The sequence below is a fragment of the Cellulosimicrobium sp. BMG9.22 genome (assembly GCF_059159975.1).
In genome coordinates, this window is record NZ_JBZGBY010000030.1 from 1 (window position 1) to 50787 (window position 50787).

A 50787-nucleotide genomic window follows, 5' to 3' on the forward strand; every position below is an offset into this window, starting at 1 on the left:
CCGCCGTCCGACACGAAGAACCACGGTTCTACGTCGGCAGACCAGGGTTCTACCTCGGCGGCGTGATCAGACCGCGAGCGCCATGCGCGACAGCGCTCGCGCTGCGCGCTCCATGACGACGGCGAGCGACTCGCCGACGTGCTTGTGCAGGGCGGTACGCGCCTCGGGCAGCCGGTCCGCGAGCGCGAGCTCGAGGATCTCGACGTGCTCGTCGATGGTGATGCGGATGCGCTCGGACTCCACGAAGTCGTACATGCGCACGGCGCGCACCTTCTCGTTCACCTCGACGAGCGCCTCGGTGAGACGCTCGTTGCCCGCCGCGCGGGACAGGACGGTGTGGAAGCGCTCGTCGAGCAGGACGAAGCTGGGGTCAGGGTCGGGCGGTGCGGCCCGCAGCTCGACCCACCGGGCGAGCTCGGCGGTGAGGGCGTCGGTGTCGTACTGCAGCTCGGCGTTCTCGATGATGCGCTCGACGCCGCGCAGCTCGAGCGTGACGCGCAGCTCGTACAGGTCGCGCAGCTCGGCGAGGCTCGGCACGACGACGGCGTACCCGAAGTCGGTGCGCTGGATCAGCCCGTCCGACAGGAGCCGGGACAGCGCCTCGCGCACGGGGGTGCGCGAGACCTCGAACCGCCTGCTCAGCTTGGGCTCGGTGAGCCGCTCGCGCGGGTCGACACGGCCGTTGAGGATCTCTGTGCGCAGCCGCACGTAGACGAGCTCGCGCAGCGACGTCGCGGCCGGCTCCGGAGCGGTCACGATGTCCATGCTGTTCTCCTGCTCCTCGGCTTCGAAGCGTCTCCGTGCCCTGCCCCTATCCTCGCGCATCCCGCCCCCGTCGGTCGTCCCTCGCCGGACCTCGCCCTCGCCTCAGACCGCCATCGCCGCGCGCACACCCTCCTCGGCCGCCTCGCCGCCCGAGCCGCGGCTCGTCACGCGCCCGGACTGCAGGACGACGTAGTCGCTCGCCGCGCCGAGCGCGAACCCGACGTGCTGCTCGACGAGCAGGACCGACAGGCCGCCGGAGTCCGTGAGCGTGAGGATCGCGTCCTCGATCTCGGTGACGACCGACGGCTGGATGCCTTCGGTCGGCTCGTCGAGCACGAGCACGCGCGGGCCGGTGACGAGCGCCCGGGCGATGGCGAGCTGCTGCCGCTGCCCGCCCGAGAGGAGCCCGGCTCGTCGCGCGAGCAGCCCGCGCAGCGCGGGGAACAGGTCGAGCGCCTCGTCGAGTCGGCGTGGCCCCTCGCGCGACGTGTCCGCGACGAGCTGCAGGTTCTCGCGCGCGGTGAGGTCGCCGAACGACTGCTGCCCCTGCGGCACGTACGCGAGGCCGCGCCGCACGCGCTGGTGGGTGGGCAGCCGGGCGACGTCCTCGCCGTCGAGCACGACGCTCCCCGTGCGGGCCTTGAGCAGCCCGAGCGCGGTGCGCAGGAGCGTCGTCTTGCCGGCTCCGTTGTGCCCCAGGACGGCGGCCACGCCGCCCGTGGGCACGCTGAGGTCGACGCCGTGCAGCACCATGGTCCGGCCGTAGCCGGCATGCAGTCCCCTGAGCTCGAGCATCATGCCTCCTTCTCGTCGGTCGCCGTCGCCACCGAGGTCTCGTCCGTGCCCGACGCTGTGCCCGACGCCGGAGGCGCGGCTTTCGCGGCCCGTCGCCGTGCGCCCCGGGTCGCCCCGGCGCTGCCGAGGTAGACCTCCTGCACGCGCGGATCGGCCTGGACCTCGGCGTAGGTGCCCTCGGCGAGCACCTGCCCGAGGTGCAGCACGGTCACCGAGCTCGCGAAGGACCGCAGGAACTCCATGTCGTGCTCGACGACGACGACCGTCCGCTGGGCGCCGATGCGCTGCAGCAGCTCGCCCGTCTGCTCGCGCTCCGCCTGGCTCATGCCCGCGACGGGCTCGTCGAGCAGCAGCAGGCGCGCGTCCTGGACGAGCAGCATCCCGATCTCGAGCCACTGCTTCTGCCCGTGCGCGAGGATGCCCGCCTGGACGTCCCGCAGGTGGGCGAGCCCGACGGTCTCGAGCGCCTGCTCGACGGCCTCCGGCGTCGAGGTCCGGCGGCGCAGGAGCGTGAGCGGTCCGCGACGCGCACCCGCGGCGATGTCGAGGTTCTGCAGGACGCTGAGCTCCTCGAACACGCTCGCCGTCTGGAACGTGCGCCCGACTCCCGCTCGCGCGATGCGGTGCGTCTTCTTCCCGAGCAGGTCGACGCCGCCGAACTGCACCGACCCCGACGCCTTGGCCAGGCCCGTGATGGCGTCGACGATCGTCGTCTTGCCCGCGCCGTTCGGGCCGATGAGGAACCGCAGGTCCCCAGCGGTGACGGTGAGGTCGACGCCCTGCACGGCGACGAACCCGTCGAACTCGACGCGTAGGCCGCGCACCTCGAGGTAGTCGTGGCGGAAGCGCGAGTCGTCGACGCCGAGGACGGCCTGCGCGGCCTCGAGGTCGAGCCCGTCCCCCGCCAGCCCGGTCTCGAGGACGGCGCCGGGCGTCGTGGTGTCGGATGCTGCGGCGCCGGACGCCGGTGCGACACGTGTCGTCGAGGCCGACGCCGGTCCGGTGGGCTGAGTGGTCATGCGGTCCTCCCGCTGGTGGCAGGGTCGTGGTCGACGTCGGTCGGAGCCTCGGCGTCCCGCTCACCCGAGCCCGGCTCGTGCTCGACACCGGTGCGGGCGGCGCCGGGGCGACCGTCCGCGGGGATGCCGTCGCCGCTCGGGGCGGCACCGCCGTCGGGCACCTTGGCCCCCCGCGAGCGCCGCCAGCGGGTGAAGAGCTCGGCGAGGCCGCCGGGCAGGAACGCGACGACGAGGATGAACAGCGCGCCCTGGGCGTAGATCCACCCGGAGGGAAAGGCCTCGGACAGGCTCGTCTGCGCCCAGCTCACCGCGATCGCGCCGAGCACCGGGCCGAGCAGGGTCGCCCGGCCGCCGATCGCGACGCCGATGAGGAACCCGATGGACGGGACGACCCCGACGTCGGCAGGCGAGATGATCCCGACGATCGGCACGAACAGCGCGCCGCCGACGGCCGCCATGAACGCGGCGACCGCGAACGCGACGACCTTGACCTTGGCCGGGTCGTAGCCGAGGAACCGGACCCGGTTCTCCTGGTCGCGCACCGCGACGAGCAGCTCGCCGAACCGGGACACCATGAGCTGGCGCGCGATCGCGACCATGACGAGCAGCGCCCCTGCGGCGATGAAGAAGAGCATGCGCTTGTTCACCGGGTCGGCGAGGTCGTAGCCGAAGAACGACCGGAACCCGTTGAGACCGTTGGTGCCGCCCGTCGTCGCCTGCTGACCGATGAGCAGGATCGCGAACGCCGCCGCGAGCGCCTGGGAGAGGATCGCGAAGTACGCGCCGCGCACGCGCCGCGTGAAGACGGCGAACCCGAGCAGCGCCGCGAGCCCGGCGGGGACGATCGCGATGGCGAGGATCGTCACGACGGGCGACCGGAACGGCTCCCACCAGCCCGGGACCACGCCCGAGCCGTAGAGCATCATGAAGTCCGGCACGCCGCCCGGTCCGGCGTCCGCCAGCTTGAGGTGCATGGCCATGATGTACGCGCCGAGGCCGAAGAAGACGCCCTGGCCGAGCGTGAGCATCCCGCCGCGGCCCCACGCGAGGCCGATGCCGACGGCGACCATCGCCAGGCACAGGAACTTGCCGAGCAGGCCGAGGCGGAACTGGGACATCGTCGCGGGCGCGACGGCGAACAGCAGGACCGCGGCGACGGCGAACCCGACGATCACGCGGGAGCGCGACGAACGGTAGAGGGCGGCGATCCGGGAGGTCCCCCCGGTCGTGGTGGTTGCGCTCATGCGAGGCTCCTCGTCCGGACCGACACGAGGCCCTGGGGTCGCACCTGGAGGAAGACGACGATGACGACGAACACGAGCACCTTGGCGATGCTCGCCGTCGTGGAGTACTCGAACGTCGCCTGCAGCAGCCCGAGCGCGAACGCCGCGATGACCGTGCCCTTGATCTGCCCGATGCCGCCCGCGACGACGACGAGGAACGCGTCGACGATGTAGCTCGTGCCGAGCGTCGGGCCGACCGACCCGAGCAGCGTCAGCGCGACGCCCGCGATCCCGGCGAGGCCCGACCCGATGAAGAACGTCAGCCGGTCCGTGGCGCGCGTAGACACGCCGCTCGCCTCCGCGAGGTCGCGGTTCTGCACGACGGCGCGGATCCGCCGCCCGAGCGGCGTCACCTTGAGCACGACCGCCAGCGCGACGACCGCGACGACCGCGAGCGCGAGGATGAACACGCGCGTCTTCGGGATGCCGAGACCGAACAGGTCGACCGCACCGCTCAGCCACGCCGGGGCGCGCACGTCGACGTTCGGCGCACCGAACACGTCGCGCGCGACCTGCTGCAGGACGAGCGCGACCCCCCACGTGACGAGCAGCGTGTCGAGCGGCCGCTTGTACATCCGGTGGATGAGCGTCGCCTCGAGCAGCAGCCCCAGCAGGCCACCGACGAGGAACCCGAGCGGCAACGACACGAGCAGCGAGACCCCGGCGTTCCCGACGACCCCCTGCACGACGAACGCCGTGTAGGCACCCGCCATCATGAACTCGCCGTGCGCCATGTTGATGACGCCCATCTGACCGAACGTGAGCGCCAGCCCGAGGGCGGCGAGAAGCAGGACCGAGCCGAGACTCAGCCCCGCGAACAGCTGCGAGAACAGCACATCCATGGGCGGTTCGCCTTCCGGTTTGGTGCGTCGATGTGGACAGTTGCGGTGGTGCTGTGGCTGCGTGCGGCGCTGTGGCTGGGGCGGCGGCCTCTGGAGAAGGGGCGGCGGGTCTACCATCCGCCAGACCCACCACGACCCGCCGCCCCTTCTCCGCCGGCCGCCGCGCTCGCCCGTCACCCCGGGCGACCCCTCCCCCGGCAAACCGAAGGGCTGAGGCGGGTGCCGGAGTCGTGCGAGCAGGCGGACCACCAGAGGAGGTGAGCCGACGGGAGGGTCGACGACCGCCGTCCTGCGAGCGAGCGAACGAGACCAGGTGAGCCGACGGGAGAGCCGACGACCGCCGTCGTGCGGGGAACGCGGACGAGGCGACCTGACGGGAGAGGCGGGGTCCGGGGTGTGCGCGCCGGGTCGTGGTCGGGTCTGGCGGGAGCCCGCGAGGAACGAGCGGGCGGATGGTAGACCCGGCGCGCACACCCCGGTCCCCGCCGGAGGTGACGCTCAGAGAACCCGACTACGACAGGTCAGCAGCCCAGTCGTAGCCCTCGAGGAACGGGTCGGGCTCGATCGGGTCGCCCGAGCTCCACTCGGTGTGGATCAGGCCATCGGGGCCGATCTTGCCGATGAGCGCGGTCTTGGCGATGTGGTGGTTGTCGCCGTTGACGGTGACGGAGCCCTCGGGGGCGTCGAACGTGACGCCGTCGGCGGCCTCCTGGACTTCGGCGACGGCGAACGACTCGGCCTTCTCGACCATGCCCTTCCACAGGTACAGCGACGTGTACGCGGCCTCCATGGGGTCGGACGTCACGCGGTCGTCGCCGTACTTCGCCTTGAAGGCCTCGACGAAGGTGGTGTTCTCGGGGCTGTCGATGGTCTGGTAGTAGTTCCAGGCGGTGAGCTGGCCCTCGACGTTCTCGACGCCGATGCCGCCGACCTCCTCCTCGGCGATGGAGACGGACACGACGGGCATCGTGTCCGGGCCGAGGCCGGCGTTCTTGTACTCCTTGAAGAACGCGACGTTGGAGTCGCCGTTGAGCGTGTTGAACACGGCGTCGGCGCCCGCAGCCTTCACCTTGTTGACGATGGTGGAGAAGTCGGTGTGGCCGAGGGGCGCGTACTCCTCGCCGAGGACCTCGATGCCGTTCGCCTCGGCGTAGGCGTTGATGATCTTGTTCGCGGTGCGCGGGAAGACGTAGTCGGAGCCGACGAGGAAGATCGAGGTGGTCCCCTGCTCCTTGAGGTAGTCGAGGGCGGGGACGATCTGCTGGTTGGTGGTCGCGCCGGTGTAGAAGATGTTGGGCGACGACTCGAGGCCCTCGTACTGCACGGGGTAGAAGAGCAGGGAGTCCTGCGCCTCGAAGACGGGGAGCATCGCCTTGCGCGAGGCCGACGTCCAGCCGCCGAACACGGCGGCGACGCAGTCGCTCGTGATGAGCTTCTCGGCCTTCTCGGCGAAGACGGTGGGCTCGGACTGGCCGTCCTCCTGGACGATCTCGAGCTGCTTGCCGAGCACGCCGCCCGCAGCGTTGATCTCCTCGGCCGCGAGGTCGAGCGAGTCGGCGACGGTCTGCTCGGAGATCGCCATGGTGCCGGAGAGCGAGTTGAGGAAGCCGATCTTGACGGTGTCGCCGGAGGTGTCGACGCAGCTCTCGGCTGCGGCACCGCTGGTCGCCGCGCCGGCGGTGTCGCCGGTGTCCGTCTTGGCACCGCACGCGGTGAGCGTGAGCGCGAGGGCGACGAGGGCGGCTGTCGGGGCGAGGCGTGTCGTGGCGCGTGAAGGTGTCACCGAGGTTCCTTTCAGCGGGATGCTCAGGAGTGCCGGGCGGCGCCGGGCGGCGCGGTCGGCAAAGGCAAGCACGGTGTACGGGTGTGTATACGTACCTGTGCCCGTTCTCGTGCCCACTGGTGTAGACGCTAGAGACGCCGTGTTTCGGGCGGTTTCACCCTCGTGTTAACGCTGCGTGTCAGCAGGTCACGATCCGGTCACGCCGCGGGCATGCCCGCCCGGTCCGCCCACCACCCCAGCGCCCCGAGCGCGCCGACGCACGCGCCGGCGACGGCGACGACGAGCCGCATGCCGAGGGCGGGCTCCCGCACGACGCCGTCTCCCGGCTCCCCCGGCCCGGCGGGCAGGGCGTCGCGGCCGGTGCGGAGGCGGTCCGCCACCTCGTACAGCCCGTGGGCGGCACCCGCGGGGTCAGCCGCGTCGAGCCGCCAGCCGGGCTCCGAGGTCGTGGCGGCCACGACCCGGTACGCCTCGGGGTCGTCCGAGCCCAGGTCGACCCCGGTCGCGACGCGGAGCTCGCCCGGCGCGGGATCCGAGCCGGAGTCGTCACGCCGGACGACGACCGGGGCGCCGCGCGCGGCAGACGCATCGACTTTGACTTCCGCGGCCAGCGTGAGCTGCAGCGAATCGTCGGGCACGACGACGGTCGTGACCGCGGGTGGGTCGACCACCTGGGTCACGGGTGCCGCGACCGGGTCCTCCGGCGCCGCGACCGCCGGCGTCGCCTCCACGGTGAGCACGTCGCCGAGCCCGGTCGCGACACCGAACCCCACCGCGAGCAGCACGGCGACGGCCGCGGCGGCGTACCAGGGACGGCGGGGGCGACGTCGTCGTGCACGGCGACAGCGTAGGCGCTCCGCGATCCGCCCCGCGCCGAGGCCGAGAGGGAGAACCCTGGTCAGCGACCGATGTCGGACCAGGGCTATCCCTCGACGCTCCGGCGCAGGACGGGCCCGACTGCGGTCAGGCGGTCGGCACGGTCGCCGCGCTGCGGCGAGGGGTCGCACGCAGCCCGGCGGTGAGCAGACCAGCGGTGAGCGCGACGACGACCACCACGCCCACGAACCCGGCGGCCCCGACGAAGATGCCCCCGACCTCGCCGTAGTCGGCGAGCGGCATCCCGGCGAACGCGTGGTCGCGCGCCGCGTCGGCGAAGCCGGCGGACTCGGCCGTTGCCTCGAGCCCGTCCGGCGTCGCCGCGGCGAACGACGACACGACGACCGCCGCGAGCAGCGCAGCGCTGCCCAGGGCGAGCACCGCCCGGCGGACCGCGGCGACGGGGGCGGACGACGCGGGCGACCCGACGGCGTCCGGCGACGCGGCGCCGTCGGGCACGACACCCGCACTGCGTGCCGCAGCCTCGATCGCCGCGACACCCGGCGCGACGGCGAGGACGAGACCCACGACCCCGGCCGTGATGAGCGCCTCGCCCATTCCGATGAGCACGTGGACGGAGAGCATCTGCCCGACGACCTCGCCCACCGGCACCGGGACGGTCCCCCCGACCGCGAACAGCCCGGCGAACACCGCCGCGGACACAGGCACGCTCGCGAGCGCTCCCGCCCCGGCCGCCGCCGCGCCCCGGCCACGCGTCAGGCGCAGCACCCCGCGCGTCACGGCCCAGCCGACGAGCGTCCCGACCACCGCCATGAGCAGGACGTTCGTGCCGAGCGCGGTGAGCCCGCCGTCGGCGAACACGAGCGCCTGCACGAGCAGCACGAGCGTCACGGACAGCACGCCGAGCCACGGCCCGACGAGCGCCGCCGCGAGCGCCCCGCCCATGAGGTGCCCGCTCGTGCCGGCGGCCACGGGGTAGTTGAGCATCTGGACGGCGAAGACGAAGCCGGTCGTCGCGGCCGTGAGCGCGATGCGGCGCGGCGTGAGGTCCTCGCGCGCCCGGTACGCGGCGTAGCCCACCGCGGCGAGGGAGACGACGGCGGTCGTCGCCGACGTGGGGTCGTTCAGGAAGTGGTCGGGGACGTGCATGTCAGGCTCCTGTCGTCAGCAGTGTGGTGCGGTGGTCGGTGCCCGACGGCGCCGCGCGCGCGGGCGCCGGCGTATCCGGCGGGTGGTGGGCGGGAGGCGGGTCTTCCGGACCGGCGGGACCGAGCGCGCGGCGTGCGCGCAGCGACGCGGTCCAGCCCTGGACGACGGCGTCGATCCCGGCGTCGTGGGTGCTCGCGCCGAGGTGGCGGGCGATCGCGCCGGGGCCGTCGAGGTCGAGCCGCAGCGGACTGCACGGGCGGAGGGCCGGTTGCCCGATGGGCCACTGATCGGGCGCGAGCGACGCGGCGGGCGGGCGAGCACCCAGGCACAGCAACGAGTCGACGACGCGCGCCGGCCCGAGGATGCCGGGCAGCGCGCGGTCGTCGCCGAGGTCGAGGTCCTCGACGAAGAGCTCGCGCACACGTGTCCCCCGTGCTCGGTCGGTCCACCATGACGGGACCGACCCGCCCTGCACGTCGAACTCACCGGTCCTGTCAGCACCGGGAGCCCCCAGGGTGACGTGAGGTGCTGACAGGTCGACGCGCGTGCGTGACCGCAGCCGCCCGCCCGCCTCGCCCGAACGCCCCAGGACGAGCGTCTCGCGCAGCAGCGCGACGCCTCCCCGCCCGTCAGGGCCGCCGGCGGCGAGCGAGACCGCGGTCGACCGGTCGACGTCCGCCCCGTCCGCGACGACGAACGGCAGCGCGTCCCACACGAGCAGCCCGCCGGCGTCGACGCGCACCGCGGCGTCCCACGACGCCGCGCGCCCTCGCCCGGTGTACGCGACCGTGCCCGACACCTCGACGAGCTCGAGCTCGACCCCCTCGCCCACGTGCACCTCGACGCGCACACGGTCGCCACCGAGCAGGAGCGCGCGCGTCGCGACGAGCGCCATGCGCGCGACGCCCGGCCCTGTCGAGAGCACGCGCGGGCTCAGCGCGCCCGGGCGCAGCACGCAGCGCACCCGCCCGCCCTGCGCGTGCACCTCGACCCGCGTCGCGTCGTCCATGGCGTGCGTCGTCGGTCGCTCAGTCGCGCCCGACGACGGCGGTCGCCGGTGCAGCCGCGTCGCCTGGGGCAGGGTCGTGCGCGTGGTCCTCGCCGTGCGCGTGGGACGCGTCATCGTCGTCGTGCGTGTGGAGGATCCCGTTGCCCTCCTCGTCCGCGTGGAAGTGCGGCGCCATCGGCCCCGGGTCCTGCGGCACGTGCGCGCCCGCGCGGTGCGCGGCGAGGAGCGTCTGCACCCACGTCGTGAGCGCGTCGATCGACTCGCGATCGAGGCGCGAGAGCGCGAGCACCGGACCGCCGTCGCGCGCCGCCGTCGCGTCGACGACCATCTGCGGCACGTCGACGCCCACGTAGGGCGCGAGGTCCGTCTTGTTGACGACGAGCAGGTCCGCCCGGGCGATGCCCGGACCGCCCTTGCGCGCGACGTCCCCGCCGCCCGCGACGTCGAGCACGAAGATCTGCGCGTCCACGAGGGCCGGCGAGAACGTGGCCGTGAGGTTGTCCCCGCCGGACTCGACGAGCACGACGTCGAGCGGGGCGAAGTCCTCCTCGAGGTCCTCGACCGCGAGGAGGTTCGCGGTGACGTCGTCGCGGATCGCCGTGTGCGGGCATGCGCCGGTCTCCACGGCGCGGATGCGCTCGGGGTCGAGCACGCCCGCCGAGCGCAGGAACCGCGCGTCCTCGTCGGTGTAGATGTCGTTGGTGATGACGCCGAGCTGCAGCACGCCGGACAGCTCGCGGCACAGCAGCGCGATGAGCGAGCTCTTGCCCGTGCCGACGGGTCCGGCGACGCCGAGTCGCAGGGAACGGGTGCTGGCGGGTGTCGTCTGATCAGGCACTGAACAGCCTCTCGGTGGTGCGGGCGTGGATCTCGGCCCACTGCTCGACGAGCGGTGCGCCGTGCGCGGGGATCGCGCGGGGGTCGGTCAGGTGGGCGACGTCGTGGGCGAGCGCGTCGATCGCGGGTTGGGCCGCGACGACCCAGCCGGTCGCGTCGACCGGGTCGACCGGTGCGAGCTTGAGCGTCGCGGCGGCGACGGTCTGCACGTCCTCGTAGCCGACGAGGCGCGCGACCTGCAGCGCGGACAGTCCCGCGCACGCGGCCGTCACGCCCAGCACGACCGGGCGCGGCGGTTGCGGCGCCCGGCTCCTGCGGCCCGACGACGGCCGACCGCCCGGAGCCTGTCCGGTGCTCGACGGCGCGGGGTCGCGGTGCTTCGCGTCGTCACCGGAGGCTCGTGCCGTCTCCTCGGCACGGCGCAGGCCGGCCACGAGCACCGCGGCCTCGTCGAGCGCCGCGACCGCAGGGTGCCCGGCCCAGAGTCGGCGCAGCAGCCGCAGGTAGCCGCGGCCGAGCCGTTGCGACGTCTCGCGCAGCGCCGACGACGGCGTCCGGGCGGCCCAGGAGAGCCACGTGTCGGCGAGGTCGTGCGCCGTGCGCGGCCCTGCGTCGTCGGCCATGGCGGACGGCGACCCGGGCGCGGACGGTGACGCGGCGCCGTCGGGCACGAGACCCGCTGCGAGCGCCAGGTGCCGCGCGACGACCGCCGTCGCCGCCTCGACGCGGGTGACCGTCGCGAGGCGCGCACGGACGTAGTCGGGGACGTGCGCCGCGGGCATGCCGGCGCGCAGCGCGGGCTCGAGCCCGGCCGACTGCGTGTGCCCGCCCGTCGGCAGCCGCGCGTCGGCGAGCAGCGCGAGCATGAGCTCCGCGCGCCCGTCCGCGGCGGCCTGCGACCGAGAAGTGCGCATCCGCCCCTGATCCGGCCCGATCCGGGGCGAATACTCACTTCTCGACGAACGGCTCGCCAGCTCCTGCAGCTCCGTCATGGCTCAGAACAGCGAGTAGAGCTGCGCGAGGGGCAGCCGGTCGGCCGGGGCGGGGACGATCAGCTCGCCGTCGACCTCGATGGCGAAGGACTCGGGGTCGATGTCGATCTGCGGGAGGTGGTCGTTGTTCTTCATCTGCGCCTTGCCGACGGCCCGGGTGTCGGCGACGGGCAGGAGCCGGCGCGCGAGCCCGAGGCGCTCCTCGAGGCCGTCGTCGAGAGCCGCGGGCGAGACGAACGACATCGAGACGTCGGCGCCGATCGCGTCCGTCAGCGCGGGCCGCATGAGCACCGGCTGCGGCGACGGGATGGAGGCGTTGGGGTCGCCCAGCGCGCCCCACACGAGCGCTCCGCCCTTCATGACGACGCTCGGGCGCACCCCGAAGAACTTGGGCTCCCACAGCACGAGGTCCGCGACCTTGCCCGGCTCGACCGACCCGATGTAGGCGTCGATCCCGTGCGCGACGGCCGGGTTGATCGTGTACTTCGCGACGTACCGCCGGGCCCGCAGGTTGTCCGCCGGGAGCTCTCCGCCGAGCGACCCGCGCCGCGCCTTCATGACGTGCGCGACCTGCCACGTGCGCGTGACCACCTCGCCGATGCGGCCCATCGCCTGCGCGTCCGAGGACGTGATGGAGATGGCGCCCAGGTCGTGCAGCACGTCCTCGGCGGCGATCGTCGTGCCGCGGATGCGCGACTCCGCGAACGCGAGGTCCTCCGCCACCTGCGGGTTGAGGTGGTGGCACACCATGAGCATGTCGAGGTGCTCGGCGACGGTGTTGACCGTGTGCGGCAGGGTCGGGTTGGTCGACCCGGGGATGACGTTCGGGTGGCTCACGACGGTGAGGATGTCCGGCGCGTGCCCGCCGCCCGCGCCCTCGGCGTGGAACGCGTGGATCGACCGGCCCCCGATCGCGCGCAGCGTCGACTCGACGAACCCGGCCTCGTTGAGCGAGTCCGAGTGCAACGCGACCTGCAGCCCCCAGTCCTCGGCCGCCTTCAGCGCCGCGTCGATCGCGGCCGGGGTCGAGCCCCAGTCCTCGTGGACCTTGTAGCCGCCCGCGCCGGCCATCGCCTGCTCGCGCAGACCCTCGGCGCTCACCGTGTTGCCCTTGCCGAGCAGCAGGACGTTCACCGGGAGCCGGTCGAGCGAGCGGTGGATCGCCTCGAGGTGCCACGCGCCGGGCGTGACCGTCGTGGCCTTGGTGCCCTCGCTCGGGCCGGTGCCGCCCCCGGCGACGGTCGTGATGCCGGTCGCGAGCGCCTCCACGATCTGCGACGGCGAGATGAAGTGCACGTGCGAGTCGATGCCGCCCGCGGTGAGGATGCGTCCCTCCCCGGAGACCACGTCCGTCGACGGGCCGATGTGCAGGTCCGGGTGGACGCCGTCAGCGACGTCGGGGTTTCCCGCGCGACCGAGCGCGACGATCTTCCCGTCCCGGATCCCGACGTCCGCCTTGACGATCCCCCACCAGTCCAGCACGACGGCGTTCGTGACGACCGTGTCGAGCGCGCCCTCGGCGCGGGTCGTCGACCCCTGCGCCATCGACTCGCGGATCGACTTGCCACCGCCGAAGACGACCTCCTCGCCCCCGAACGTGCGGTCCTCCTCGACCTCGATCCACAGGTCGGTGTCGCCCAGGCGCACCTGGTCGCCCGTCGTCGGTCCGTACAGCGCGACGTAGCGCTCGCGCGAGATCGCGACCATGCGTCAGTCCTCCTCGGTGGTGGTCGTGCCCGACGGCGCGGCGTCGCCGAGGTCGGGCCGCTCGCCCAGGCGCCGGAGCGCGGCACTCTGGGTGCCGAACCCAGGATCACTCCCCACACCTGCCTGAGGCTGAGGAGTAGTCCCGGGTTCGGCGCGCTCTGCCGCGCCGGCGTCCAGAGCGCCGCCGTCGGGCTTGCCGCGCTGGAGACCGGGGACGCGCCGTCGACCGCGCAGGGCGACCGCGTGGACCTCGGCGGACGCGCCGGGCTCGAAGCGTCGCGACGTACCGGACGGGACGTCGAGGCGGAACCCGTGCGCCGCGGCGCGGTCGAACGCGAGGGCGGCGTTGGCGTCCGGCAGGTGCAGGTGCGAGCCGATCTGCACGGGCCGGTCCCCGGTGTTGGTCACGACCAGGGTGACGCGCTCGTCGTCGGTGCGGTCGGCGTTGAGGACGACGGGCGCCTCCTCGGCGCCGCTCTTGAGCCGGATCGCGCCCGGACCGCTCGTGCTGATGCCTGCCATGTGCGTCCCGTCCTGGGTTCGTGCTGCCGGCGGGGCCGGTCAGGCGATCGGCTGGTGGATGGTGACGAGCTTGCGCCCGTCGGGGAACGTCGCCTCGACCTGGACGTCGGGCAGCATCTCCGCGACCCCGTCCATGACGTCGTCGCGGCCCAGGACCTCGCGACCGGAGACCATGAGCTCCTCGACGCTCGCGCCCTCGCGAGCGCGCTCGATCACCCACGTGGTGAGCAGCGCGACGGTCTCGGGGTAGTTGAGCAGGACGCCGCGGCCGCGCCGGTCGCGAGCGACCATGCCCGCGACGGCGAGCAGCAGCTTCTCGGTGTCCGCCGGAGTCAGGTGCATGGCGCAGATCCTGCCCCGTGTTCGTTTCCGGCGTGTATACACGGCGTTATACGCACGTGTACAGCGCCTCGCCCGAGACGCCGAACCTGGGTTTGTCCACGGATTCGGCGCCGGACGGGCCGAGAACGCCGGGTTCGACGATCGACGCGGTGGCACGACGAAGGCCGCCGACCGGGCGAACCCGGCCGACGGCCCTCGATGTCCTGCAGCACCCCGGCGCGAACCGGGAGCAGGGTCAGGCGTGGATCAGAAGTCCATGCCGCCCATGCCGCCGTCGCCACCCGGCATCGGCTGGTTCTTCTCCGGCTTGTCGGCCACGACGGCCTCGGTCGTGAGGAAGAGCGCCGCGATCGAGGCGGCGTTCTGCAGCGCGGAGCGCGTGACCTTGACCGGGTCGTTCACGCCGGCGGCGAGGAGGTCCTCGTAGACACCGGTCGCGGCGTTGAGGCCGTGGCCCGACGGGAGGTTGCGCACCTTCTCCGCCACGACGCCGCCCTCGAGGCCGGCGTTGATGGCGATCTGCTTGAGCGGGGCGTCGATCGCAGCCTTCACGATCGCCGCACCGGTCGCCTCGTCGCCCTCGAGCTCGAGCTTCGCGAACGCCACGGCACCGGCCTGGATGAGCGCGACGCCACCACCGGCGACGATGCCCTCCTCGACGGCCGCCTTCGCGTTGCGCACGGCGTCCTCGATGCGGTGCTTGCGCTCCTTGAGCTCGACCTCGGTCGCGGCACCCGCCTTGATGACGGCCACGCCGCCGGCGAGCTTCGCGAGGCGCTCCTGGAGCTTCTCGCGGTCGTAGTCCGAGTCGGACTTCTCGATCTCGCTGCGGATCTGGTTCACGCGACCCGCGATGAGGTCGGCGTCGCCGGCACCCTCGACGATCGTGGTCTCGTCCTTGGTGACGACGACCTTGCGCGCCTGGCCGAGCAGGTCGAGCGTCGCGCTCTCGAGCTTGAGGCCCACCGTCTCGGTGATGACCTGGCCGCCGGTGAGGATCGCGATGTCCTGGAGCATGGCCTTGCGGCGGTCGCCGAAGCCCGGGGCCTTGACGGCGACGGACTTGAACGTGCCACGGATCTTGTTGAGCACCAGGGTCGCGAGCGCCTCGCCCTCGACGTCCTCGGCGATGATGAGGAGCGAGCGGCCGGCCTTCATGACCTGGTCGAGGACCGGGAGCAGGTCCTTCACGTTCGAGATCTTGGACTCGACGATGAGGACGTACGGGTCCTCGAGCACGGCCTCCTGGCGCTCGGGGTCCGTCTCGAAGTAGCGCGCGAGGAAGCCCTTGTCGAAGCGCATGCCCTCGGTGAGCTCGAGCTCGAGGCCGAACGTGTTCGACTCCTCGACCGTGATGACGCCCTCCTTGCCCACCTTGTCGAGGGCCTCGGCGATGAGCTCGCCGATCGCGGGGTCGCCGGCGGAGATGGCGGCCGTGGCGGCGATCTCCTCCTTGGTCTCGATCTCCTTGGCGGCGATGAGCAGCTGCTCGGTCACCGCGTCGACGGCCTTCTCGATGCCGCGCTTGAGGGCGATCGGGTTCGAGCCGGCGGCGACGTTGCGCAGGCCCTCGCGCACGAGCGCCTGGGCGAGCACGGTCGCGGTGGTGGTGCCGTCACCCGCGACGTCGTCGGTCTTCTTGGCGACCTCCTTGACGAGCTCCGCACCGATCTTCTCGTACGGGTCCTCGAGCTCGATCTCCTTGGCGATGGAGACGCCGTCGTTCGTGATCGTGGGCGCGCCCCACTTCTTGTCGAGCACGACGTTGCGGCCCTTGGGGCCGAGGGTGACCTTCACGGTGTCGGCGAGGACATTGAGCCCGCGCTCCATCCCGCGACGGGCCTCCTCGTTGAAGGCGATGATCTTTGCCATGGGGAATGATCCTCCGCTGGTGGCGTGTGTCGGTCGGCCGGCGCCCGCGACGGACGGCCCGCGACGGGCGGCGTTCATGTCACGCCGCCGGGGCGGGCCTCACCTGTCGACCTGGTGTGGTGCTCCGCAGCCGCGATGAGCGGCTGCTGATGCTGGTCACTGCTGTCACTCTCATGACGAGAGTGCTAACGCCATTATTGGCACTCGCACCCGGCGAGTGCAAGACAGCACCTCCGCCCTCCGGCGCGTATCGCGACGAGCGGAACCCGCGCCGTCCTCGCGCCGTGGTCGCGCTCCCCTAGGATGCGCGGTGTGATCCGCGCAACACCGTCGTGGCGCCTCGCAGCAGCCCTGGCCGGCTTCGTGCTTGTCCCCGCACTCGGCCTCACCGCCGCGACCGCCGTCGCCGCGCCCACGGGCGAGCACATCGATCTCTACCAGGACGGGGTCGCCGTCGCGTCCGGCCCGGCCGGCCCCGCCCTCCTGCGGCTCGCCCCGGGCACCGCCGCCGTCTTCCTCGACGGCAGCCGGGTGCTCGACCCCGCGTCGCTCGACCCGGCCGGCCTCGCCGCCGGGGTCGACCCCGCCGACGGCGAGGCGAACCGCCTCGCACAGGTCGCCGGCCCGCGGCTCGACGCGGCCACGCTCCTCGACCCGAGCAGTGCGCACGACGCCGCCGCCGCCTCGCGCGCGTGGCTCGCGGCCGGCGTCGTCCCCGGCGCCGACGGGCCGTTCGCCGAGCTCGGCCAGGCCGCTCTGCTCGACCTGCGCGCCCTGACGCTCCGCAACGGCGCGTCGCTCGCGGCCGCGTCGCCCAAGTGGCGATACGTCTGGCCGCGCGACGCCTCGTTCGCCGCCGTCGCGTTCGCCCGCACCGGCCACGTCGACGACGCGCGCGCCGTCCTGCGCTTCCTCGCCGACGTGCAGGAGGACGACGGGTCGTTCCACGCGCGCTACCTGCCCGACGGCTCGGGCGTGCCCGACGACCGCGGGCTCCAGTCCGACGGCGTCGGGTGGGTCCTGTGGGCGGCCGACGTGGTGCTGTCCGAGACGCCAGCGGCCGAGCGTCGCGAGGTGGCCGAGGAGCTGCGCCCCCTCGTCGACGCCGCGACCGACCACGCGCTGACGCTCGTCGACGGAGAGGACCCGCTGCCGCCCGCGTCGAGCGACTACTGGGAGGTCGAGCCCACGTCGCTCACGCTCGGCACCGCCGGGCCGCTGCTCGCCGGGCTCGAGGGCGCGGCCGACGTCTACGGCGCGACCGACCGCTGGTCGCGCTCTGCCGCGGCGACGCGCGGCGCGGACCGTCTGCGCGCGGCGGTCGAGGACGCCTTCGGGAGCCAGGGCTACCCCCGGCACGTGACGGGCGGCGCGCGCGACGCGTCGACGGCGTTCGTCCTGCCCCCGTTCCAGCCCGAGCCGCTGGCAGGGGCGACCGAGGCGTGGCGCGCGTCCGTCACCGAGATGCTGCGACCCGCGGGCGGGCTCGCGCCCGGCGCGGGGTGGCGCGAGGACGGCATCTCGTGGACGCCGCAGACGACGCTCTACGCGCTCACGGCCGCGACGTCGTCGGACCCGGAGGACCGCGCGGACGCCCAGGAGTGGCTGCGCTGGGTCGACGACCACCGCACCGCCTCCGGGGCGATCCCCGAGAAGGTCCTCGCCGACGGCTCCCCCGCGGCCGTCGCACCGCTCTCGTGGAGCTCTGCGCTCGTCGTCCTGGCGCTCGTCGAGCTCGACGCCGGCACGTCGAGGTAGAACGCCGGTCGGCCGAGGTAGAACGCCGGTCGGCCGAGGTAGAACCGTGGTCGCGCCGGGTAGAGCCCTGGTCCCCGAGGGAGGACCGTGGCCCTACCGGGGAGCTCGCTCCGACGACGACGGTGCGAGGCTCGGCGCGTCGCGCACGTCGAACTCGCGCCGCAGCACGCGGCGCGCGGCGTACCAGCCGCCGAGCCCGTGCACGCCGGGCCCGGGAGGCGTCGACGCCGAGCACAGGTAGACGCCCTCGAGGCCCACCGCGTACGGGTCGAGACGCGGCGTCGGCCGCGCGACCATCTGCCACATGCTCACGGCCCCGCCGGCGATGTCGCCGCCGACGTAGCTCTCGTCGTGCGTGGCCATCTCCGCGGCGGGGACGCACCGCGACGCGACGACGACGTCCCGGAACCCCGGCGCGAACCGCTCGATCTGTGCGACGACGTCCTCGGTGACGTCGCGCGTCGAGCCCGCGGGCACGTGCGCGTACGTCCACAGCGGACGCAGCCCGCCGGCCTCGCGCGCCGGGTCGACGACGGTCGGGTCGCTCACGAGGACTACGGCGCGTTCGGCGTGACGCCCGGCCGCGACCTCCGCCTCGGCGTGCGCCATGTCGGACCGCGTGCCGCCGACGTGCACCGTCCCGGCACGGCCGACCTCGGGCTCGGCCCAGGGCACGGGCCCCGAGAGGACGAGGTCGACCTTGGCCGCCGCGTCGCCGTGGCGGAAGCGGCGCAGGGCGGCGTCGACCCGCGGCGCGAGCCGGTCGGCGAAGACGTCGGCGACGACGCGCGGTGCCGTGTCGAAGACGTAGGCCCGTGCGCGCGGGAGATCGGCCAGCGCACCGACACGGTGCCCCGTGACGACGTCGCCGCCGTGCGCGCGCAGGTCGTCGACGAGCGCGCCGACGATCGCGCCGGACCCACCGCGTGGCAGCGGCCAGCCGCCGGGCGCGTGCCCGAGCGAGGCGAGCAGGATCGCGGTCCCCGCCGCAGCGAGCGACGGCAGCCGCGAGATCGCGTGGGCCGCGACACCCGTGAGGAGCGCCCCGGCCTCCTCGGTCTCGAACCGTCGGCGCCATGCCGCGGTCCCCTGCTCGAGGACCGCCGCGCCGAACCGGGCCGCGACCGCGGCCCCGTCCGGACGCAGCACCCGCCCGGGCACGCTCCGCTTGTCGCCGAGCGCGACCGCGGCGACGTCCCGCCATCCGTCCGCGAGCGGACCGAGCAGCGCACGCCACGCCGCGCCGTCGCGCCCGCCGAGCCGCTCGACCGTGCGGTCGAGGTCGTGGTACGCGATGCCGGCCCGGCCGCCGTCGAGCGGCTGGGCGTACGACACCTCGGGCACGAGCAGCTCGACGCCCCGCGCACCCAGGTCGAACGCCTCGAAGAACGGCGACGCCCACGCCATCGGGTGTACCGCGGAGCAGACGTCGTGCACGACGCCCTCGGCGAGACCGAGGTCGAGCGTGCGCGCGCCGCCGCCGATCGTGGGCTGCGCCTCGAGGACTCGCACGGCGAGCCCCGCACGGGCGAGGGTCACGGCCGCGGCGAGCCCGTTCGGGCCCGAACCGACGACGACGGCGTCGAGGCTCTCCGTCACGCGACCCTCAGGGCCGCATCAGAGCGGCCGCACCTGCTCGGCCTGCGGGCCCTTGGTGCCCTGGCCGAGCTCGAACTCGACCTGCTGGCCCTCGTCGAGCGTGCGGTAGCCGTCGGTCTGGATCGCGCTGAAGTGCACGAAGAGGTCCTGTCCGCCGGACACGGGCGTGATGAACCCGTAGCCCTTCTCGGAGTTGAACCACTTCACGGTGCCCTGAGCCATCTACGTCTCCTCGTGCATCGTCGCCCGCGAGACGACCTCCGCCCCGCGGTACGCCGAGCCTAGCCCGCACGGCGGACTCGCGGAAGGTCGAATGACACTCGGTTCGCACCCAGACTCTCGACGAAGGACCAGGTCAGAGCCCTCGGATGCGCGCGTCATCGCGCATCTGGGCGCGACTCGCGGCTCAGCCGGCGGGGGAAATCTCGGACGTGATGACGACCATGACGTCGCCCGACCGCAACGGCTGCTCGATCACCTGCTCGGCCGGGATACCGAGGATCGCCGCCACGGCGAGCGCCGACTCGCGGCGGTCCGGGACGTACCAGACGACGTTACCGGGCGCACTGGAGTCACCCGGGTAGTTGTCGGACTCGACGTTCGTGAACCCCTGGCCTTCGAGCGCGCCCTTGCCCGTGTCAGCGGAGCCGCTAGGGCCACCGTCGTTGAGCACGCGGACGAACGCGCTGGGGTCCGCAGCCGCCACGAGCGCCGGGATGTCGGGAGTGGCAGGCGTCTCGACCGGGGGTTCCTCGACGGGGGGCTCCTCCGCCGGGTTCTCCTCGACAGGAGTCTCCTCGGTGGGGGTCTCCTCCGTCTCACCCGCTGCAGGGTCCGTGGACTCGGCCTGCGGCGGCGCCTCGGTCGAGCCGTTGTCCGACAGCAGCGCGACGCCCCCGTACGCGAGGCCGGCGAAGACGACGGCGACGAGCAGGAACGGCCACGTCTTGCTCCACCCGCTGCGCTGCGTGCGGTGGACCCCCACGGGCGCGCCCTGCTGCGCGGGCGCGTCGAACTCGTCGGGCGCGTAGGGGTAGCGGCTCTTCGTCACGGCGACAGGGTAGCCCGGTCGGGGCCGTTGGATAAATGCCCTGTTCGCCCGGCCTCCACGGACGAGGGCCGGGACACGTCAGAGTCCTTCGAGCCGACGGGCGGTGCGCGCCCGCTGCCTGGTGGAACGCATCCGACGCAGCCGCTTGACCAGCATCGGGTCCTGCGCGAGCGCTGCCGGGGAGTCGATGAGCGCGTTGAGCACCTGGTAGTAGCGCGTCGCGGACATGTCGAACAGCTCGCGCACCGCTTGCTCCTTGGCGCCCGAGTACTTCCACCACTGCCGCTCGAACGCGAGGATCTCCCGGTCCCGCTCGCTCAGGCCCGACGCCGCAGCCTCCTGCGCGTCCACCTCACCGGCCGCGTCGGGGCCGTCGAGCACGTATGCCGCCTCGCTCATCGGTTCCCTCCTTGCACTCACTCGTCACGGGACCCCCGCACGCCCGGCCGCGAGCCCGCCGTCGCGGCGGTCAGGTGCGGGCGCCTCGGTCCGCCCACCAGCGTACGCACGAACCACACCGGTGTCATTCGTCCTCGCCGGTGCCTGCCGCAGCGCCCGGAACGGCGGATAGGCTCGGGTCGTGGAGAGCGCACCCGCCCAGCCCATCGACGTCGACCCGGTCACGACTCCCTCGACCGACCCCCGTCCGCCGCTCGCGAGCGTCATGGCGGCCGGCTGGGCCGAGGCGCTCGCCCCCGTCGAACCGCAGCTCCACGCGATGGGGGACTTCCTGCGCGCGGAGGTTGCCGCGGGTCGTGAGTACCTCCCCGCGCCGTCGGCCATCCTCAACGCGTTCTCCCGGCCGCTCGCCGACGTGCGCGTGCTCGTCGTCGGGCAGGACCCGTACCCGACACCCGGGCATCCGATGGGCCTCTCGTTCTCCGTGCAGCCGCACGTACGACCCGTGCCACGCTCGCTGCAGAACATCTTCGCCGAGCTCGCGACCGACGTCGGCGCCCCGACGCCCGCCAACGGCGACCTCTCCGCGTGGAGCGACCAGGGCGTCATGCTCCTCAACCGCGTGCTCACCGTGCGCCCCGGCGAGCCGGGTTCGCACCGCGGCCAGGGCTGGGAGGCCGTGACCGAGGCCGCAATCCGCGCCCTCGTCGCGCGCGACGCCCCGCTCGTCGCGATCCTCTGGGGCCGCGACGCGGCGACCCTGCGCCCCATGCTGGGCGACACGCCCGTCGTCGCAAGCCCTCACCCCAGCCCGCTCTCGGCCCACCGCGGCTTCTTCGGCTCCCGCCCGTTCTCCCGCGTCAACGACCTGCTCACCACCCAGGGCGCCGCCCCGGTCGACTGGAGCCTCCCCCGGGCCTGACGCTCCCGCCCCTGCCGAGGTAGAGCCGTGGTGCGCCGAGGTAGAGGCGCGGTTCCGCGAGGTAGAGCCGTGGTTCCTTGTCCGACGGCGGTGGTCGGGTTGGGTGGTCGGGGTGGATGGGGGCGCCGTGTCTACCATCCGCCGCTCGTTCCTCGCGGCTCCCGCCAGGCCCGACCACGACGCGGCGCCCCCATCCACCCCGCCCTGCGTCGTCCCACCCTGGTCGTGGCTCAACCAGGCAGGCCCGCGGCGCCGCGCCGAGCACGGCGTTGTCGGCCCGGGCGGCCGACGGGCCCGGACCGCATGCCAGACCGGTAGGACCGCATGGTCGGCGCGAGCGCTGCACTGCCCGGTGTCAGGGCGACACGCGCGAACCGGGGCGCCGCCGTCAGCGGACCACGGCTCTACCTCGGCGCACCAGGCCTCTACCTCGGCGGACCACGGCTCTATCTCGGCAGACCGGACGCCTGGGGCGTTGCCCCGCCGTGGTGACGTGACAGACGAGCGGGTGGGGCGGCGTCGGATGCGAAGGGCGTCAAGGCCGCGCTCCTAGAACCCACGCCCGAACGACCAGGGTGACGGCGCGGCCAGCCCGAGCACCGACGCCGCCCCGCACGCGGACCCTGCCACGACCGCACGGCGGACCGGACCACGACGCGACGCAGGAGCACAATGGGCGGGTGACGACGCAGAACCCGACGACCACTCCCCTGGCCGGCGACTCCACGCAGGGCGCCGCGAGCTCTCCTCGCTGGACGAGCTACCTCGCGATCGGCGACTCGTTCACCGAAGGCCTGTGGGACCCCTACCCCGGCGAGGACGACCACCAGCGCGGGTGGGCCGATCTGCTCGCCCAGCACCTCGCCGTCCGGCGGGTCGAGGCGGGTGCCGAGCCGTTGCTGTACGGCAACCTCGCCATCCGTGGGCGCAAGCTGCGCTCGATCCTCGCGGAGCAGGTGCCGCGGGCGCTCGAGCTGGGGCCGGACCTGGTCAGCCTCGTCGGCGGGGGGAACGACATCCTGCGACCCAACGCCGACGTCGACCGCCTCGCGCGCAACCTCGAGCACGCGGTGTCGCGTCTGCGCGGGGCGGGGATCGACGTCCTCCTGGCGACGGGTTTCGACGCCTCGCACTCGCCGCTCGTGGGCCTCACACGGTCGCGCGTCGGCGTGTTCAACGCGCACCTGTGGTCCATCGCGCGGCGACAGGGCGCGTTCGTGCTCGACCTGTGGGGCATGCGCGCGCTGCAGGACTGGCGCATGTGGTCCGAGGACCGCATCCACCTCACGCCCGACGGGCACCGGCGCGTGGCGCAGGCGGCGCTCGTCGCGCTGGGTCAGGCGCCCGACGACGCCGCGTGGGACGACCCGCTGACCGCGCTCCCGCCGTCCCCGGCGATAGACCGCGCACGGCAGAACGCCATGTGGCTGCGCGCGCACGTCGTGCCGTGGGCGCAGCGACGGCTCACGGGGACGTCGTCGGGCGACGGCCGGCTACCCAAGGCGCCGGAGCTCCTCCCGGTGCCGCTCGTCGAGGACTGACGGTTCGGCAGCTCGTGCGCTGCTCGGTGCGTCGCGTCCGCTGTCGGCACCTCGACGTGCCGAGTCTTGCGCGACGTGCCGAACGGTGGCGGTGACGGCGCACGACGAAGCCCCCGGCCGTGACGGACCGGGGGCCTCGTGGTGGAGCCGCCTGTCGGGTTCGAACCGACGACCTTTCGCTTACAAGGCGAGTGCTCTACCAGCTGAGCTAAGGCGGCGTGCCCGGGCTGCCGGACGAGCGAACAGACTACCTGCTCGCCCGGCAGCCGCGGCACTGCGAGGGACGCTGCGGGTCAGCCCTCGGCCGACTGCGCGGCCTGGACCGCCGCGGGGAGCGCGGCCGGGTCGGACCAGTTCCCGTCCCAGCGCTCGCCGTCGATCGTGATGGTCGGCGTGCCGAACTGGCCCGTCTGCGGGTTCGCGAGGTCGGGGTTCTGCGTGACGAGGCTCGTGGCCGTCGCTGCCCAGTCGCCGAACGTCTCGGCGGCGGTGCCGTCCTCGATGCCGGACGCGACGTCGGCCGGGGCGCCCGCCTGCTCGGCGAGGTCGGCGATCTGCGCGTCCGTGAGGCCCTCGGTGTTCTCGGCCGGCTGGTTCGCGAACATCAGGGCGTTGAACTCGTTCATCGCCTCGGGCGCGCGGTCCGCGACCCAGGCCGCGGCGGACGCGGCGCGCGTCGAGAACTGCGTGCCGGACGACGCGCGGTCGAGGATCGAGATGGGGTGGACCACGACGGTCACGTCGCCCGACTCGCGGAGCTCGTCGAGCGTCGCGCCGTTCGTCTTCTCGAAGTCGCCGCAGATGGGGCACATGTAGTCGAGGTAGACCGCGACCTCGACGGCCTCGGCACCGTTGTCGGTCCCTGCCTCGCCCTCGGCACCCATCGGGATGCCGCCCTCGTCGTTGCTCGTCGACGGGCTGGTGACCTCGCTGAGGTCGCCCGCGGCGACGGCGTCGAGGGTCTTTTCCTTGTCGTTCATCGCCGGGATCCACACGGCGAGGAAGACGCCGACGAGGACGAGGACGCCCGCGACGAGCGCGCCGATGGTGATGAGGCGGTTGCGCTTGTCGCGCTTGGCCTGCGCCTCGCGCAGCGCGAGGGCCTCGGCGCGCGCGGCGTCGCGGCGCTGGGCCTTGGTCTGGGGTTCGTTGCTGGGCATGGTCGTCCTCCGGACAGATCCGAGATGCGGGGGTGGTCGGTGCGCGCCGGTGCGCCGCCGGGCGGCGCGTCAGGCGAGGGTGAGCGCCGGCGGTCCGCGCCGGGTCCGCACCACCGCATCGGCGAGGTGGTGCAGGGCGGCGGGAACGGCGTCGGGCACCGGACGGGCGACCCGTCGCGCGACCGCGACGAGCACGCGCACCGGGCGCAGCGCACCTCTGACGACCGCCCCCAGCGCGGTGGCAGCGCCTGCGACGACGTCGCGCGAGCGCTCGTGCGCGCGCCGCGCCCAGGTCGAGACCCCCCACGCGACGAAGGCCGCGAGAGCGTGCGCGACGACGACGGGCAGCGCGAGGGCGCCGACCACGGTGACCATCGCGGCGGGGTCCCCGCCGAGCGCGGTGCCCGACGGGCAGTCCGACGTCTCGTGGACGAGCGCGAGGTGCACCCCCGCCACGCCCCACGCACCGGGCACGGTCACGCACTGGTGCACGACGGCGTACCCGCGGTCTGCGAGGTGCGTCACCAGAGCGGCGACGAGCGTGAGGAGGAGGAGCGCGGGCCCGAGGAGTCGCCCGGCGGCGGGCACGACGGACGTGCGCGTCACGCCGCGCGACCAGGCGCGCGGCACCGTCGTCCGGAGCACGGCGCCCATCCTACGCACGCGGCCTGGCAGCACGCTGGGAGCGAGCGAGGGCCCGGCCGGAGCACGGGGCCGCGTCCGACCGGCGTCCGACCGACACGGACCGCTGCGCGGTCAGCGCAGCGACGGCGGACCGGGGAACGGCCACCAGGTGATGCCGGGGTCGCCCGCGAGCACCACGGCGCACACGACCGTGAGCACGACCCCGACCCCGGCGAGCACGAGCGTCCCGGTCCGGCCGGGCGCGACGCGCGCGAGCGCCGTCCGCGTGCCGTACCGCGTGAGGTAGGTGAGCGGGCCGGCCCACGCGAGGAGGACCGCGGCGAACGCGGCGAGGCACAGCACGACGGTCGTGACGACCGGCGAGTTGCCGCCGTCGGGACCGGCCACGACCACCCAGCGGTCGGACTCGAGGAGCCACCACCCCGCCACGACGACGAGCACGGCCGCGCACGCCGCGACGAGCAGCGAGGGGATCGCGCCCACGAGAGCACGCACGAGGTACCAGGGCGACGCGGCGACGGCCCGCGCCGTGTCCCGGGGCGAGACGCCGCGCCGCTCACGCCGCGTGTGCAGCGACTCGGTCGTCACCCCGACGACGCGCGCGAGGACGACGAGGACGGCGAGCACGACGAACGCGATGCCCGGGTAGAGGGCCCCGAGCAGCACGAGCGGGATGCCGAGGAGCACGAGCGCGGTGCGTCGCGCGGCGGGCGTCGGCCGGAGGTAGAGCGGCTCGCCGTCCTCGCCCACGGGCGGCGCGCCGAGCTCGTCCATGAGGTCGGCGTCGCCGGTCGGCACGGCCATCGTCCGGCCGTCGTTGACCTGGGACTGCGACGTCGGCAGCGGAGGCGGGACGACCGGTGGCGCGGGCGGGGGCCCGACCACGGCCGCTGCGGCGAGGGCCGGGGCGGCCCCGGGGGCCACGACCTGCGTCGGACCTGTCGGCGGGCCGACGACCTGCGTCGCGGAGGCGACCGGCACGTCGCCGGTGTCGGCGGCCTGGCGCAGAGCGGCGACGACCTCCGTGGGGCCGAGCCGGCGCGCGGGGTCGGCGTGCAGCGCCCCGGCGAGGGCCTGGGCGGTGACAGGTCCGAGCCCGGCCAGGTCCGGGCGGCCGCTGCGGGCGCGCGCCAGCACGACGTCGGTCGGCCGCACCCCGAACGGCGCCCGGCCGGTCGCGGCGTACGCGAGGAGCGCCGCCCAGCCCCACCAGTCGGTGTCGACGCTGGGCGCGGCGCCCTCGAGCAGCTCGGGCGCGAGGTAGCCGGGCGTGCCCATGACGAGCCCGGACGACGTGACGCGCGCATCCTCGAGCCCCTGCGCGATGCCGAAGTCGATGAGCACCGGGCCGCGGGAGGAGACCATGACGTTGCTCGGCTTGAGGTCGCGGTGCACGACACCGGCCGCGTGCACGGACTCGAGCGCCGCGGCGAGCTGGTCGGCGAGCTCGTACAGGTCCCACGGGTCGAGCGGGCCGCCGTCGGCGACCTCGTCCTCGAGCGTGGGCCCGTCGACGAGCTCCGTGACGATGAACGCGTCGGGCCCGTCGAGCTCGACGTCGAGGATCTGCGCGACGGCGGGGTGCCGCAGCCGCTGCAGGGCGAGCGCCTCGCGCCGCAGCCGCTCGCGCCCCTGGGCCGCGGCGTCGAGGTCGACGTGCGCGTGCAGGAGCTTGATCGCGACGAGGCTCCCGCCGCCGTCGTGCGCGCTGTGGACCGTGCCCATCGCGCCCGAGCCGAGGCGGGCGCCGATGAGGTAGCCCCCGACCTCGCTGCCGGGAGCCGGCCCGCGCCCCGCGGGGGCGTGCTGCGCGTCGACGCGCTGCGTGCGCTCCTCCATGGTGACAAGGTAGCGCCAGCGGGCGGTCCGAGCCGCCCAGGAGGGGCGTCGACGGGGGCAACGACTACCCTAGGACGCCCAGGCGCGACCTATCGAAGCTCAAGGAGTAGTCCATTGGCAGGCAAAGAGGGATTCGATCTCGTGGTGGTGGCCAACCGGCTGCCCGTGGACTTCACGGTCGGACCCGGTGGCGACGTCGAGTGGAACCGTTCGCCCGGCGGCCTCGTCACGGCGCTCGAGCCCGTCATGCAGGCGGCCGACGGCGCGTGGGTCGGCTGGTCCGGCGCCCCCGACCTCGCGAGCGAGCCGTTCGACGCCGACGAGATGCGCCTCGTGCCCGTCACCCTCTCGGCCGACGAGATCGAGCGCTACTACGAGGGCTTCTCCAACGACACCCTGTGGCCGCTCTACCACGACGTCATCTCCCCGCCCACCTACCACCGCACGTGGTGGGAGGCGTACCGGCGCGTCAACCAGCGCTTCGCCGACGCGGCGGTCGAGCAGGCCGCGCCGGGCGCCGTCGTGTGGGTGCACGACTACCAGCTCCAGCTCGTCCCGCAGATGATCCGCGCGCAGCGGCCCGACGTGCGGATCGGGTTCTTCAACCACATCCCGTTCCCCCCGCTCGAGCTGTTCCAGCAGCTCCCGTGGCGCCGCCAGGTCATCGACGGGCTCCTGGGCGCCGACCTCGTCGGGTTCCAGCGCGCCGGTGACGCGGCGAACTTCATCCGCGCCGTCCGCCGCCTGCGGGCGTACACGACGCGCGGGCCGATGATCACCGTCCCGGACGACTCCGGGCGCGACCGGCACGTGCGCGCCGCGGCGTTCCCCATCTCGATCGACTCGTACCGCTTCGACGAGCTCGCCCGCACCCCCGAGGTCCAGCAGCGCTCGCGCGAGATCCGCGCCGACCTGGGCGACCCCGACATCATGATGCTCGGCGTCGACCGCCTCGACTACACCAAGGGCATCCGGCACCGCATCAAGGCGTACGGCGAGCTCCTGCAGGACGGGCGCCTCGACGTCGAGCACGCGACGCTCGTCCAGGTCGCGAGCCCGAGCCGCGAGAACGTCGACGCCTACCAGGAGCTGCGCGAGCACGTCGAGGGCGCGGTCGGGCGCATCAACGGCGAGTACGCCGAGATCGGGCACGCCGCGATCCACTACCTGCACCACTCGTACCCGCCCGAGGAGATGGCGGCCCTCTACCTCGCGGCCGACGTCATGCTCGTGACGGCGCTGCGCGACGGCATGAACCTCGTCGCCAAGGAGTACGTCGCCGCGCGGTCGGACGACCGCGGCGTGCTCGTGCTCTCCGAGTTCACCGGCGCGGCGGACGAGCTCTCCTCCGGGGCCCTGCTCGTCAACCCGCACGACATCGACGGGATGAAGGACATCATCGCCGCCGCCGCGCACATGGACCACCGCGAGCAGCGCAAGCGCATGCGCCGCCTGCGCCGTCGCGTCCTGGGCGACGACGTCGCCAAGTGGTCCGAGTCGTTCCTCGGCGTCCTGACGGCCATGCCCTCGCGCGTCCCGCGCCATCACGGGCACCGTGACCCGTCGGTCCCGGCGGAGCGTGAGGCGTGAACCGCCCCGACGGCGCCCCGCGCCTCCCCGATGCCGTCGTCGACGCCGTGCGTGCCTTCGCCACCGCCGCCGGTGACGGCGGTGCGGACGGTCGTCCCGACCCGGACGCCCGTCTCGTCGCGCTCGACTTCGACGGGGTGCTCGCGCCTCTCGTCGACGACCCCCACGCCGCTCGGATGGCGCCGTCGACGCGCGCCGCGGTCGACCGGCTCGCCGCGGCCCTCGAGGGCACGACGACGCGGCTCGCTCTGGTCTCGGGCCGCAACCTCGCGGACCTCGCCGCGTGCAGCGAGCCTCCGGTCGGGTCGTTCCTCGTCGGCAGCCACGGGGCCGAGAACGGCCGCGTCACCGCGGACGGGGTGGACGCCGTGCCGCTCGAGCTCTCGCCGGCCCAGGAGGACGCGCTCGCCGCGCTGCGGGCGGGCCTCGCCGAGGCCGTCGCTGGCCGCGCGGGCGCATGGGTCCAGGACAAGCCGAGCGCCGCCGTCCTGCACACGCGCCTCGCCTCGCCCGAGGACTCGCGCGCGGCCGAGGCAGTCGCCGACGACGTCGCCGCACGGCTCGGCCTGCACGCGATGCACGGCAAGGACGTCGTCGAGATCGCCGTCGTCGACACGTCCAAGGGCGCAGCGGTGGAGCACCTGCGGGACGCCGTCGGGCAGGACGCCGGCCGTCCCGAGGGGCGCACGCGCGTGCTCTACGCAGGCGACGACACGACCGACGAGACGGTGTTCGCCGTGCTCGGCGACGGTGACCTGGGTGTGAAGGTCGGCGACGGCGAGACGCTCGCCGCACAGCGCGTGGCCGACGCCGACGAGGTCGCCGCCGTGCTCGAGCTCGTGACCGACCTGCTCGGTCGGCCCGGTGGCTGACCGAGCAGGTCGGACGACCGGACCTGGCCGGTACCCGATCGTTACCCCGGGTGTGACCTAGCACTCAGAACCGGGGAGTAGGATCGGGCCCACGATGATGTCGGGTCCCTGATTTCCACCCGGGGGTCCGACTTCTTCTGTGTCGTCGAAGACACGCTCGTCCGCCATCGCGAACAGCTACGTCGACGTGGCACGTCACTGCACAACGGATCGTCCGGCACGTACCTGCCGGTGGAGGGATGTACCAGTCATGGCTACGGTCACCTACGACCACGCAACGCGGCTCTACCCCGGGACCGAGCGCCCCGCGGTGGACCAGCTCAACCTGCACATCGAGGACGGCGAGTTCCTCGTCCTCGTCGGGCCCTCGGGCTGCGGCAAGTCGACCTCGCTCCGCATGCTCGCGGGCCTCGAGGACGTCAACGGCGGCAGCATCTACATCGGCGAGCGCGACGTCACGGACGTTCAGCCGAAGGACCGCGACATCGCGATGGTGTTCCAGAACTACGCGCTGTACCCGCACATGTCCGTGGCGGACAACATGGGCTTCGCGCTGAAGATCGCGGGCAAGCCGAAGGCGGAGATCCGCCAGCGTGTCGAGGAGGCTGCGAAGATCCTCGACCTCTCCGAGTACCTGGACCGCAAGCCGAAGGCGCTCTCCGGTGGTCAGCGTCAGCGTGTCGCCATGGGCCGCGCGATCGTGCGTCAGCCCCAGGTGTTCCTCATGGACGAGCCGCTGTCGAACCTCGACGCCAAGCTCCGCGTCCAGACCCGTACGCAGATCGCGTCGCTCCAGCGCCGCCTCGGCGTCACGACGGTCTACGTCACGCACGACCAGACCGAGGCCCTCACGATGGGTGACCGCATCGCGGTCCTCAAGGACGGTCTGCTCCAGCAAGTCGGCACCCCGCGCGAGATGTACGACACGCCCGCCAACGTGTTCGTCGCCGGCTTCATCGGCTCCCCTGCGATGAACATCGGCACGTTCACCATCAACGGCGGCGTCGCCGAGGTCGGCCCGGCCCGCCTCCCGCTCGAGCGCGAGGTCGCCGCGAAGCTCACCGAGGCCGACAACGGCAAGGTGACCATCGGCTTCCGTCCCGAGGCCCTCGACGTCGTGTCGCAGGCCAACGAGAGCTCGTTCCCCGTCGAGGTGAACATCGTCGAGGAGCTCGGCTCCGACGCGTTCGTCTACGGCACGCTCAAGGGCGACCTGGCCGCGCAGGCCGAGGTCCACTCGGGCGCCGGCGACAACCAGGTCATCGTCCGCGTCGACCCGCGCAACGTCCCCACCAAGGGCGAGCGCATCTACGTGGCGATCCGCCCGGGCAACTCGCACGTGTTCGCCCCGTCCTCGGGCCAGCGCCTCAGCTGACAACCCGTCACGCAGCACCGCCGAAGGGCGGGTTCTCCCGGTCGGGAGGACCCGCCCTTCGGCGTTCGCGGGGAGGTGTCGCTCGAGAACCGTCGCGGGGCGCCGGGCATCGCCCTTGACAGCGCACTGGCCGACTACCACACTGCTTTTGCACTCGTGACAACAGAAGTCGCATGTTCGTCACCCAAATAGACAACGCTGTCAATTGGAGTCCCATGCACATCTCGTACCGTTCGACTCGCGCGCGGCGCCTCGGCGCAGCGTTCACGGGGAGCGCGCTCCTCGCGGGCACGCTCGCCGCCGCCCCCGCGGTCGCGGCACCGTCCACCGCCGCCGTCGTCCCGCTGGCCAGCCCAGAGACCGAGTACTGCGGAGTGGACGACGGGCTCTCCGACTCCCAGATCTCGATCCAGCTGTACACGCACGTCGGAGAGATCGGGTCCGGGACACCGTCCGCAGAGACGCTCGACCGCGTGCTCGGCGAGGTGTCCGCCGCCGGGTTCGCCAACGTCGAGCCGTACAACCAGCCGTACACGATGCCGGTCGACGAGTACCAGGCGATCCTCGACGAGCATGGTCTCGACGTGTCGTCGAGCCACGGAAGCACGAGCTGGGACACGTGGCCTCAGACGGTCGCCTACGCCGTCGCACTGGGTCAGGACTACATCGGGACCGGCGGCATGGGCGGTGGCTACGGCACCTACGAGGAAGCGCTCGAGACCGCGGCCTACGTCAACCAGCTCGGCCAGTACGCCCACGAGAACGGCGCGAACAAGATCGCGCTGCACAACCACCAGAGCGAGTTCACCACGACGTACCCCCACCCGGAGACCGGTGAGATGGTCAGCGCCTGGGAGGTCATCGAGGCGAACACCGACCCGCGCTACGTCACCTTCCAGCTCGACGTCGGCTGGGCCGCCGACGCAGGCCTCGACGTCCCCGCGTGGATCGAGGAGCACGGGGACCGCATCGAGCTCCTGCACATCAAGGACGCCGTGAACGTCGACGCCCCGGGCGACATGCGGCAGGTCGCCCTCGGCAGGGGTGAGATGGACCTCCCGGCGATCATCGCCGCGGCCGAGCCGTACGTGCAGTACTACACCTACGAGTGGGACTGGGCGCCGTCGTTCGAGACCTCGGCGGACTCCTACGAGTACCTGCGCTGCTACCTGTCGCCCGACTACGACGGCGGCGACGGCGGCGACGACGGCGAGTCGCTGGCGCTGGGCCGGCCGGTAACGACGTCGAGCATCGACGACCCCTCTCGTACCGGCGACCTGGCGGTGGACGGAGACCCCACCACGCGCTGGGGCAGCGGTTGGAGCGACCCGGAGTGGATCGCGGTGGACCTCGGCGCGAGCTACGACCTCAGCCGCGTCGTGATCGACTGGGAGGCCGCGTACGGGTCGGGCTACGAGGTCCAGACCTCGCCGGACGGCGAGACCTGGACCACGGTCCACACCGTCACCGACGGCGACGGCGGGTTCGACGAGCTGGAGATCACGGCCACGGGCCGCCACGTGCGCCTCTACCTCACGGAGCGCGCGACGCAGTGGGGCTTCTCCCTCTACGAGCTCGAGGTCTACGACACGCCGAGCGGGCAGCTGGACCTCGCCGTCGACGTCCAGCCGCGGTGCCTGGCCGGCCAGGCGTATCTCGCCGTCCGCGCGGCGAACGGCGAGGACACGCCGGTCGACGTGACCCTCGCGACGCCGTACGGCACGCGCGAGTTCGCCGACGTCGCCCCGGGCACGAACGCGTACCAGTCGTTCCCCGTGCGCTCGACCTCGGTCGAGATCGGGTCGGTGACCGTCACGGCCACCGGGACGATCGACGGCGAGGACGTCATCTCGACGTTCGACGTCGAGCACGAAGAGCTCGCCTGCGCCTGATCGTCGAACCTCGCGCGGGGCGTGTCCGACCTCTCCGGGTCGGGCACGCCCCGCCGTGCGTCCCGGCCGAACCGGCTACCGAGCGATCCGTGTGGCGAGCGAGCCGACCACCTGGCCGACGCGTGCGGCGAGCCGACGGACGAGCGGACGCCGGAGCGAGGGGTGGGGCGGGTCCGACCCGCACGGCGAGTCGACCGCCGAGCCGACGCCGGAGCGAGGGGTGGGGCGGGTCGTGGTGGGTCTGGCGGGAGCCGCGAGGAACGAGCGGCGGAAGGTAGACCCGCCCCGCCCCTCGCGCAGGTGTCGGCGGACGTGACCCGGAAGCCTGACCGTGGACAATGGACCCCGTGACGGTGCACAACCTGCAGATCACCGCGTCGGCTCCCGACCCGGCTCTCCTCGACCTGCCCTGGGACATCCCGCTCGAGGACTGGCCGGCGGAGACGCTCGCGGCGCTCCCCCGCGGTATCTCCCGACACATCGTGCGGTTCGTCCGCCTGTCCGGTCGCGTCATCGCGATCAAGGAGATCGGCGAGACGGTCGCGTACCGCGAGTACGAGCTGCTGCGCCAGCTCCGCCGGCTCGAGGTCCCGAGCGTGGTCCCAGTCGGCGTGATCACGGGGCGCAAGGACGCGGACGGCGAGCGGCTGGAGGCGGTGCTCGTCACGGAGCACCTGCAGTTCTCGCTCCCGTACCGCGCGCTGTTCAGCCAGGCGCTGCGGCCCGACACGGCGACGCGCCTCATCGACGCGCTCGCCGTGCTGCTCGTGCGCCTGCACCTCGTGGGGTTCTACTGGGGCGACGTGTCGTTGTCGAACACGCTGTTCCGTCGCGACGCCGAGACCTTCGCCGCCTTCCTCGTCGACGCCGAGACGGGTGACCTGCACCGCGAGCTCTCCCCCGGCCAGCGCTCGTACGACGTCGACCTCGCGCGCACGAACATCATCGGCGAGCTCATGGACCTGACCGCCGGCGAGCTGCTCGACGAGGACGTCGACGAGATCGCGATCGGGGACGCGCTCGTCGCGCGCTACGAGGAGCTGTGGCAGGCGCTGACGACGTCGGAGTCGTTCGACGCGAACGAGCGGTGGCGGGTCGCGGCGCGCATCGAGCACCTGAACAACCTCGGCTTCGACGTCGACGAGCTCGCGATCACGACCGACATCGACGGCACGACGGTCCAGATCCAGCCGAAGGTGGTCGACGCGGGGCACCACTCGCGCCGGCTGCTGCGGCTCACGGGTCTGGACGTGCAGGAGAACCAGGCGCGGCGCCTGCTCAACGACCTGGACTCGTTCCGCGCCGCGGCGGAGCGGCAGAACGACGACGAGGAGTTCGTCGCGCACGACTGGCTGAGCGGTGTGTTCGAGCCGACGATCCAGGCGGTGCCCCGCAACCTGCGCCGCAAGCTCGAGCCGGCGCAGCTCTTCCACGAGATCCTCGACCACCGGTGGTTCATCTCGGAGCGCGCCGGTCGGGACGTGCCGATGGCGGAGGCGACGCGGTCGTACGTCGACACCGTGCTGCAGCACCGGCCGGACGAGAAGTCGATCCTCGGGCTCGCGCCGGGCGAGAAGGACCCGGAGTACTACGGCTAGCACCTGGAAAGTTGTCAGCGCCCCGCGGCCCTGGGGACCTCCGTGCTGCTGACACGTCGCTCGCAGGGAAACGTGTCGGCGCCCCACGGGTCCAAGGACCGGTGGGGCGCTGACAGGTCTCGTGGCGATCCTGCTCAGGCCTCGCGGCGCAGGCGCGCGACCTCGTAGAGCGAGATGCCCGTCGCGACGGCGGCGTTGAGCGACTCGGTGTCCGACCCGATGGGGATGGACGCCACGACGTCGCACGTCTCGCGCACGAGGCGTGACAGGCCCTTGCCCTCGGAGCCGGCGACGAGCACGAGGGGCTCGCCCGCGAGCTGGAGCTCGCCGACCGTGGTGTCACCGCCGGCGTCGAGCCCGACGACGAAGCAGCCCGCCTTCTTCAGCTCGCCCAGGGCGCGCACGAGGTTCGTCGCACGGGCGACGGGCACGCGTGCCGCGGCGCCCGCAGAGACCTTCCACGCCGACGCGGTCACGCCGGCGGCGCGCCGCTCGGGCACGAGGACGCCGTGCGCGCCGAACGCGCCCGCGGACCGCAGCACGGCACCGAGGTTGCGCGGGTCGGTCACGCCGTCGAGCGCCACGATCAGCGCCGGGACGCCCGAGGCCTCCGCGGCGTCGAGCAGGTCGTCGACGTCCGCGTACTCGTACGGCGGCACCTTGACGGCGACGCCCTGGTGCACGGCCCCGTCGGTGAGACGGTCGAGCTCGGGCTTGCCGACCTCGAGCAGCTCGTACCCGCGGCCGGCGACGATGTCGACGATCTCGCGCGTGCGGTCGTCGGCGTCGAGGCGCGCAGCAAGGTACACGACCTCGACGGGGATGTTCGCGCGCAGCGCCTCCAGCACGGAGTTGCGGCCGGTGACGATCTCCTGCGCGGCACCGCGCCCCTTCGGTCCGCCGCCGCGCGAACCGGCCGTGCGACCCGCACCCGCAGGAGTGCGACCGCTCGTCGCGGCACGACCGGTCCCGCCGGCGCGGCCTGCCGCGGCCGCCCGACCCGCGCCGGCCGACGCGCCGCCGCCCTTCTCCGCCGCGGCCTTGCGCTTGTGCGCGGCGTGGTAGACGCGGTCCTCGGCCTTCGGCGTCGGGCCACGCCCCTCGAGAGCCTTGCGGCGCTGTCCGCCGGAGCCGACGGTCGCGCCCTTCTTGCTTCCTGCCTTGCGGGTCGCGCCGCGTCGTTGTGAGTTGCCAGCCATGGGTGTACCGATCGTGTCGTCGTTCAGGTCAGTTCAGGTCAGTTCAGGTCAGGTTCGAGGACGGGATCCGAGCCCGGCGCCGTCGCGCCACCAGGTCCAGTGTCCCCCAGACCGCTCGCCGAGACCTCGCCGAGGTAGAACCGTGGTCCGCGAGGTAGAACCGTGGTGATGACCACGGTTCTACCTCGCGCTACCAGGGTTCTACCTCGCGGTGCCGCGGATCTCTCCCGCGGCGTCCGGTCGGGTGGACATCAGGCGAGGGTCCAGCGAGCGCCGTCGGCGGAGTCCTCGACGGCGACTCCCGCGGCGGCGAGCCGGTCGCGGATCGCATCGGCGGTCGCGAAGTCGCGGGCGGCACGCGCCTCGGCGCGGGCCGCGAGCTCGGCCCCCACGACGGCGTCGAGCACCGTCGCGTAGCGCGAGTCACCGCGGTCGGCCCACTGCGGGTCGCCGGGGTCGAGCCCGAGGACGTCGAGCATCGCGCGCACGGCCACGAGGTGGTGGCGCGCGACGGCGTCGGCCGCGGACGTGCGGTCGGCGAGCGCCGCGTTGCCCGCGCGCAGGTGCTCGTGCACGACGGCGAGCGCCGCAGGGACGTTGAGGTCGTCGTCCATCGCGGCGGTGAACGCCGTGGGCAGCTCCGCGTCACCGACGTCCGGGACCTCGCCGACCCGCTCGGTCGCTCGCTCGACGAACCCGGCGAGGCGCTCCCACGTGGCCTCGGCCTCGGTGACCGTCGCGGACGTCCACTCGAGCATCGAGCGGTACTGCACGGAAGCGAGCGCGTAGCGCAGGACGGCCGGGCTCGTCGTGGCGAGGACCTCGCGCACGAGCAGGCCGTTGCCGAGCGACTTGCTCATCTTCGTGCCGCCCTGCGTGACCCACGCGGAGTGCAGCCAGTGCTGCGCGAACCCGTACCCCGCGGCGCGTGACTGCGCCTGCTCGTTCTCGTGGTGCGGGAAGCGCAGGTCGAGCCCGCCGCCGTGGATGTCGAAGGTGTCGCCGAGGTAGCGGCGCGCCATCGCGGAGCACTCGAGGTGCCAGCCGGGCCGTCCGCGCCCGAACGGCGTCGGCCACGACGCGGTCTCCGGCTCGCCCGGCTTGGGCGCCTTCCAGAGCGCGAAGTCGCGCGGGTCGTGCTTGGCCGCGGCCTCCTGCGCGTCCGCGGGGACGTCGTCGGGCACGGGGTTGAGGTCTTCGAGCCGCTGGTTGGTGAGCGAGCCGTACTCGGACCACGAGCGCACGTCGAACCACACGTCGCCGGGCCCCGTGGAGTAGGCGTGCCCGCGCTCGACGAGCCGCTCCATGAGGTCGACCATGTCGGGCACGTGGCCGGTCGCACGCGGCTCGTACGTGGGGGGCAGGACGCCGAGGGCGTCGTACGCCGCGGTGAACGCGCGCTCGTACGTCGCGGCCCACGCCCACCAGGGCTCGCCCGCGTCCGCGGACTTCGCGAGGATCTTGTCGTCGATGTCGGTGACGTTGCGGACGAGCGTCACGCGCGACCCGGCCCGGCGCAGCCAGCGCACGAGCACGTCGAACGCGACGGCGGAGCGCATGTGGCCGATGTGCGGGGCCGCCTGGACGGTCGCGCCACACAGGTAGATGCCGACCTCGCCCGGTTCCAGGGGCATGAAGTCGCGCACGTCCCGCGTGGCGGTGTCGAACAGGCGAAGGGTCACTGCGCAAGGGTACCGGGGACGTCAGCCGAAGTTCTTCCGCTCCCCGCGGTACGTCGGGACGACGTCGACGACCTCGTCGCCCCGCACGAGGTGCACCCGGTCGAAACGCTCCATCGCCTCGCCGGCCTTGCCGTGCCGGAACCACACCCTGTCCCCGACGGCGAGCTCGGCAGCCCCCACTCCGGAGCGCGTACGGTGCAGCGGCGTCTGCACCTCGCCCGCTCCCTCGCGCGCGGAGAGCGCCCAGCCGGGGGTCGCCACGCGCGGCAGCCGGGCGCGGGACGCCGGCCCGGACGCGACGTAGCCGCCGCCGAACGCCGTCACCCACCCGGGGGCGGGCACCCGCACGACGTCGAGGCCGAAGAACGCGGCCGGGCGCGGGCGGAAGGAACGGAAGCCGTCGAAGAGCCCGGGCACGTACAGCCCCGAGCCCGCCGTGACCTCGGTGACCACCGGGTCGGCGGAGGACGTCTCGAGCGACCCCGTCCCGCCGGAGTTCACGAGCTCGAGGTCGTGCCCGGCGGCGCGGCCCACCGCCTCGACGACCTCGCCCCGGCGGGTGGCGAGGTCCGCGACCGACAGCCGCTTCACGGCACGCACGGCAGGGCTCGTGTCGGGCAGGCCCGCGACCTGTGCCTCGTAGAACATGACGCCGCGCACCCGCACCCCCCGCTCGGAGGCGACGCGCGCGGCGAGGGACGCGGCGTCGTCGGGCGTGCGCAGGGGCGAACGACGGGTGCCGAGGTGGGCGACGAAGGGCCCGACGCCGACGCGCAGCGACGCGTCCACGTCGAGGCACACCCGGACCGGCGGCTCGTCGCCCGTCCCCGTCGTCTCGAGCGCCTGACGGACGAGGGCGAGGTGCGCCGCGTCGTCGACCATGAGGGTGATCTCGCGACGGCCCGCCTCGTCCTGCGCCAGGTCGGCGAGCGCCGCGCGGTCCACGGACGGGTAGCCGACGAGCACGTCGCGCATGCCCGCCTCGACGAGCCACAGCGCCTCGCGCACGGAGTAGGCCATGACGCCGCGGAACCCGCGGTCCGTCGCCCGCGCGACGAGCGCTCGCACCCGCACGGACTTCGACGCGACCCGCACGGGCACTCCCCCGGCGCGGGCGAGGAGCTCGTCGGCGTTCGCGTCGAACCGGTCCAGGTCGACGACGGCGAGCGGGCCGTCGAGAGCGGCCGTCGCGCGGGTGAGGCGGGCGAGCAGCGACGGCGTCGCGGCGCGCTCGTCGGTGCCCGGCACGTCTGCGTCCGCATCGGTGTCCGTGTCCGTGCGCGACGTCGCGTGGCTCGTCATGGGGAGAACGTACGCCACGCGCGAGGCTGTGCAGGTCGTCGGGAGCGGCCTCCGCCGTCGTGAGAAGGTACGTCGTGTGAGCAGCGACGCCGCCCTCCCCTGGACCAACTGGGCCCGCACCGCCACGGCGACCCCGCGCCGTCGTGCCACGCCGCGGGACGAGGACGAGCTCGCCGCGCTCGTCGCACGCGCGGCGGACGACGGACTGCACGTGCGCGCCGTCGGCGCCGGGCACTCGTTCACGCCCGCCGCGGTGACGGACGGGCTCCTGCTCGACCTCGACCGCGTGAGCCTCGTCGAGCGCATCGCGCGCGACGAGGACGCGGACGAGATCCTCGTGACCGTCGGCGCGGGCATCCGGCTGCACCGGCTCAACGCGGCCCTCGCGGCCGCGGGGCTCGCGATGCGCAACCTCGGCGACATCGACCGCCAGTCGGTCGCGGGCGCGATCTCCACGGGCACGCACGGCACCGGCGCCCAGCTCGGCGGGCTCGCGACGCAGGTGCGCGGCGTGCGCGTCGTCGGGCCCGACGGCACGGTCCGCGCGGCGTCCCCGTCCCACGACCCGGGGCTGTTCGAGGCGAGCCGCCTCGGACTCGGCGCGACCGGCGTGCTGTCGGCCGTGACGCTCGAGGTCGTCCCTGCCTACCTGCTGCGCGCGCAGGAGGAGCCGTGGCCCCTCGACCGCGTCCTCGACGGGCTGGCGGCGCCCGACGACGACCCGGACGGTCTCGTCGGCGGCAACGACCACTTCGAGTTCTACTGGTTCCCGCACACGCGGCGTGCGCTGACCAAGCGCAACAACCGCCTCACCGCCGACGACGAGGCGGCGGAGCTGGCGCGGCTGCGGGCGTCCGGTCCCGGACCGGTCGCGCGCGCCCGCACCTGGGTCGACGAGGAGCTGCTGTCCAACGGGGCGTTCGAGCTCGTCAACCGGCTCGCGACCGCCGTCCCGCGGGTCACGCCCCGGCTCAACGCCGTCTCGGCGCGCGCGCTCGCCCCGCGCACCTACGTCGCGCCCTCGCACCAGGTGTTCGTCACGTCGCGGCGCGTCCGGTTCCGCGAGATGGAGTACGCCGTGCCGCGCGAGCACCTCGCCGACGTCCTGGCGAGCATCGACGGCTGGCTGAACCGGTCCGGCGAGCACGTGCCGTTCCCCGTCGAGGTCCGCTTCGCCGCGGCCGACGACGTGTGGCTGTCGACCGCGCACGGTCGCGACACCGCGTACGTCGCCGTGCACCAGTACGAGCGGCTGGCCCACGGGCGCTACTTCGACGCCGTCGAGCGCATCGTCGCGGAGGTCGACGGACGACCCCACTGGGGCAAGCTGCACGGCCTCGACGCCGAGCGGCTGGCCGCGCTCTACCCGCGGTTCGAGGACTTCCTGGCCGTGCGCGACACCTCCGACCCCGAGGGCGTCTTCGCGAACGGGTACACGGACCGCGTGCTCGGCCCGGCCCCTCAGTCCGTCTCGTCGGACCTGGAGGCGACGGGCTGAGGCCCGTCGGGACGCACGGGCGTCCCGTCCGGGCGGACCATGAGGGAGAGCACGTACTCGGCGAGCGCGTGGAAGCTGCGGATCGCGGTCTCGTCGTCCTGCTCGACGAGCCAGGCGATCTCGATGCCGTCGATGTAGCCGGCGACGATGCGTGACAGGAAGGCCATGTCCACGGAGTAGGTCACGTCGCCGCGCTCCGCGACGTTCTCGAGGAAGCCGCGGGTCATCGACCAGGTCTGCTCGAGGTGGGTGTGGGCCACCGAGCGCAGCGCCCTGCTGCGCACGCCCGCGGTCGCGAACTCGAACGTCAGGAGACGCATGTGGCGGCGCGGCGTCAGGCCGCTCCACAACCCGTCGGCGGCCGCGTGCGCCAGCGCCACGACGTCGCCCTCGACGTCCAGGGCGGCGCGGACCGGCTCGGACGCGACGAGCGCGAGGCTGTTGCCCATCGCCTGGAGGAGCTCGTCCTTGTCCTCGAAGCAGTAGTGCACGACGCCCAGCGAGACGCCCGCCTCCGCGGCGACCCCGCGGATCGTGACCGCCTCGACACCCTCGCGGACGGCGACGGTCATCGCGGCGTCCACCAGCTGGGCCCGGCGTTCCTCGACGGACATTCGGTTCATGTGCGATTCATCCCTGTGTCGTACTGCGGGAAGTCGAACACTCGTCGCGCTCCCCGCGATCGTAGTTGCTGGCCGGAGCCCCGGCACCCGCTGCCGTGCTCAGCCTCATCACCCGGCGCCCACCGCCACGAGCGCCGTCGCGACCGCCGCGAGGCCGTCGCCGCGGCCCGTGAGGCCCAACCCGTCCGTCGTCGTGGCCGTGAGGGTCACCGGTGCGCCCGCCGCGGCGCTCAACGCGGCCTCCGCCTCTGCCCGGCGCGGTCCCAGCCGGGGGCGGTTCCCGATCACCTGGACCGCGACGTTCCCGATCTCGAAGCCTGCGGCGCGCACGCGTCGCGCGGCCTCCGCGAGCAGGCGAGCACCGCTCGCCCCCGCCCACTCCGGCGCGCTCGTGCCGAAGTTCGACCCCAGGTCCCCGAGGCCGCTCGCGGAGAACAGCGCGTCGGCCGCCGCGTGCGCGGCGACGTCGGCGTCGGAGTGGCCGGCGAGCCCGCGCTCGCCCGGCCAGTGCAGCCCGCCGAGCCACAGCTCACGGTCCTCGCCCTCGGGCGCGTACGCGTGCACGTCGACGCCCACGCCGGTGCGCGGCAGCGGCACCTTCGACGGCACGGACGTCGGAGCGGGCGTCGGGACGGGCGGGTCCGACGGCGTCCGGTCGGCGGGGGTGGTCATCGCTCCTCCTCCGGGTCGGCGGCCAGGCTCAGCGCGGCGACGCGCAGGTCGTGGGCCGTCGTGATCTTCGCGGCGGCGACGTCACCGGCGACGACGTGCACAGGAAGGCCGAGCGCCTCGACGAGGCCGGCGTCGTCGGTCGCGGCGGCGCCCTCGTCGTCCGCGCGACCGGCGGCGGACGCGTGCGCCCGCTCGAGGACCACACGGTCGAAGCCCTGCGGGGTCTGCACGACGCGCAGGTCGGACCGGTCGACCGTCGCGACGACCGTCTCCACGTCGCCCGAGCCCTTCGCGCGCACGACGCGCTTGATCGTGTCGGCCACGGGCAGGCCAGGGACGACGGCGGCATGGCCCGCGCGCACGGCCGCCACCACGCGCCGGACGAGCGCAGGCGGCGCGAGCGGCCGCGCGGCGTCGTGCACGAGGACGACGTCGGCGGCTCCGGTGAGCTCGTCCAGCGCGTGCATCGCCCGTAGACCGGCGGCCACCGACGCCTGTCGCGTCCCTGCGCCCTCGACGACGCGCACCGGGCGGTCGATCGCCGGGTCGTCGCCGAGCAGAGCGGCCACGTGGTCGCGCAGACCGGTCGGAGCCGTCACGACGAGGACGTCGACGACGCCGGACGCGCACAGCCGGCGAGCGGCGTGCACGACGAGGGGCTGGCCGTCGAGCTCCACGAGCGCCTTCGGCAGGTCTATCCCGAGACGCGTCCCGGAGCCCGCGGCGGTGAGGACGGCGAGAGTCGGCACGGGCACACCGTACCGGCACGACGACGGGGAGGGCGCCGTCCGTTCGGACGACGCCCTCCCCGGTGCTCGAACGCGAGTGCCGCGAGGCGCTGCGACGTCAGGAGGCGAGGACCTCGTCGAGGATCGCCTCGGCCTTGTCCTCCTCGGTGTGCTCCGCCAGCGCGAGCTCCGAGACGAGGATCTGGCGCGCCTTCGAGAGCATGCGCTTCTCCCCGGCCGAGAGGCCGCGGTCCGCGTCCCGGCGGGAGAGGTCGCGCACGACCTCGGCCACCTTGATCACGTCGCCCGACGCGAGCTTCTCGAGATTCGCCTTGTATCGGCGCGACCAGTTGGTCGGCTCCTCCGTGTAAGGTGCACGCAGCACCTCGAAGACGCGGTCGAGACCCTCCTGACCGACGACGTCACGCACGCCGACGAGATCGACGTTCTCGGCTGGGACTTCGATGGTCAGGTCGCCTTGCGCGACCTTGAGCTTGAGGTAGATCTTGTCCTCTCCGCGGATGGTGCGCGTCTTGATCTCCTCGATCAGCGCGGCGCCGTGGTGCGGGTAGACAACGGTCTCGCCTACTGTGAACGTCATCTGCAGATGTCCCCTTTCGCGGAGGTCCACCTTATCACGCGGAATGGCGGAAACCCGAGCCCTCTCGGCCTCGGACGACCCCTGTGTAGCGGTGTCTTCGCAGGTCGGACGCCTCGTACGAGGTGTCCGACGACCAGCCCCGGCAACCTCGGCCCTGGGCCCGGGCGCCACGCACCGAACCTTCACGACACGGTGCCCCTCGGGCTGCCCGTCCAGGTCGCCGACCAGCGTGCCGACCACGCGCCGTCGGGTCGGGCGTGACACCGCTCACGCCGGGCGCGCAGGCCGCTGCCCGGGCCGCCCCGTGCGCCGCGACGCACTAGGCTGAGCGGCGGAGAACCTTGCCACCCTCGCGCCTTGGAGAGCACGTGACCAGCACCCCGACCCCCCGAGCAGCGTCCCGAGCGGCATCCCGGACGGCCCGCCGGCCGCGGTACTGGGCCGTCCCGGTCGTGGTCGCGAGCATCGTCGTCGCGTCCGCGTGCTCCCCCATCGAGACCGACCAGGTCTACGACCCCTCCGACGGCCTGCGCGTCGACCTCACCGACGACCTCCGCGGCCTCAACCTCATGGTCGTCAGCGCCGCGGAGGGCGAGCCCGGCACGCTGATCGGTGCGTTCGCGAACGACACCTCCGAGGACGTCGAGTTCGACGTCCTGCCCGACGGCGGCGCGGCGGTCACCGTGCCGGTCGCCGCCGGCGAGACGGTCTACCTCGGGGCCGAGGACGGCTTCGAGGCCATGTTCGGGCGCGTCGACGCCGCGCCGGGCGCGGTGCTCCCGGTCACCGTGAGCGTCTCCACCGGCGAGGAGGAGACCCTGTCGCTCCCCGTCCTCGACGGCACCCTCGAGGAGTACGCGCACCTCCTGCCCTGACCCGTCGGCCAGCCCGGTCGAGCGAGCGGACCGACGAGGCTCGACACCTACGCGATCCGTCTCGACGCGCCGCGCTGCGGACGCGACGCCCGGGACGAGCGACAGGGTCGGACCGTGTGCGAGGGGCGTGAAGGCGCGCTCGCGAACGTGAGCCGACAGCCCACGGCGACGGCGCGCCAGCCCGAGCACACGGTCCGACCCTGTCGCGGGGCAACCCCACGGTCCGGACCGGACCGACCCTCAGCTCACCCGAAGCGGCCCGAGATGTAGTCCTCGGTCGCCTGCTGCGTCGGTGACGAGAACATCGTCGCCGTCTCGTCCATCTCGATGAGGCGGCCGGGCTTGCCCGTGCCCGCGATGTTGAAGAACGCCGTCCGGTCGCTCACGCGCGCCGCCTGCTGCATGTTGTGCGTGACGATGACGATCGTGTACTCGTCCTTGAGCTCGGCGATGAGGTCCTCGATCGCGAGCGTCGAGATCGGGTCGAGCGCCGAGCAGGGCTCGTCCATGAGGAGCACCTGCGGCTTGACGGCGATGGCGCGCGCGATGCACAGGCGCTGCTGCTGGCCGCCCGAGAGGCCTGAGCCGGGACGGTCGAGCCGGTCCTTGACCTCGTTCCACAGGTTCGCACCGCGCAGCGACTGCTCGACGAGCTCGTCGGCGTCCTTGCGCGAGATGCGCTTGTTGTTCAGCTTGACGCCCGCGAGCACGTTCTCCTTGATCGACATCGTGGGGAACGGGTTCGGACGCTGGAAGACCATGCCGACCTGGCGGCGAACGGCGACGGGGTCGACGTCGTTGCCGTAGAGGTCGACGCCCTCCATCGCGACCGTGCCCTCGACGCGCGCACCGGGGATGACCTCGTGCATGCGGTTGAGGGCGCGCAGGAACGTCGACTTGCCGCAGCCGGACGGACCGATGAACGCGGTCACCGACTTGGGGTCGATCGTCATGCTGACGTCCTGCACGGCGAGGAAGTCGCCGTAGAAGATGTTGAGGTCCTTGACGTCGATCCGGTTGCTCATGTCGTTCGGTCCTTCCGGGGTCCCGGCGCCCGTGCGGGCCGCGTGCCGAGGGGTCGTGGGGTCGCCGCCGCTGCGGGCGGACGTCGCGGTGCTCATCGGGCCTTCTTGGGCGAGAACCAGCGGCTGACGAGGCGCGCCGCGAGGTTGAGGAGCATCACGAGGATGATGAGGGTCAGGGCCGCGGCCCAGGCGCGGTCCACCCCGGAGCCGCCCTGCGCCCACTGGCGGTAGGCGAACACGGGCAGCGTCGCCATGCGACCGTCGAAGAGGTCCCAGTTGACCTGGTTCACGAGCCCGATCGTCAGGAGGAGCGGGGCCGTCTCGCCGATGACGCGCGCGACGGCCAGCATGACGCCGGTGACGATGCCCGCCATCGCCGTCGGCAGGACGACCTTGAGGATCGTCAGCCACTTCGGGACGCCGAGCGCGAGCGACGCCTCGCGGAGCTCGTTGGGCACGAGCCGCAGCATCTCCTCGACCGAGCGGATGACGACGGGCGTCATGAGCACGGCGAGCGCGACGGCGCCCATGATCCCGGCACGGAACGCGGGGCCGAAGAGCAGGGTGAAGAGCGCGAACGCGAAGAGCCCGGCGACGATGGACGGGATGCCCGTCATGACGTCCACGAGGAACGTGATGCCGCGTGCCAGGGCGCCGCGACCGTACTCCACGAGGTAGATCGCCGTGAGGATGCCGAGCGGGACGGCGATGACCGCGCACGCGAGCGTGACGAGCAGCGTGCCGACGATCGCGTGGTAGACGCCGCCGCTCGTCATCGAGCCGTAGACGCCCACCATGTCCGTGGTGAGGAACGCCCAGCTGAACCGCTCGGCGCCGTAGGAGACGACCGTCCACACGAGGGAGACGAGGGGGATCATGGCGAGGAGGAACGCGAAGGTCACGAGCGTGGTCGCGAGGCGGTCCGTCGCGTAGCGCGCGCCCTCGACCACGCGCGACGTGATCGTCAGGCCGACCGCGTAGAGCACGGCGCCGAGCCCGAGGACGCCGGCGAACGTCGGGTCGCCGACCACGAGGAGGACCAGGAAGGACGCGACGAGCGCGCCGCCCACGAACGCGTAGGGCACCCAGCGGGCCAGGCGCGTGGCGCCCGACGTGAGCTGGAGCGCCGTCTGCTGCACGGGAGTGTCGACAGTCATCAGTTGGCTCCCGAGAAGTCCTTGCGACGGGCGACGATGGCCCGGGCCGCGAAGTTGACGGCGAAGGTGATGACGAACAGGGCCAGGCCGGTGGCGATGAGGACGCTCACCGACAGCCCCGACGCCTCGGGGAACTGCGCCGCGATGTTGGCCGCGATCGTCTGGTGCTGACCGGGCTTGAGGAGGAAGAACGAGTAGAGCAACCCGGGGGAGATGACCATGAGCACGGCCATGGTCTCGCCGAGCGCGCGGCCCAGGCCGAGCATGGCGGCGCTGATGACCCCCGAGCGCCCGAAGGGCAGCACGGCCTGGCGGATCATCTCCCAGCGCGTCGCGCCGAGGGCCAGCGAGGCCTCCTCGTGGAGCGTCGGGGTCTGGAGGAACACCTCGCGCGAGACCGCGGTGACGATGGGCAGCAGCATCACGGCGAGCACGACGGCCGCCGTCATGACGTTGCGCGCGGGCGCCTGGTAGCCCTCGAACAGCGGGATGAAGCCCAGCGACGAGGACAGCCAACGGAAGAACGGGTCGAGCACCGGCGCCAGCCACAGCGCGCCCCACAGCCCGAACACGACGGACGGGACCGCGGCGAGCAGGTCGACGAGGTACCCGAGGCTCTGGGCGAGCCGGCGCGGGGCGTAGTGCGAGATGAACAGCGCGATGCCGACCGAGACCGGGACGGCCAGCAGCAGGGCCAGGACGGACGCGAGGACCGTCCCGAAGACGAGCGGGCCGATGTAGGCCAGCAGCGAACCGCCGGAGAACCAGGAGATCTCCGCGAGCTCCTCGGGGCTGGCCGTCAGTGCGGGCCACGCCTCGATGAGGAGGAACGCCGCGACCGCCGCGAGCGTGACGAGGATGAGGATGCCGGCCCCGTGGGCCAGGCCGGAGAAGACACGGCCGCCGATGCCGGCCGACGGCGCACGTCGGGTCGCAGGCTTCGGCTCGGTGCGTTGCCGGGGTGGGCTGGTGACGCTCACTGATGCTCCGTCGGGTGTGGGAGGAGGTGCAGGCAGACCGGCACGGACGGGCGGGGAGTCGCGCTCCCCGCCCGCCCGCGGTGCGTCAGCCCTGGACCGTGATGCTGTCCAGCGCGGCCTGGACCTCGGCGCGCAGGTCGTCCGAGATCGGGGCAGAGCCGGCGACGTCGGGCTCGGCCGCGCGGGCCTGGCCCTCCTCGCTGGCGACGTAGGTCAGGTAGGCCTTGACGTTGTCGACGTCGGCCTGGTCGTCGTACGTGCCGCACGCGACCGAGTACGAGATGAGCACGAGCGGGTAGGCGCCCGGCTCGGTCGTGGCGCGGTCGAGCTCGACCACGAGCTGCGTCTCGGTCGCGGTCTCCGCGCGCGGCGAGGCGTCGACGACGGCGGCCGCGGCCTCCGGCGAGAACGGCACGTACTCCTCGCCGACCTTGATCGCGACGGTGCCGAGGTCGCCGGCACGCGAGGCGTCGGCGTAGCCGATCGCACCCTCGGCGCCGCTCACCGTGTCGATGAGGCCCTGCGTCTGGGCACCGGACTGGCCGCCCTCGACGGGCCAGTCACCGCTGGCCTCGTGCGGCCACGCGCCGTTCGAGGCGGCCGCGAGGTACTCGGTGAAGTTCTCCGTGGTGCCCGACTCGTCGGAGCGGTGCACGGGGATGATCTCGATGGCCGGGAGCTCGACGCCCTCGTTCTCCGCGACGATCGCCGGGTCGTTCCACGTCGTGATCTCGCCGTTGAAGACCTTGGCGAGCGTCTCCGCAGACATCTGGACGTTGGCGGCGTCCACGTCGGGCAGGTTGTAGACGACCGCGATCGGGCTGATGTAGAGGGGGAGCTCGAGCACGTCGCCGCCGAAGCAGCGCTCCTGCGCGTCGGCCAGCTCCTCCTCGTCCAGGGGGGCGTCGGAGCCGGCGAACTTCGTCGCTCCGGCGATGAACTGCTCGCGGCCGCCGCCGGAGCCGACGGGGTCGTACGTGACCGTCACGCCGGGGGCGATGTCACCGAAGCCGGCGATCCAGCCCTCGACGGCCTTCTCCTGCGAGCTGGCGCCCGCACCGGCGAGCTCGCCGCTCAGGCTCTCCAGGTCGCTGCCGCTCCCGGTCTCCTCGGCACCACCGGCGTCGTTCGAGTCGTCTCCGGAGCTGCACGCGGCCAGGGTGAGCGCGAGGGCACCGATGACGACGGCAGATCCAGCACGTGAGTATCGGCTGAGCTTCACTCTTCGTTCCATCCTGTTCAAGGCGTCTGGTGGCACCAGCGAGCGCCGGTGACGATCCCGACGGTAGGAGCGCCGGGTGACGCGTTGCCCCAGAGCGGGTGAACGAGGGATGAACAGTGCACAGACCTTCCGTGCCGCCGTGGACGACCGCGGGGGCGGGCCTCAGGCCTGGACGACGGCGCCGTCGGCGATCTTGTACCCCAGGCCCCGCACGGTGAGCAGGTACCGCGGGGTCGCCGGCTCGGGCTCGATCTTCGACCGGATGCGCTTGACGTGGACGTCCAGGGTCTTCGTGTCGCCGACGTAGTCGGTGCCCCACACGCGGTCGATGAGCTGCCCGCGGGTCAGGACGCGGCCGGCGTTGCGCAGGAGCAGCTCGAGGAGCTCGAACTCCTTGAGGGGAAAGGGCACGACCTGCCCGTCCACCGTGACGGTGTGCCGCTCGACGTCCAGGCGCACGGGCCCGACCTCGAGCGCGCTCTCCGGTGCGAGGTCGGCCCCGACCTCTCCGCCCCTGCGGCGCAGGACGGCCCGCACACGCGCGAGCAGCTCGCGGAACGAGTACGGCTTCGTCACGTAGTCGTCGGCGCCCAGCTCGAGGCCCACGACCTTGTCGATCTCCGAGTCCTTCGCGGTGAGCATGATCACCGGGACGTCGCCACGCTGGCGCAGCTCGCGGCAGACCTCGGTCCCGCTGAGGCCCGGGAGCATGAGGTCGAGGAGGACCAGGTCCGCGCCGTCGGCGTCGAATCGCTCGAGCGCCTCGGTGCCCGTCGCCGCCTCGACGACGTCGAAGCCCTCCCGTCGCAGCTGGTACGCCAGCGGGTCGCGGTACGACTCCTCGTCCTCCACCACCAGGATGCGCGTCACGCGCCTACCTCCTTGTTCTGTCCGTCCGTGCTCTGTACGCCGTGCCCGGCCCGGGCACGTGCCCCCGCCGTGCCGTCATGGTCCCGTGCGCTGACCCGGGGCGCCGGGACGCCGGGGGTGCCTGTCTCGACCCTCGTCCGCCCGGGCTGCGGGTCGGCCGCCGGGATACGGAGGGTGAAGGTCGACCCGCGGCCGGGCTCCGACCACATGGTGACGTCTCCGCCGTGGTCGGCGGCGACGTGCTTGACGATGCTGAGGCCGAGGCCGGTCCCGCCCGTGTCGCGCGAGCGCGCCGGGTCGACGCGGTAGAAGCGCTCGAAGACCCGCGTCTGCTCGTCGGCCGCGATGCCGATGCCCTGGTCGACCACGGCGATCTCGACGAGGTCGCCCGCGCGCGTCACGCCGACGCCGACGCGCGTGTTCTCCCCCGAGTATGCGACCGCGTTGTCCAGGAGGTTGCGCACCGCCGTGACGAGCAGGTTGTGATCGCCGTACACCTCCGCGTCCAGATCGCCGCCCGTGGTGAGCGTGATGCCCTTGCCCTGCGCCGTCGTGCGGGCGCGGTCCACGGCCTCCTCGACGACCTCCCGGGTCGGGACGACGGTCACCTGCTGGAGCGCGCCCGCCACCTGGAGGCGCGAGAGCTCGATGATCTCCTGCACGAGCGCGGACAGCCGCGTGGCCTCCGACTGCATGCGGGCCGCGAACCGGCGCACGGCGACGGGGTCGTCCGCGGCGTCCTGCACGGTCTCGGCAAGGAGCGCGAGCGCGCCGACCGGGGTCTTCAGCTCGTGCGACACGTTGACGACGAAGTCGCGGCGGATCGCCTCCACGCGCCGGGCCTCGGTCCGGTCCTCGGCGAGCACGAGCACGTGCTGCGGCCCGACCTGGGCGACCCGCACCTGGAGCAGGACCGTCCCGCGGCCGACCGGACCGCGCGGGAGCTCCAGCTCTTCGTCGCGGATCACGCCGTCGCGCCGCACGTCGTCGATCATGTCGCGGATCGCAGCGTGCGCGATCACGTCGCCCCGCACCACCCCGAGCGCGTACGCGGGCGGGCTCGCGCGCACGACGTCGCCCTCGTCGTCGAGCACGACCGCCGCGGACCGGAGCACGGCGAGGACCCGCACGAGCCCCTCGTCGAGGTCGGCGGGCGGGTCCGGCCGTGCGGCACGCTGCTGGCGCTCGCTCACCCGGAACGCGATGGCGGCGACGACGCCGACCACCACGCCCACGATCCCGGCGAGCAGCACGGTCGCGCCCTCGATGAAACTCTCGGCTCCCACCCCTCCAGCGTACGGTCGCCCGTGGTACCTCCCGGTCGATCCGGGGTCCGCACGCGACATGGCGGCGAAGAGTTCATCTTGCGGCGCCCTGGAGTTCACCGCACGGTCGACCGCGCCTGGAACGGTGTGGAGAGCCGACGGCGTGCCGGGCGTGCCTACCGGTGCGGCCAGGTGCACGGCGTCATGGACCGGGACGTCCGGTCACGACGAGAGGGATGCGATGCGGGAGATCTTCGAGGCCGAGCTGAGGCAGGTCGGCGACGACCTGGCAGAGATGAGCCGGCTGGTGGAGTCGGCGGTGAACCGGGCCGGTCAGGCGCTGCTCACGGCCGACCTCCAGCTCGCGCAGCAGGTCATCGCCGCCGACCACTCCATCGATGCCATCCAGCGCGAGCTCGACGAGCGCTGCGTCCTGCTCCTCGCGCAGCAGCAGCCGGTCGCGACGGACCTGCGCGTCGTCGTCAGCGCCCTGCGCATGAGCTCGACGCTCGAGCGGATGGGCGACCTCGCGCGCCACGTCGCGCAGGTCGCGCGCGGCCGCTACCCGGCCCACGCGATCGTGCCGCCGCTGCACCGCACGTTCGAGCAGATGCACGAAGCGGCCGTCCGTGTCGCCCGCCGCACGACGACGCTCCTCACGACGCGCGACCTCACCGTCGCCGCGAACATCGAGCGCGACGACGACCTGCTCGACAAGCTGCACCAGGACACGTTCACCGCGCTGCTCGGCGGCACGTGGACCGGGACGACGCAGGAGACCGTGGACGTCACGCTCGTCGGTCGCTACTACGAGCGGTTCGGCGACCACGGCGTCTCGATCGCGAAGCGCGTCACGTACCTCGTCACCGGCGACTTCGCCGACGACCGCGGCACCCCGGCCGGCTCGGCCCGCGCGACCGCGTGACCCCGAGGTAGAACCGGGGTCTGCCGAAGTAGACCCCTGGTCGGCCGAGGTAGAACCGTGGTCGTGCGAGGTAGAACCGTGGTCGTGCGAGGTAGAACCGTGGTTCCTTGTCGGACGGCGGTGTGGTCGCGTTGGGTGCCGGGGTGGGTGGGGGCGCCGCGTCTACCA

Annotated in this window: 46 protein-coding genes and 1 tRNA gene; 11 read left to right on the plus strand and 36 right to left on the minus strand. The window is 73.3% G+C overall.

Going from position 1 to position 50787, the window contains the following annotated elements; translation table 11 throughout:
- Positions 1–66: 66 nt before the first annotated feature.
- From AC4H2H_RS16605 to groL, 15 genes are all read right to left on the minus strand, one after another.
- Complete coding sequence (locus tag AC4H2H_RS16605) at positions 67–765, minus strand: GntR family transcriptional regulator (protein WP_494371927.1); 699 nt, start codon at positions 763–765, stop codon at positions 67–69.
- A gap of 102 nt (positions 766–867) precedes the next feature.
- The gene (urtE, locus tag AC4H2H_RS16610) at positions 868–1560 is read right to left on the minus strand and encodes an urea ABC transporter ATP-binding subunit UrtE (RefSeq protein ID WP_494371928.1); all 693 of its coding nucleotides are present in this window, start codon (positions 1558–1560) and stop codon (positions 868–870) included.
- Positions 1560–2579, minus strand: coding sequence for an urea ABC transporter ATP-binding protein UrtD (gene urtD, locus AC4H2H_RS16615; RefSeq protein ID WP_494371929.1), 1020 nt, complete (start codon positions 2577–2579; stop codon positions 1560–1562). Before urtD ends, urtE begins: the two co-directional genes overlap by 1 nt.
- Positions 2576–3823, minus strand: a complete 1248-nt coding sequence (gene urtC / locus AC4H2H_RS16620; protein ID WP_494371930.1) for an urea ABC transporter permease subunit UrtC — start codon at positions 3821–3823, stop codon at positions 2576–2578. Before urtC ends, urtD begins: the two co-directional genes overlap by 4 nt.
- The gene (gene urtB, locus AC4H2H_RS16625) at positions 3820–4704 is read right to left on the minus strand and encodes an urea ABC transporter permease subunit UrtB (protein ID WP_494371931.1); all 885 of its coding nucleotides are present in this window, start codon (positions 4702–4704) and stop codon (positions 3820–3822) included. Before urtB ends, urtC begins: the two co-directional genes overlap by 4 nt.
- A gap of 511 nt (positions 4705–5215) precedes the next feature.
- Positions 5216–6487, minus strand: coding sequence for an urea ABC transporter substrate-binding protein (urtA, locus tag AC4H2H_RS16630; protein ID WP_494371932.1), 1272 nt, complete (start codon positions 6485–6487; stop codon positions 5216–5218).
- A gap of 197 nt (positions 6488–6684) precedes the next feature.
- The gene (locus AC4H2H_RS16635; RefSeq protein ID WP_494371933.1) at positions 6685–7272 is read right to left on the minus strand and encodes a hypothetical protein; all 588 of its coding nucleotides are present in this window, start codon (positions 7270–7272) and stop codon (positions 6685–6687) included.
- A gap of 178 nt (positions 7273–7450) precedes the next feature.
- Positions 7451–8473 (minus strand): energy-coupling factor ABC transporter permease, encoded by a 1023-nt coding sequence (locus tag AC4H2H_RS16640; RefSeq protein WP_494371934.1) that lies wholly within the window; start codon positions 8471–8473, stop codon positions 7451–7453.
- A 1-nt stretch (position 8474) separates the two neighbouring features.
- On the minus strand, positions 8475–9482 hold the full coding sequence (locus tag AC4H2H_RS16645; protein ID WP_494371935.1) for an urease accessory protein UreD: 1008 nt from the start codon (positions 9480–9482) through the stop codon (positions 8475–8477).
- Between the two features lie 19 nt (positions 9483–9501).
- Positions 9502–10320: an urease accessory protein UreG gene (gene ureG, locus AC4H2H_RS16650; protein WP_494371936.1), complete on the minus strand. Its 819-nt coding sequence runs from the start codon at positions 10318–10320 to the stop codon at positions 9502–9504.
- Entirely contained in the window at positions 10313–11233 is a 921-nt protein-coding gene (locus tag AC4H2H_RS16655; RefSeq protein ID WP_494371937.1) for an urease accessory UreF family protein, read from the minus strand. The genes ureG and AC4H2H_RS16655 overlap by 8 nt, the downstream gene beginning before the upstream one ends.
- Positions 11234–11314: 81 nt before the next feature.
- Positions 11315–13018, minus strand: a complete 1704-nt coding sequence (locus AC4H2H_RS16660) for an urease subunit alpha (protein WP_494371938.1) — start codon at positions 13016–13018, stop codon at positions 11315–11317.
- A gap of 3 nt (positions 13019–13021) precedes the next feature.
- Positions 13022–13540, minus strand: coding sequence for an urease subunit beta (ureB, locus tag AC4H2H_RS16665; RefSeq protein ID WP_494371939.1), 519 nt, complete (start codon positions 13538–13540; stop codon positions 13022–13024).
- Positions 13541–13579: 39 nt separating this feature from the next.
- On the minus strand, positions 13580–13882 hold the full coding sequence (locus AC4H2H_RS16670) for an urease subunit gamma (protein WP_494371940.1): 303 nt from the start codon (positions 13880–13882) through the stop codon (positions 13580–13582).
- A gap of 246 nt (positions 13883–14128) precedes the next feature.
- Entirely contained in the window at positions 14129–15754 is a 1626-nt protein-coding gene (gene groL, locus AC4H2H_RS16675; protein ID WP_494371941.1) for a chaperonin GroEL, read from the minus strand.
- Positions 15755–16057: 303 nt separating this feature from the next.
- Between groL and AC4H2H_RS16680 the strand changes: the two genes are divergently transcribed.
- Entirely contained in the window at positions 16058–17512 is a 1455-nt protein-coding gene (locus AC4H2H_RS16680) for a glycoside hydrolase family 15 protein (RefSeq protein WP_494371942.1), read from the plus strand.
- 93 nt (positions 17513–17605) lie between these two features.
- Here the strand turns inward: AC4H2H_RS16680 and AC4H2H_RS16685 are convergent, their stop codons facing one another.
- From AC4H2H_RS16685 to AC4H2H_RS16700, 4 genes are all read right to left on the minus strand, one after another.
- Positions 17606–19111, minus strand: coding sequence for a phytoene desaturase family protein (locus AC4H2H_RS16685; RefSeq protein ID WP_494371943.1), 1506 nt, complete (start codon positions 19109–19111; stop codon positions 17606–17608).
- An 18-nt stretch (positions 19112–19129) separates the two neighbouring features.
- Positions 19130–19333, minus strand: a complete 204-nt coding sequence (locus AC4H2H_RS16690) for a cold-shock protein (protein ID WP_494371944.1) — start codon at positions 19331–19333, stop codon at positions 19130–19132.
- A 184-nt stretch (positions 19334–19517) separates the two neighbouring features.
- On the minus strand, positions 19518–20162 hold the full coding sequence (locus AC4H2H_RS16695; RefSeq protein ID WP_494371945.1) for a LytR C-terminal domain-containing protein: 645 nt from the start codon (positions 20160–20162) through the stop codon (positions 19518–19520).
- Between the two features lie 78 nt (positions 20163–20240).
- Complete coding sequence (locus AC4H2H_RS16700) at positions 20241–20561, minus strand: DUF3263 domain-containing protein (RefSeq protein WP_494371946.1); 321 nt, start codon at positions 20559–20561, stop codon at positions 20241–20243.
- 265 nt (positions 20562–20826) lie between these two features.
- Between AC4H2H_RS16700 and AC4H2H_RS16705 the strand changes: the two genes are divergently transcribed.
- Complete coding sequence (locus tag AC4H2H_RS16705) at positions 20827–21483, plus strand: uracil-DNA glycosylase (protein WP_494371969.1); 657 nt, start codon at positions 20827–20829, stop codon at positions 21481–21483.
- 680 nt (positions 21484–22163) lie between these two features.
- Positions 22164–23024, plus strand: coding sequence for an SGNH/GDSL hydrolase family protein (locus AC4H2H_RS16710; RefSeq protein ID WP_494371947.1), 861 nt, complete (start codon positions 22164–22166; stop codon positions 23022–23024).
- Positions 23025–23166: 142 nt separating this feature from the next.
- Here AC4H2H_RS16710 and AC4H2H_RS16715 read toward each other — a convergent pair.
- The 4 genes from AC4H2H_RS16715 to AC4H2H_RS16730 all read right to left on the minus strand — a co-directional run bounded on the left by AC4H2H_RS16715 (position 23167) and on the right by AC4H2H_RS16730 (position 26668).
- Positions 23167–23242: transfer RNA gene (locus AC4H2H_RS16715), tRNA-Thr, on the minus strand.
- 75 nt (positions 23243–23317) lie between these two features.
- Positions 23318–24184, minus strand: coding sequence for a DsbA family protein (locus tag AC4H2H_RS16720; protein ID WP_494371948.1), 867 nt, complete (start codon positions 24182–24184; stop codon positions 23318–23320).
- Positions 24185–24253: 69 nt separating this feature from the next.
- Entirely contained in the window at positions 24254–24829 is a 576-nt protein-coding gene (locus AC4H2H_RS16725) for a hypothetical protein (protein WP_494371949.1), read from the minus strand.
- Between the two features lie 111 nt (positions 24830–24940).
- The gene (locus AC4H2H_RS16730) at positions 24941–26668 is read right to left on the minus strand and encodes a serine/threonine-protein kinase (protein WP_494371950.1); all 1728 of its coding nucleotides are present in this window, start codon (positions 26666–26668) and stop codon (positions 24941–24943) included.
- A 114-nt stretch (positions 26669–26782) separates the two neighbouring features.
- Between AC4H2H_RS16730 and AC4H2H_RS16735 the strand changes: the two genes are divergently transcribed.
- From AC4H2H_RS16735 to AC4H2H_RS16755, 5 genes are all read left to right on the plus strand, one after another.
- The gene (locus tag AC4H2H_RS16735) at positions 26783–28258 is read left to right on the plus strand and encodes an alpha,alpha-trehalose-phosphate synthase (UDP-forming) (protein ID WP_494371951.1); all 1476 of its coding nucleotides are present in this window, start codon (positions 26783–26785) and stop codon (positions 28256–28258) included.
- The gene (gene otsB / locus AC4H2H_RS16740) at positions 28255–29130 is read left to right on the plus strand and encodes a trehalose-phosphatase (protein WP_494371952.1); all 876 of its coding nucleotides are present in this window, start codon (positions 28255–28257) and stop codon (positions 29128–29130) included. Before AC4H2H_RS16735 ends, otsB begins: the two co-directional genes overlap by 4 nt.
- A gap of 250 nt (positions 29131–29380) precedes the next feature.
- Entirely contained in the window at positions 29381–30505 is a 1125-nt protein-coding gene (locus AC4H2H_RS16745) for an ABC transporter ATP-binding protein (protein WP_494371953.1), read from the plus strand.
- 215 nt (positions 30506–30720) lie between these two features.
- Positions 30721–32397 (plus strand): galactose-binding domain-containing protein, encoded by a 1677-nt coding sequence (locus tag AC4H2H_RS16750; protein ID WP_494371954.1) that lies wholly within the window; start codon positions 30721–30723, stop codon positions 32395–32397.
- Between the two features lie 353 nt (positions 32398–32750).
- The gene (locus tag AC4H2H_RS16755) at positions 32751–33995 is read left to right on the plus strand and encodes a DUF4032 domain-containing protein (protein ID WP_494371970.1); all 1245 of its coding nucleotides are present in this window, start codon (positions 32751–32753) and stop codon (positions 33993–33995) included.
- A 134-nt stretch (positions 33996–34129) separates the two neighbouring features.
- Here AC4H2H_RS16755 and rlmB read toward each other — a convergent pair whose 3' ends face one another.
- The 3 genes from rlmB to AC4H2H_RS16770 all read right to left on the minus strand — a co-directional run bounded on the left by rlmB (position 34130) and on the right by AC4H2H_RS16770 (position 38178).
- Entirely contained in the window at positions 34130–35194 is a 1065-nt protein-coding gene (gene rlmB, locus AC4H2H_RS16760; protein WP_494371955.1) for a 23S rRNA (guanosine(2251)-2'-O)-methyltransferase RlmB, read from the minus strand.
- Positions 35195–35445: 251 nt separating this feature from the next.
- The gene (cysS, locus tag AC4H2H_RS16765; RefSeq protein WP_494371956.1) at positions 35446–36876 is read right to left on the minus strand and encodes a cysteine--tRNA ligase; all 1431 of its coding nucleotides are present in this window, start codon (positions 36874–36876) and stop codon (positions 35446–35448) included.
- 21 nt (positions 36877–36897) lie between these two features.
- Complete coding sequence (locus tag AC4H2H_RS16770) at positions 36898–38178, minus strand: alanine racemase (protein ID WP_494371957.1); 1281 nt, start codon at positions 38176–38178, stop codon at positions 36898–36900.
- A gap of 76 nt (positions 38179–38254) precedes the next feature.
- Here AC4H2H_RS16770 and AC4H2H_RS16775 point away from each other — a divergent pair, with 76 nt between their 5' ends.
- Positions 38255–39676, plus strand: coding sequence for a D-arabinono-1,4-lactone oxidase (locus AC4H2H_RS16775; protein WP_494371958.1), 1422 nt, complete (start codon positions 38255–38257; stop codon positions 39674–39676).
- Here the strand turns inward: AC4H2H_RS16775 and AC4H2H_RS16780 are convergent.
- From AC4H2H_RS16780 to AC4H2H_RS16795, 4 genes are all read right to left on the minus strand, one after another.
- Positions 39640–40299, minus strand: coding sequence for a TetR/AcrR family transcriptional regulator (locus AC4H2H_RS16780; protein WP_494371959.1), 660 nt, complete (start codon positions 40297–40299; stop codon positions 39640–39642). The two genes, AC4H2H_RS16775 and AC4H2H_RS16780, sit on opposite strands and share 37 nt — an antisense overlap.
- Positions 40300–40407: 108 nt before the next feature.
- Positions 40408–40971, minus strand: a complete 564-nt coding sequence (gene ispF / locus AC4H2H_RS16785) for a 2-C-methyl-D-erythritol 2,4-cyclodiphosphate synthase (protein WP_494371960.1) — start codon at positions 40969–40971, stop codon at positions 40408–40410.
- Complete coding sequence (gene ispD, locus AC4H2H_RS16790) at positions 40968–41720, minus strand: 2-C-methyl-D-erythritol 4-phosphate cytidylyltransferase (protein WP_494371961.1); 753 nt, start codon at positions 41718–41720, stop codon at positions 40968–40970. Before ispD ends, ispF begins: the two co-directional genes overlap by 4 nt.
- Before the next feature lie 97 nt (positions 41721–41817).
- The gene (locus AC4H2H_RS16795) at positions 41818–42300 is read right to left on the minus strand and encodes a CarD family transcriptional regulator (RefSeq protein ID WP_031315710.1); all 483 of its coding nucleotides are present in this window, start codon (positions 42298–42300) and stop codon (positions 41818–41820) included.
- Positions 42301–42668: 368 nt separating this feature from the next.
- Between AC4H2H_RS16795 and AC4H2H_RS16800 the strand changes: the two genes are divergently transcribed.
- Positions 42669–43175 (plus strand): hypothetical protein, encoded by a 507-nt coding sequence (locus AC4H2H_RS16800; RefSeq protein WP_494371962.1) that lies wholly within the window; start codon positions 42669–42671, stop codon positions 43173–43175.
- A gap of 245 nt (positions 43176–43420) precedes the next feature.
- Here AC4H2H_RS16800 and pstB read toward each other — a convergent pair whose 3' ends face one another.
- The 6 genes from pstB to AC4H2H_RS16830 all read right to left on the minus strand — a co-directional run bounded on the left by pstB (position 43421) and on the right by AC4H2H_RS16830 (position 49715).
- On the minus strand, positions 43421–44200 hold the full coding sequence (gene pstB / locus AC4H2H_RS16805; RefSeq protein ID WP_494371971.1) for a phosphate ABC transporter ATP-binding protein PstB: 780 nt from the start codon (positions 44198–44200) through the stop codon (positions 43421–43423).
- A gap of 92 nt (positions 44201–44292) precedes the next feature.
- Positions 44293–45357, minus strand: a complete 1065-nt coding sequence (gene pstA, locus AC4H2H_RS16810; RefSeq protein WP_494371963.1) for a phosphate ABC transporter permease PstA — start codon at positions 45355–45357, stop codon at positions 44293–44295.
- A complete protein-coding gene (gene pstC / locus AC4H2H_RS16815; RefSeq protein ID WP_494371964.1) occupies positions 45357–46337 on the minus strand; it encodes a phosphate ABC transporter permease subunit PstC in 981 nt (326 codons plus the stop codon). Before pstC ends, pstA begins: the two co-directional genes overlap by 1 nt.
- An 85-nt stretch (positions 46338–46422) precedes the next feature.
- Entirely contained in the window at positions 46423–47559 is a 1137-nt protein-coding gene (locus AC4H2H_RS16820) for a phosphate ABC transporter substrate-binding protein PstS (RefSeq protein WP_494371965.1), read from the minus strand.
- Positions 47560–47721: 162 nt separating this feature from the next.
- The gene (locus tag AC4H2H_RS16825) at positions 47722–48429 is read right to left on the minus strand and encodes a response regulator transcription factor (protein WP_494371966.1); all 708 of its coding nucleotides are present in this window, start codon (positions 48427–48429) and stop codon (positions 47722–47724) included.
- Complete coding sequence (locus AC4H2H_RS16830) at positions 48426–49715, minus strand: sensor histidine kinase (RefSeq protein WP_494371967.1); 1290 nt, start codon at positions 49713–49715, stop codon at positions 48426–48428. Before AC4H2H_RS16830 ends, AC4H2H_RS16825 begins: the two co-directional genes overlap by 4 nt.
- A gap of 220 nt (positions 49716–49935) precedes the next feature.
- On the opposite strand from AC4H2H_RS16830, the gene phoU reads away from it, so the two are divergent.
- A complete protein-coding gene (gene phoU / locus AC4H2H_RS16835; RefSeq protein ID WP_494371968.1) occupies positions 49936–50619 on the plus strand; it encodes a phosphate signaling complex protein PhoU in 684 nt (227 codons plus the stop codon).
- The last annotated feature ends 168 nt before the right edge of the window (positions 50620–50787 follow it).

Coding starts and splice junctions, on each gene's coding strand:
- urtD (WP_494371929.1), bottom strand. CDS start 2,579: ATGACCACTCAGCCCACCGGACCGGCGTCGGCCTCGACGACACGTGTC.
- AC4H2H_RS16690 (WP_494371944.1), bottom strand. CDS start 19,333: ATGGCTCAGGGCACCGTGAAGTGGTTCAACTCCGAGAAGGGCTACGGG.
- AC4H2H_RS16780 (WP_494371959.1), bottom strand. CDS start 40,299: ATGAACCGAATGTCCGTCGAGGAACGCCGGGCCCAGCTGGTGGACGCC.
- ispF (WP_494371960.1), bottom strand. CDS start 40,971: ATGACCACCCCCGCCGACCGGACGCCGTCGGACCCGCCCGTCCCGACG.
- phoU (WP_494371968.1), top strand. CDS start 49,936: ATGCGGGAGATCTTCGAGGCCGAGCTGAGGCAGGTCGGCGACGACCTG.
- AC4H2H_RS16795 (WP_031315710.1), bottom strand. CDS start 42,300: ATGACGTTCACAGTAGGCGAGACCGTTGTCTACCCGCACCACGGCGCC.
- AC4H2H_RS16655 (WP_494371937.1), bottom strand. CDS start 11,233: ATGCGCACTTCTCGGTCGCAGGCCGCCGCGGACGGGCGCGCGGAGCTC.
- AC4H2H_RS16660 (WP_494371938.1), bottom strand. CDS start 13,018: ATGGTCGCGATCTCGCGCGAGCGCTACGTCGCGCTGTACGGACCGACG.
- AC4H2H_RS16645 (WP_494371935.1), bottom strand. CDS start 9,482: ATGGACGACGCGACGCGGGTCGAGGTGCACGCGCAGGGCGGGCGGGTG.
- ureB (WP_494371939.1), bottom strand. CDS start 13,540: ATGGCAGGCATCAGCACGAGCGGTCCGGGCGCGATCCGGCTCAAGAGC.
- AC4H2H_RS16750 (WP_494371954.1), top strand. CDS start 30,721: ATGCACATCTCGTACCGTTCGACTCGCGCGCGGCGCCTCGGCGCAGCG.
- urtE (WP_494371928.1), bottom strand. CDS start 1,560: ATGCTCGAGCTCAGGGGACTGCATGCCGGCTACGGCCGGACCATGGTG.
- pstA (WP_494371963.1), bottom strand. CDS start 45,357: ATGACTGTCGACACTCCCGTGCAGCAGACGGCGCTCCAGCTCACGTCG.
- urtB (WP_494371931.1), bottom strand. CDS start 4,704: ATGGATGTGCTGTTCTCGCAGCTGTTCGCGGGGCTGAGTCTCGGCTCG.
- AC4H2H_RS16770 (WP_494371957.1), bottom strand. CDS start 38,178: ATGACGAGCCACGCGACGTCGCGCACGGACACGGACACCGATGCGGAC.
- pstB (WP_494371971.1), bottom strand. CDS start 44,200: ATGAGCAACCGGATCGACGTCAAGGACCTCAACATCTTCTACGGCGAC.
- urtC (WP_494371930.1), bottom strand. CDS start 3,823: ATGAGCGCAACCACCACGACCGGGGGGACCTCCCGGATCGCCGCCCTC.
- AC4H2H_RS16745 (WP_494371953.1), top strand. CDS start 29,381: ATGGCTACGGTCACCTACGACCACGCAACGCGGCTCTACCCCGGGACC.
- AC4H2H_RS16705 (WP_494371969.1), top strand. CDS start 20,827: ATGGCGGCCGGCTGGGCCGAGGCGCTCGCCCCCGTCGAACCGCAGCTC.
- AC4H2H_RS16700 (WP_494371946.1), bottom strand. CDS start 20,561: ATGAGCGAGGCGGCATACGTGCTCGACGGCCCCGACGCGGCCGGTGAG.
- groL (WP_494371941.1), bottom strand. CDS start 15,754: ATGGCAAAGATCATCGCCTTCAACGAGGAGGCCCGTCGCGGGATGGAG.
- rlmB (WP_494371955.1), bottom strand. CDS start 35,194: ATGGCTGGCAACTCACAACGACGCGGCGCGACCCGCAAGGCAGGAAGC.
- AC4H2H_RS16680 (WP_494371942.1), top strand. CDS start 16,058: ATGCGCGGTGTGATCCGCGCAACACCGTCGTGGCGCCTCGCAGCAGCC.
- AC4H2H_RS16605 (WP_494371927.1), bottom strand. CDS start 765: ATGGACATCGTGACCGCTCCGGAGCCGGCCGCGACGTCGCTGCGCGAG.
- AC4H2H_RS16640 (WP_494371934.1), bottom strand. CDS start 8,473: ATGCACGTCCCCGACCACTTCCTGAACGACCCCACGTCGGCGACGACC.
- AC4H2H_RS16720 (WP_494371948.1), bottom strand. CDS start 24,184: ATGCCCAGCAACGAACCCCAGACCAAGGCCCAGCGCCGCGACGCCGCG.
- AC4H2H_RS16730 (WP_494371950.1), bottom strand. CDS start 26,668: ATGGAGGAGCGCACGCAGCGCGTCGACGCGCAGCACGCCCCCGCGGGG.
- AC4H2H_RS16670 (WP_494371940.1), bottom strand. CDS start 13,882: ATGCACCTGACTCCGGCGGACACCGAGAAGCTGCTGCTCGCCGTCGCG.